Source organism: Polaribacter sejongensis (assembly GCF_038024065.1).
Taxonomy (GTDB): domain Bacteria; phylum Bacteroidota; class Bacteroidia; order Flavobacteriales; family Flavobacteriaceae; genus Polaribacter; species Polaribacter sejongensis.
Genome location: NZ_CP150667.1, coordinates 4,152,716 through 4,210,386, shown reverse-complemented (window position 1 = coordinate 4,210,386; position 57,671 = coordinate 4,152,716). Strand labels below are relative to the sequence as shown.

Sequence of the window (57,671 nt, the reverse complement as noted above, 5' to 3'; positions counted from 1 at the left end):
GAGTTATTGGTCCAAAAAAAGATGTACTTGAAGTTTTAAATGCAATAGAAATCTACGAAAATTTAGATATTTATAAACCATCTAATGAAAAGTCTTTTTTAAAAGCGCATAAAAATTTAATGAAAGACCTTATTGAAGATGCAGGGAAATATAGGAAACAAAGTGTTGGTATTGTAAAAGGTTCTAAAGTAGAACACGTAGCTCCTCCATTTGGAAACCTTCCTTATTTAATGAAAGACCTTTTTGAATATTTGAAAAAGTCAGACGAAATTGAATTAATTAAAAGTTGTGTTTTCCATTATGAAATGGAATTCATACATCCATTTTTAGATGGTAATGGAAGAATGGGAAGATTATGGCAAACTTTAATATTAATGGAAAAATATCCAATATTTGAGTTTTTGCCTTTTGAAACTTTAATTAGTAATGATCAAGAAAAATACTACAAAGCTTTAGCTGAAAGTGATAAATCTGGAAAATCAACAAAGTTTATTGAATATATGTTAGGAGTAATTGATATTTCAATAAGTGAATTATTAAATTTTAATAATAGAACATTAAACGAAAAAGACAGATTAGAATATTTTGTTTCTTTAAATAAAATTCAGTTTACTAGAAAAGATTATATGGATATATTTAAAGACATTTCTTCTGCAACCGCGAGTAGAGATTTAAAAAAAGGTACAGAGTTAAATTTATTTGAAAAAATAGGAGAAAAAAATAAAACAATCTATAGAATAAAATAACAGGGCACAACACCGTGTATTAAAAATTGCTAAATTAGTGCTTAACTAAAAGCAGTTGCATTTTTGCAAACAACAATTTTCCTGCGGAAAATAGCCGTTCACAAAAATCGCAACTTTCATTACACAACAACGTTGTACACAATTAAAAAAAAATCGAACAGAGATTAAGAAATGAACAAAATTGACAAAATTGGAATATCATTATTAGTTCTTGGATTTTTAATCCCATTCTTTATTTATTTCGGTTTTATAATCGGACTTCCAATTTATATTATTGGAATTATTATACTTCTATTTGGAAATCTAAAAATTAAACAAAAATTGCTTTGGATTTTAATACCAGCAATTTTGTTTGTTCCAGTTTCGAAAATCTATTCTTCCGTTTCGTTTTATTTTGCTGACATTCAGAAATTCGACATAATTCTACCCGAAAATTTTAAAGGAACAGCGATAATAATCGACAATTCTGATTTTGGTCAAACTTTCGAAAAAAAACATAGACGTGAGCAAATAATATTCGATGAAAACGGAATTGCATTTTATCCAACGGAATTAGAAATGGACAGGTCAAAGTTTAGAGTTTTTACCAAACAAAAAAATGGAGAATTAAAACAAATACTATTAAGTTCGGAGACTTCTGAAAAAAACACACTTTTAGCCTATGGAGAAAGTCGTTTTGAAAAAACTGTAGAATCTGAAATCAAATATATTCCGTATGATTTTGTAAGAATTGGAAAAGATTTTAAAGAACAAAGTAATACCGAAAAAAGATGCGAATTGATTGAACAAATAAAGGAAGGGAAATTAAAAACTGTGTACAACACCGTGTATAATTAATTGCTGGTTTTAGCCAATTTACGAAAGTCCAAACGGACTTTCTTGGTTCGTGTTTTATTTAGTAAATTAGTCGCTTAAAACACGCAACTAACCATACACAACAACGTTGGCAAAAACTGCTGAATCGAGCCGAATACAAGTCATTTAGTAAAATATAATTTTGGCTTTTTTTTAGTTTGTAAATCAGAATTCTGAAAAAATCGGAACACTCTCTCGCGAATCAAAATTTTGAAAAGTTGGAGAATTTTCAAAGTTTCACAAAAAAGGAATTTACTCAAACGCTGAAATCTAAATTGCGGAGAAATCACTCAAATGTGAATTTCTAAACTTTGCTGAATTGAGCAAAATGCAGAACAAAAATTGTGCGAAATTTTCTCTAAAACACAATTTAGAAAGGCTGAGAATTTTCTGAAAATTAAATAAAATGAAAATTATTGTCGGAATTAAACACGTGAGAAAACACTCAAACGCTGAAAAACCAAAATTGCGGAATTTTTACTCGGAATTTAATTTATCAAGTTTGCGGAATTGTAAATGCCTGAAAAATGGAAATTACTGAAATGCGTTGTTGTAAATTAAAAATAACCCGAAAAATGAACGAAATATGGAAATGGAAATAAAGTAACGCATTTGCCAACACCTTGTATAAAAAATTGCTAAATTAGTGCTAAAGTAAAGTTTGTTGCATTTTTGTCAACTCCTATTTTCCTGCGGAAAATAGCCGTCGACTTAAAACGCAACTTTCCATACAAAACAACGTTGTAAAAAACTAGCTGAAAGTATAATTTAAGAACAACAGATATTTAAAAATACATTTAGCTTTAAAGTCTGAAAACTCAAAAAAGCGAAATAAAACGTTTGAAAAATTAGGTTTTTGAAACACTCTTTCGTGAATCAAAATTTTGAAAAAAATAGAAGGTTTTTAGAATTTTAAGAAAGGAAAAATAGTTCTTTTCGTTCGGAGTTTTAAAACGCAAAAAAAAGGAAAAAGTTTGCGGAATTTAGCTTGTTTGAAAATATCTAAAAACTTGAAACTTCATTACTGTTTGAAACTAAAATCGCTGAATTGACAAAGTGTTGAGCAAAAGTCGGAGAAATTCGTTCTTAAAGACAAATTTAGAAAGGCTGAGAGATTTCTAAGAGTAAAATAAAGGTTTACTCATATTCTGAATTAAAAAATTGTGAAAACGCTGAAAAATCAAAATTAAGGAATTTACTCAGAAACTCTAAAAAGGAGAAAAAAGAAATAGGAATTTTATAACTTATAAAGTCGAAATTAAACACGCATTTTACAACACCTTGTATAAAAAATTGCTAAATTTGGCTTAATCAAAGGTTGTTGCATTTTTGTCAACTCCTATTTTCCTACGGAAAATAGCCGTCGACTTAAAACGCAACTTTCCATACAAAACAACGTTGTACACAATTAAAAAAAAATCGAACAGAGATTAAGAAATGAACAAAATTGACAAAATTGGAATATCATTATTAGTTCTTGGATTTTTAATCCCATTCTTTATTTATTTCGGTTTTATAATCGGACTTCCAATTTATATTATTGGAATTATTATACTTCTATTTGGAAATCTAAAAATTAAACAAAAATTGCTTTGGATTTTAATACCAGCAATTTTGTTTGTTCCAGTTTCGAAAATCTATTCTTCCGTTTCGTTTTATTTTGCTGACATTCAGAAATTCGACATAATTCTACCCGAAAATTTTAAAGGAACAGCGATAATAATCGACAATTCTGATTTTGGTCAAACTTTCGAAAAAAAACATAGACGTGAGCAAATAATATTCGATGAAAACGGAATTGCATTTTATCCAACGGAATTAGAAATGGACAGGTCAAAGTTTAGAGTTTTTACCAAACAAAAAAATGGAGAATTAAAACAAATACTATTAAGTTCGGAGACTTCTGAAAAAAACACACTTTTAGCCTATGGAGAAAGTCGTTTTGAAAAAACTGTAGAATCTGAAATCAAATATATTCCGTATGATTTTGTAAGAATTGGAAAAGATTTTAAAGAACAAAGTAATACCGAAAAAAGATGCGAATTGATTGAACAAATAAAGGAAGGGAAATTAAAAACTGTGTACAACACCGTGTATAATTAATTGCTGGTTTTAGCCAATTTACGAAAGTCCAAACGGACTTTCTTGGTTCGTGTTTTATTTAGTAAATTAGTCGCTTAAAACACGCAACTAACCATACACAACAACGTTGGCTTTAATGCTCGAGAAATCGTAGTTTAAAACTAAAATTAAGAATTGAAAATATAAAAAACAATAAAATATGAATTTTTTAGAAATTACATTATCAAATAGAACAATGTTAATACTTGGAGCATTATCAGGAATAGCAATTATTTTTATTACTTTTCTAATTGCAAAACGTTACAATAAAAAAACAACAATTCCAAATTCTGAGAATCATTCGAAATAACAATTCATCCAATTGTTTAAGTTGTTTTCGGAATTAAATTCTGAATTCAATGTATAAATTAAACTGAAAATTGAATTTACAATCCTCAAAATTTCTCACTCAAAATCTGAATTAAGAAATATCCAAATATGAAAAATATAACAAAGAAAAAATTCTTTCTATTTGTAATGTTGATCCTTGTCGTAACAGAAGTTGGTTCATCATTCATATCAGGAATATTATTTCCTTTTACAAATAATTAAAAAAGGAAAATAATTTAGAATATTAATCATAATTTCTGAATTAATAATTGAACAAAAAGAAAAATGAAACAAACAAAAAAGCACTAAAAGCCAACACCGTGTATTAAAAATTGCTAAATTAGTGCCTTACCAAAATCAGTTGCATTTTTATTCACTTCAATTTTCCTTCGGAAAATAGCCGCTCATTAAAAACGCAACTTTCAATACACAACAACGTTAGCTGTAATTTAAAAAAAAACTCATATAATGAAAAATAACATTTTATTTCTATTTCTATTAATTACGATAATCAGTTGTAAGGAAAAAAACGCAAAATCATCAACTAATGAATCAATTCCTAAAGAAACAACTAACGAAAAAATTTACAATGGAACAGGAAACGTAACCCAAGGATTAGCGGAAACACAAATTAAAAGTCTTATTTCTTGTAATCAAGGAGGTAGCAGAATTTCAGGAGTTGGAGAAATAAAAGATGATTTAGGAAATAGTTGGACAGTTCCCGGAATTAATCATTTCAACGAAACGACCAAAGCTTCTGATTTATATAATGAATGTAACTCTATAACACCAAATAATCTTTCAGAAATAGATATGAATTCCGTTCCTGTCTTTGAGATAGATTCGGACGGAGAAATCATTACAGGCTATCTTTTTGCGGATAATTATTTTGAACTTTACATTAAAGGAAAATTAATAGCAGTTGACCCAGTACCTTTTACACCATTTAATTCAAACATTGTAAAATTCAAAGTAAAAAAACCTTATACAATTGCAGTAAAACTAATAGATTGGGAAGAACATTTAGGTTTAGGTTCAGAAAATAATAGAGGAAAAGATTTTCATCCTGGAGATGGAGGTTTTATAGCCAGCTTTAGTGATGGGACTATTACAAATAGCAAATGGAAAGCACAAACTTTTTATACTGCACCTATTAGTGATTTAAGTTGTTTAAGTGAAATTGGAGAAAAAAGAATCTCTTCAAATTGCAGTACAGATGGAGTTGATAATGGAACAGCATTTTACGGTATTCATTGGAAAATTCCAGAAAATAGTTTTGACGTTACTTTCAATGACAGCCAATGGCCAAATGCGACCACATATACTGAAGATGAAATAGGAGTAAATAATAAAAAAGCATATATGAACTTCATAGAAAAATTTAGTGGAAAAGGTGCTGAATTTATTTGGTCTACTAATGTCGTTTTGGATAATGAAGTCATTGTTCGTTACAAAGTGGAATAAAAACTACAGCTAACACCGTATATAATTTATTGCTAGCTTCTCGCCTACTTACGAAAGTCCTCGCGGACTTTTACACTGCCCCCAAAAAGTTAGACACTATTTGAGGGTATTTTTATGGGAAGAAAAGTCAAGTATAGTTACGATTTTAAACTACGTTGTGTAGAACAAGTATTAAAAAAAAATCAAGCAGTTTCCACTGTTTCGTTATTGAACGGTATTCATCACACATCTCTTCATAGCTGGGTTAGTTTTTATGAAAAGCATGGTAAAAAAGGTTTATTACCTAGAGAAAATCAAGAATATAGCTTAAAATTTAAATTGAAAGTTTTAGAATCTATTGTAGATGATTCATTATCTTTAAGTCAAGCTTGTTTAAAGTTTAATATTCCAACCAAATCTGCAATAATGAATTGGCAAAGGAATTATAAAAAACTAGGAATTACAGGCTTAAATAATAAACCAAGAGGAAGACCTAGATCTATGGAATTTAAGAGAGCAAAAAAGAAGTCTAATAAACCTTTAACAAGGGAAGATGAACTTCTATTGGAAAATGAATCGTTAAGAGCTGAGCTGGATTTGCTAAAAAAGTTACAAGCCTTAGTTCTAGCAGCGCAAAGCAAAAAGCGCTAGCCATAACAGAATTAAGGCATAAGTATAGTTTAGAATTATTACTAAATCATACCAATATGGCAAGAAGCAGTTATTATTATCACAAAAAAAGAAGTCAATTAACAGATAAATATGAAGAGGTAAAAATCTTAATTAAAGAGATATATCATTATCATAAAGGAAGATATGGTTATAGAAGAATCACCTTAGAAATAAACAAAAGAGGACTTGTTATAAATCATAAAACAATTTTAAGATTAATGCGAAAATTAGGTTTAAAAAGTTTGATAAGAATTAAAAAATATAAATCTTACAAAGGACAGATAGGTGAAATAGCACCCAATATATTTCAACGTAATTTTAAAACAACCAAACCTAATACAAAATGGGCAACTGATATTACCGAATTTAAAGTCTTTGGAAATAAATTATATTTATCACCAATAATTGATTTATACAATGGCGAAATAGTTAGTTATGAATTATCTGAAAGACCTAACTTCGAACAAGTGGTTAAGATGCTAAAAAAGTCTTTTAAGAAGGTTCCTAACCAAGCAAACATTATATTACATTCAGATCAAGGTTGGCAATATCAAATGAAACAATATCAACGGTTATTAAAAGAAAAAGGAATTACACAAAGTATGTCTAGAAAAGGAAACTGTCTAGACAATGCAATAATTGAAAATTTCTTTGGTATCTTAAAATCTGAATTATTTTATTTAAACAAATACATATCGATTATTCAATTGAAAAAAGAAATTAAAGAGTATATAAAATATTATAATACAGAAAGAATTAAACTAAATTTAAATGGAATGAGCCCAGTAGAATATAGAGCTCTTTATTATCAATAATTAATTATAAATTTGTCTAAGCTTTTGGGTGCAGTCTACTTTCTTGGTCGGTAATTATTTACTAAATTAGTTGCTTAAAACACGCAACAAACCATATACAACAACGTTGTGCGTAATTAAAGACCGAACTAAAAATAATATAAATTCATTATAATTTAATGGGACAAGCAAAACAAAGAATGATTGAATTGGAATCCCGAAATATAAGTGGTGTTCTAGATAAAAAATTATGTATAAAGCATATCAATGACGATGCAATCAAACGTTTTATAAGAAAAAATTATAGTTCCGGATATTGCGATTATTGTGAAAAAGAAGTAAAGGTTGTAAGTCTTGAAATTTTATTAGGGTTTATGATGCGTGGAATTTCAAACTTTTATGAAGATGCAGCAAATTATATGAGTTACAACGGTCGAGAAGGTGGTTATTTAGGCGAAACCTTCGGTAATTACGAATTAATACAAGATCGAATTTGTTTAGAAGCTGATCCATATCAATTAACAGAAGATATTGTAGATTCAATAGATGATTTTTCTTGGTCTGAACCAGATATGTATTATGATACTGAAAGAGACGAATTGATGTATCAATGGAGTTTTTTCAAAAACTTAATCAAACATAAATCAAGATATTTATTTCAACAAAATCAAATTTACGACCAAAATAAAAATGCATACACTATTTTAAAAGAAGTTGGTAAAATAACAAAATCTTTGAATCTTATAAAAAAAATAGAGAAAGGAACAATCATTTATCGCTGTAGACAACATCATTCAAGTAAAGTTGTTAATGAAAAAGATAAATTGGTAGCACCACCAGAAGAATATGCAATTTTTCCGAATAGATTTAGTCCATCAGGTATTCCTATGTTATATTCTGCTTTCGACCCAAACACAGCTTTTTTGGAAACTATCAGTAGAGAAGATAAAAAGAAAGACTCTGTTACGATTTCAAAGTTTAAACTAAAAAAGGAAATTTATGTCGTAGATTTCAATAGACTTCCAAAATTACCCAGCATTTTCGATTTTGAAAAGGTAAAAACACATTACCTAATTCGTTTTCTCTATGACTTAGTTAAGGATTTTACACAAGAAATAAAAAAAGACGGAAAAGAACATATCGAATATGTCCCAACGCAGGTAGTTACAGAATATTTTAGATATCCATTTAATAAGAATAGACAAAATATCATTGAAGGAATTGTATACCCTTCTTCTAAAAATAAATCCGAATCGTCTTCTGTAATATTTTGGAATAATGAAGAATGTTTAGAACACCTTGACTTAATAGAATTGAATGTAGAAAAAATAAAAAACTACGCACAACACCGTATATAATTTATTGCTGGCTTCTCGCCTACTTACGAAAGTCCTCGCGGACTTTTACACTGCCCCCAAAAAGTTAGACACTATTTGAGGGTATTTTTATGGGAAGAAAAGTCAAGTATAGTTACGATTTTAAACTACGTTGTGTAGAACAAGTATTAAAAAAAAATCAAGCAGTTTCCACTGTTTCGTTATTGAACGGTATTCATCACACATCTCTTCATAGCTGGGTTAGTTTTTATGAAAAGCATGGTAAAAAAGGTTTATTACCTAGAGAAAATCAAGAATATAGCTTAAAATTTAAATTGAAAGTTTTAGAATCTATTGTAGATGATTCATTATCTTTAAGTCAAGCTTGTTTAAAGTTTAATATTCCAACCAAATCTGCAATAATGAATTGGCAAAGGAATTATAAAAAACTAGGAATTACAGGCTTAAATAATAAACCAAGAGGAAGACCTAGATCTATGGAATTTAAGAGAGCAAAAAAGAAGTCTAATAAACCTTTAACAAGGGAAGATGAACTTCTATTGGAAAATGAATCGTTAAGAGCTGAGCTGGATTTGCTAAAAAAGTTACAAGCCTTAGTTCTAGCAGCGCAAAGCAAAAAGCGCTAGCCATAACAGAATTAAGGCATAAGTATAGTTTAGAATTATTACTAAATCATACCAATATGGCAAGAAGCAGTTATTATTATCACAAAAAAAGAAGTCAATTAACAGATAAATATGAAGAGGTAAAAATCTTAATTAAAGAGATATATCATTATCATAAAGGAAGATATGGTTATAGAAGAATCACCTTAGAAATAAACAAAAGAGGACTTGTTATAAATCATAAAACAATTTTAAGATTAATGCGAAAATTAGGTTTAAAAAGTTTGATAAGAATTAAAAAATATAAATCTTACAAAGGACAGATAGGTGAAATAGCACCCAATATATTTCAACGTAATTTTAAAACAACCAAACCTAATACAAAATGGGCAACTGATATTACCGAATTTAAAGTCTTTGGAAATAAATTATATTTATCACCAATAATTGATTTATACAATGGCGAAATAGTTAGTTATGAATTATCTGAAAGACCTAACTTCGAACAAGTGGTTAAGATGCTAAAAAAGTCTTTTAAGAAGGTTCCTAACCAAGCAAACATTATATTACATTCAGATCAAGGTTGGCAATATCAAATGAAACAATATCAACGGTTATTAAAAGAAAAAGGAATTACACAAAGTATGTCTAGAAAAGGAAACTGTCTAGACAATGCAATAATTGAAAATTTCTTTGGTATCTTAAAATCTGAATTATTTTATTTAAACAAATACATATCGATTATTCAATTGAAAAAAGAAATTAAAGAGTATATAAAATATTATAATACAGAAAGAATTAAACTAAATTTAAATGGAATGAGCCCAGTAGAATATAGAGCTCTTTATTATCAATAATTAATTATAAATTTGTCTAAGCTTTTGGGTGCAGTCTACTTTCTTGGTCGGTAATTATTTACTAAATTAGTTACTTGAAACACGCAACAAACCATATACAACAACGTTACCAAAAATAGCTCAATCACTCAAATGCTGAATTGAAAATAGCGTTTAAAATCCAAAAAAAGGAATATAAAATTGCGAAACACTCTCTGAAGATTGGAAAATTCTGAAAGAATTTTGTTTGTCTTTTATAGAATTTAGAAAGTTAAAAAAAATAAAAACTGAGCATTTCGGAATTGAGTAAAATGCGGAATTACCTCTAAACCGAAAATTTAGAAAGGCTGAGAATTTATTGAAATAAAATTGTTGTCGGAATTAAACACATGAGAAAACACTCAAACACTGAAAAACCAAAATTGCGGAATTGAGTAAATGTGGAGTAAAAACAGTGCGAAATTATCACAAAATGAAAATTCAGAAAGGCTGAAAATTTATTGAAAATCAAAAAAAAATATAAATTGTTATCTGAATTTTCACTCGAACGCTGAATTCAGAAAATAATAAGGAAAATTGGAAAATAAAAAAACTACTTTTGGTAACACCGTGTATAAAAAATTGCTTAATTTTAGCTTAATCGAAGGCAGTTGCATTTTTACTCACTTCAATTTTCCTGCGGAAAATAGCCGTTCATAAAAATCGCAACTTTCCATAACACAACAACGTTGGCAAATATTGCTTGAAAATCTCAGAAATTGAATAATTTAAAGACTATTTTATTAAAAAATAGAGAATACTAAATAATGAACAACATATTGAAAAATATTAGAATATGGCTTTTCTATTAATTACCGGAATAGTAATTGGAATTTTAATCATACAATCTTTATTAGGAAAATATAAAGATATTGTTAACATTATTGCAGTAGTTGCTTTTATTATTTGGCAATTTAATTTAAGTTCGAATAAAGAATCAAATGTAAAAATTGAAAGTAAGAAAGAAAATAAAATCGAATTTCAAAATATAAAAAGAAATTCATATGATTCAAATTATCTAAATTCTTCAAAAGAAAATTCTACTTACTCAAAGCAATATTTAGAATATAAAAAAAAGTATAACTCTAATAAATTAAACAGTTATAATAATTTATTGAGTTATACGTTTAGCTTCTGTTTTATTTGATTTTGATAAACTGGTTTGGCAACTACCATTCTTTCAATTGTTTTATGAAATATACTTTTCTGAAATTGAGATCTATTAATTCTAAAACAAAATTCATCAAAATAAGCTTGAATATGCCATTTACTTACATGAGTTGGTATTGCTCTAAGCCAAGACTTAACTTGCATAATCATGACATGTAATTGTTTAAAGTTAGCACCATTATTACTATAGATTTGCTCAATGTTATAAACTTCTTTCAAAGGTTCATATCCTCTCCATTTATCTGTTATTATTTTAGCAGATTTACTTATGTGTTCTTCAAAAATTGGTGTTAATGATTTTGCAGAATAGTCGTTTATAGATTTAATGTAAACTCTTTTCACCTTATTGTTATCTGTTAATTCTACTGCAATTACGGCTTTTTTCTTTTTTGTATCGTAACTCCTACCTTGTTTTCCTTCTTCTTTTCCTCCAACAGTAAACTCATCAACATGAATTAAGGTTTCTAGAGGATATTTTTGACTACTTTTCATTGCTTTACGAACTTTTTGCATAAAATACCATGCAGTTCCTTGACGAATACTAAAGCGTTTACCCATTTGAATACTTGAAGTACTTTTACTATTTGTACTCATTTCAAAAGCAACACAAAACGCTTTTTGCAATCCAAATTTAACTTTATGAAAAAGTGTATTTGCAGTAGCACTTTCTACATGATGGCAAGCATAACAGTGATAATTATATCCAGCTTTTTCACAACCTTTTGTATGTCCACATTTACTACATTTAAAACCATCCTGCCATTTTATTTTTGATAAATAAGCTTTACAGGCTTCATCATTTGGTAGTTCTTTTATAAAGTTTAGTATATCTTGACCTTCAAAATTATCCATATATCAATGTTTTAAAGCTATAAGATACGGAAACTAAATGACTAACTCAAATAATTTAAAAACAGTAGAAGTTAGAGTTGGTGCAATTTGTAATGACGGTACAACATCAACAGCTACTGGAAGTGGAGCATGCTCTTATCATGGAGGTGTTGCATATTGGTTAGTAGAGTGAAAAATCGAAAGAAATGAAACTTTTAACTTGTTAAATAATTATTAGAAAATGGAAAAACTAAAAGTAAGTTCTTGGAATGACGGAAAACAAAATACAAATGGTAAAGGTTATGGAATTAGAGTTGGAGTAAAAGGTAGAGAGTTTTTTGAGAAAAATATTTCAAAAATAAATCTATCAATTGAAAATTCTGAGTTTTTTGAAGTCAAAATAACAGAAGGATTTTGGAGAAATTGTACTGAGTTTAGAGACAAACGAATTGGAGAATGGATGATTAAGAATAATCTTGCCCCTTGGAAAAAAGGTGAAAACCCTAAATTTAATTTAACCATTTTACCGAATAATAGCTTTCACTTGGAAAAGTTGAAATAAAATTTTGAATTATAAAAAACAACAATTTGCCAACACCGTGTATTAAAAATTGCTAAATTAGTGCTTTACCAAAAGTAGTTGCATTTTTGTAAACTTCAATTTTCCTTTGGAAAATAGCCGTTCACAAAAACGCAACTTTCAATACACAACAACGTTGGCAATAATTAAAACGAAATGCAAAACGAAAACTTGCTTTACCGAAAAATATTTTTAGTTTCAATCTTTTTATTGTTACTAAATGACTTCTATTTGAAAGAACAATTCCATAATATATTGACTGGAAAACTTTCTGATTTTGTTGGACTTTTCGCTTTCGCATATTTCTTTAGTGTTGTTTTTAAAGATAAAGTGAAACTGATTTTCATTATAACCGGAATATTATTCATTTTTTGGAAAAGTAACTCATCTCAATTTCTCATAGATTATTTAAATAATATCGGAATTGGAATTAATAGAGTTGTAGATTATTCAGATTTAATAGCTTTATCAATTTTACCACTTTCGTATTTATACAGAACTCAAAATAATATCGGAATTAAAAAAATAAACCTTCTTCCAAAAGAACTTATAATTGGAATTTGTTCGTTTGCTTTTATAGCAACAACACTTCCAAGAGAATCTGGAGAATTAAATTTAAAATCTGAATATCAAACTCAAGTTGAGATTCCGAAAGAAGAGTTAATAAGAACTTTACTTAAAGCGTCAGTAAATAATGTAGATTCTAAATATCGAATAGTTATTGAATTACCGAGAAAAAAATCGAGAGTATTTGTTTCAACTATAATTTCTGAATTAGAAAATAACAGAACGAATATAAAACTTGATAGTATTCTATATTTTGTAACTGAATCTTCTGGATTTTTTAGTGGAGTAAAGAAGAAAAATGTGAATTATATCAAAAATCTGAAAATAGAAGAATTTGAAAAATTATTTATAGAACAGAAAATTAAGATATTGAATGAAAAATAACTATTGCCAACACCGTATAAACTTTATTGCTGGTTTTAGCTCACTTGGGAAATTCCTCCGGAATTTCGCCGTTCGTGTTTTATTTACTAAATTCATTGCTTAAACAACGCAACAAAGCTTATACAACAACGTTGGGAAACATTAACAAGAAACCATATGAAAATTGGAATAACAATCTTAATTCTGACATTTAGCTCAATTTTATTTTCACAAGAATTTAAAATAATTCAAGCTATTCAGGAAAAAGATTCTACCTATTTTGACTTTGAAGATTATGACGAAAATCAAAAACCAATTGGAGATTTGATTTTCTTGAAAGGCTGTAGTTGGTATTGTGGAGGAAATGTAAAATCTATAGAAGCTTCGTCTGAATTAAAAGAGAATAAAGGAATTAATTACTCACCGAAAAACATACACGATTTCAACAAAAATACTGCTTGGATTGAAGGAAGTTCTGAATATGGAATTGGAGAATTTATTGAATATTCATTTAATTTTAGCGAGATGGAATCTTACAATGGAGAATTAGGAATTAATAAAATACTATTGGCAAATGGCTATAAAAAAAATATAGAAACTTGGGAAAATAATTCCCGAGTAAAACAATTGAAAGTATATTTAAATAATGAACCTTATGCAATTTTAAACCTAATTGACTCTTACGAAATACAAACAATTGAAATCGGAAAAATAAAGTTTCCTCCAAAATTGACGACGAAATTAAAGTTTGAAATAACAGAAGTTTATAAAGGGAAAAAATATAAAGACACAGGAATTAGTTTGTTAATGTTCGAAGGAATAGGAGTACATTAAAAAACGTTGCCCAACACCGTGTATTAAAAATTGCTATATTAGTGCTTAAATAAAAGTAGTTGCTTTTTTATAAACTTCTATTTTCCTTCGGAAAATAGCCGTTCATTTTAGTCGCAACTTTCAATACACAACAACGTTGGCATTAATTAAAAACGAAATCTATACAAAATGAAATATATTTTTACCCTTTCAGTTTTATTTATACTATTATTTTCAATAATTGGATGTCAAAAAAACAAAATTATTGAAAATCAGTTTTCCTCATTAAGTGACACTATTTTCATTAAAACAAAAAAAATGAAAGGAAATGGTTTATTTGATTTAGGGTTTATGTATATAAAATTTAAAGACACTTTAAATACCTTTTCAAATTCAATTATATATCCAAAAAACATTAAAAACTTAAAGCGATTTCAACTTAAAACAGATTATGGCGAAAAGCAAGATTACAATGTAGAAATATTGCTAGGTAACAAAAAGAACAAACAAATTTTTATTGTAGATGGAAATAACAATAAAGATTTAACAGATGACCTTGTTAGAGAATGTGAGAAAATTATTTGGAACTCACCTCCTAAAGCAGTGAAATGTGAATATTTAATTTCTAATGGTAAACAAATAATAAAGGATTCTTCTTGGTTATGTATTGCAAATAATAAAGGAAAAATACTATTAGGAAAAAGAGAACATTTAATTGGAAAGTTTACAATTGATAACGAAAATTTTGAAATTGGAGTTGCTGACCAAGACAATAGAAACCCTAAAGAATTTACGTATGATATATTTTCCAAAATTACAGTTTTATCTAATTTGGGAGTAAAAAAAGAAAAACTAGTAAAGAGTCACTTAATGAGTATTGGAGAACTTATAAATTTAAATAATAAATATTATCGTTTTGAAAGTATTTCTAATAATGGAGATTTAATAACCTTAATAAAAGATGAGAATTTTAAAACTAAAATTGGAACTCAAAAAGGAATTATTGCGCCAACTTTTGAAGTTGTAACAATATCTGGAGACACTATTAGAAGTTCTAATTTAAAAAATAAAATTACAGTAATTGCTAATTCTTGTGGTTGTGGTGGCGATAAAAAATCTACAGAAGCATTCTACGAAATGGAAAAATCACTCGGAAAGCTTATTAATATTTTACACGTGGATTCAAACCTAAAAAAATCAGATATTGGAATTCATATAGATTCAGAAGAAGAATTCAATAAAAGTTTTTATAATAATTATAGAAAACAATATTGTTCAAAAACTTGCTATGTGATAGGAATGGACAACAGAATTATAGATAAGTTCAATATAAACGAATGGAAAACTAAAATCACTAAAATAATCAAAGAAAAAAACTAATGCCAACACCGTATAAACTTTATTGCTGGTTTTAGATCACTTGGGAAATTCCTTCGGAATTTCGCCGTTCGTGTTTTATTTAGTAAATTCACTGCTTAAACGTCGCAACAAAGCTTATACAACAACGTTGTGGTGCATATAAAAATGAAAATTTGAACATTAAAGGAACATTTCTGATTTTACTGATTCTGACAATAGTTGGATGTAAAAATTATGACAAAAAAGAAAATTTACTTGTTCAAAAAGAATTTGGAAAATGGAGAAAGGACAATGATAGTTTGAGTGTTGAATTAAATCTTAAAAAGTTCAATAATTGGAATGAATTAATAGAACGAGCTGAAAGAATCGCCTGCAATGATAGTGTTCCTAAAATTACTTTAAAAAACGGAAAAGCATCAAAAATAATATATTTCCAAAATCCTTGTTGGGAAAAATTTGCTTGTATTCTAACAAAAGAAAAGAATGTAATAGTAATTAACAATAATAAAATTATTAAAAATTCTGGAAAATCTTATCCTTTAGACAGTTTGAAAACAATTTTAAAGAAAGATTATTACAATTTCGGAAAAAACCCGAGTTTAAGCGATAACCCTGAAAAATTATTAATACAAATTTCGTACGAAAAAAATGAATTCAAAAATTTTGAGAAAACATTAAAAAAATTAATTGAAACTTTCGAAGAAATTACAAAAAAAAGAAATATAAATATTTGGCTTAATGAAAGAATTGAAATTATATCAATAACAAAACCACCACCTCCAATTCCGTTATATTAAGAAAAATTGAATAAAAATACGCACCACAACACCGTATAAACTTTATTGCTGGTTTTGGCTCACTTGGGAAATTCCTCCGGAATTTCGCCGTTCGTGTTTTATTTAGTAAATTCACTGCTTAAACGTCGCAACAAAGCTTATACAACAACGTTGTAAACAAGCTAAAAAACAGTGCCATCGTCTAATTGGCAAGACATCCGATCCTAAAATGAATATAAACTTATCTCGGAAAATGTAGGTTCGAATCCTAACAGCACTACTATATAAATATGGAATCATTAGAATTAAAAAATTTTTTACGAGATGTTGGAGAGTCTGTTCATTCGATGAATACAATTGCAGTAGCACTTTCACTATTACCGAATGAGACAAAAACACCACCCAAAGGTCTTGAAATATCTTGGAAGCCAAAAAATCTTAATACTTCAAAGCTAAAAGCTAGACATTATGCAGAGTCTGCATCTTATGTTTATTCTGCTGAAAGTCTCTTTGAATATTTAGAACAAATTTCTAAAAATCCTCTTTGGACATACAAAGACATTAATTTTCTTGGAGAACAAAAGAAAGCTATTAAAACCTATAATTTTCTGTCTCAAATACCGGAAATAACTAAACCAATGGCTATTCTATGCGAACTATTATGTCATTGGAGAAATAGAATCGTACATCTTTCAATATCAAATGCAGATATTTCAAGTAACAAGAAACAAATTCTCAAATCTGAAAAAGATGATATTTATGAAAAATTTCATCATTTTGATATTGAACAAGCCTTAACTAATTTTAAAGAAAAGAAAATTACCCTCAAGGACACTTCTACACTGATAACAATAACAATTAAGTGCATTAGACTTGTTGATGAATATTTTCATAAAGGAATATCAAATATTGAATTCAGTAATTTAAAGACCGATTTTTTAAAAAATAAAGAATTTAAAACAATTTATAATCAAACAATTTCAGATAAGAGAACTCGACAAATAGAAAAGTGGATTAAAGTAAATTATCCTTATCTGACCAAAGAAAAGTATGAATTAATAATCAACAATCTATAAAAGCCAGTTTACAACACCGTATATAATTTATTGCTAGCTTCTCGCCTACTTACGAAAGTCCTCGCGGACTTTTACACTGCCCCCAAAAAGTTAGACACTATTTGAGGGTATTTTTATGGGAAGAAAAGTCAAGTATAGTTACGATTTTAAACTACGTTGTGTAGAACAAGTATTAAAAAAAAATCAAGCAGTTTCCACTGTTTCGTTATTGAACGGTATTCATCACACATCTCTTCATAGCTGGGTTAGTTTTTATGAAAAGCATGGTAAAAAAGGTTTATTACCTAGAGAAAATCAAGAATATAGCTTAAAATTTAAATTGAAAGTTTTAGAATCTATTGTAGATGATTCATTATCTTTAAGTCAAGCTTGTTTAAAGTTTAATATTCCAACCAAATCTGCAATAATGAATTGGCAAAGGAATTATAAAAAACTAGGAATTACAGGCTTAAATAATAAACCAAGAGGAAGACCTAGATCTATGGAATTTAAGAGAGCAAAAAAGAAGTCTAATAAACCTTTAACAAGGGAAGATGAACTTCTATTGGAAAATGAATCGTTAAGAGCTGAGCTGGATTTGCTAAAAAAGTTACAAGCCTTAGTTCTAGCAGCGCAAAGCAAAAAGCGCTAGCCATAACAGAATTAAGGCATAAGTATAGTTTAGAATTATTACTAAATCATACCAATATGGCAAGAAGCAGTTATTATTATCACAAAAAAAGAAGTCAATTAACAGATAAATATGAAGAGGTAAAAATCTTAATTAAAGAGATATATCATTATCATAAAGGAAGATATGGTTATAGAAGAATCACCTTAGAAATAAACAAAAGAGGACTTGTTATAAATCATAAAACAATTTTAAGATTAATGCGAAAATTAGGTTTAAAAAGTTTGATAAGAATTAAAAAATATAAATCTTACAAAGGACAGATAGGTGAAATAGCACCCAATATATTTCAACGTAATTTTAAAACAACCAAACCTAATACAAAATGGGCAACTGATATTACCGAATTTAAAGTCTTTGGAAATAAATTATATTTATCACCAATAATTGATTTATACAATGGCGAAATAGTTAGTTATGAATTATCTGAAAGACCTAACTTCGAACAAGTGGTTAAGATGCTAAAAAAGTCTTTTAAGAAGGTTCCTAACCAAGCAAACATTATATTACATTCAGATCAAGGTTGGCAATATCAAATGAAACAATATCAACGGTTATTAAAAGAAAAAGGAATTACACAAAGTATGTCTAGAAAAGGAAACTGTCTAGACAATGCAATAATTGAAAATTTCTTTGGTATCTTAAAATCTGAATTATTTTATTTAAACAAATACATATCGATTATTCAATTGAAAAAAGAAATTAAAGAGTATATAAAATATTATAATACAGAAAGAATTAAACTAAATTTAAATGGAATGAGCCCAGTAGAATATAGAGCTCTTTATTATCAATAATTAATTATAAATTTGTCTAAGCTTTTGGGTGCAGTCTACTTTCTTGGTCGGTAATTATTTACTAAATTAGTTGCTTGAAACACGCAACAAACCATATACAACAACGTTAGCAAACATTAGAAAAAAAAATGATAAGTAGAAAACAATTTGCAGATATTGACAAAGAAATAAAGGACAGTATTGAAGAATCTTTAGACAAACTTAAAACTGAAGATTTCTCAAATTACATTCTATTTTTAGCAGATGCTCAATATGTGGAAAATAACAATTCTAATCTAGATCCTTTCTGCATTGACTACAGAATTGATGGCTACCAAGACTCAACACGAATAGAATTTTTATCACAATTTCTAACTAATTACTATTCATTTCCTGAAAACACTTTATCAACTGATGACAATTCATATAGGATGAATATTGAATTAATGGTTTATACTCACGTTTGGGAATCAAAATCATTTTTGAAAAAATTATATCGTTTAGCTCACTTAAACAACAACGAAGAGTACGACTGGGATGTAAATGTTCCGCCAATGGGAAAACACGACTTTATAATAGATAAGATCCGAAAAGTTTTTAATAACAATAATCTTAAAATCTGGGAAGTAATAAAAAAGGGATTTCATACTTCTTTAAGAAATGCATTCGCACATTCGGAATATTCATTTGATAGAATGAATAATAATAATCGCATCAATTTATATAATTACGGAGGAAAAAAATGGGAATTACAAACTATTACTTTTGACGAATGGAGTTTAAGATTTGTTTATAGCGCATTACTTGGGTATCATTTTTTGAAGATTATAATGGAAAGAAGGTTGAATTTAATTGAACAAAATGACACAGACATTTTTACAATAAAATATCCAAAAAAATCTAAAAACTTTATCGATAGAAAAATTAAATATAGTCAAAACGGAAATGGATTTAGCTTTGTTCACGAATAATAACGTTTGCTAACACCGTATAAACTTTATTGCTGGTTTTAGCTCACTTGGGAAATTCCTTCGGAATTTCGCCGTTCGTGTTTTATTTACTAAATTCACTGCTGAAACAACGCAACAAAGCTTATACAACAACGTTAGGCAATATAAAAACTGAATGAAAAATATAACTATAATTAGTTTCTTATTATTTTCTTTAATTAGTTTCTCTCAAAAACAAAATTTGAAAGAACAAATTAATCTATTAAATAAACAGGTTGAAAATATTAATATATCAAATACTGAAGTTAAAAACCAAATAACCGAGTTAGTTGGAAGTAGTTTAGAAAAAAACAATTCATTAGAAAAGGAACTATTATTTTTTAAAGTTAAAGAAGATTATTATGCTACAGCTTTGTCTGAACAAGCAAATAGATTTACTCTCATAATTTCAGGAATTTTAGCATTATTTGCTATTATTTCATTTGGAGCTTTTAAATATGAGGTTTCAAGTATAAGAAAAGAAACTAGTATTAAATTGAATAATCACAAGAAAGAAATTAAGAAATATAAAACACAACTGAAACAAACTAATCTAGATTTAAAAGGAGCTAAAGCAAATTTATCTACATCGATAGCTAAACATTCTGAAAAAGAAAATGATTATTCTACTGCATTTCAATATTACATAATCGCCGCTAGAGAACATGGTCAATCATCAATAGGAAGAAACAAGGAAATAAAAAATAACGATAAATCAACAGAAGAAATATTTAATGTTTGCATAATAAATCTAAATTTCGCATTAAATTCTTTGCAAAAAATGAAACCGCATCAAGTTGAAATAAAAAATGAAAAAATAAGAAAAATAATTGATGACATTTATTTATTTGAAAATGAAGATGTGAAAAATTTAATTGCCAAAATAAGAATGCATAATTTGAATTAACAAAATAACATTGCCTAACACCGTATAAACTTTATTGCTGGTTTTGGCTCACTTGGGAAATTCCTCCGGAATTTCGCCGTTCGTGATTTATTTACTAAATTCACTGCTTAAACAACGCAACAAAGCTTATACAACAACGTTAGCAGCAAGTGAAAACCAAGAATATGGAAAATAAGAAAGTTTTTGAGGGAATTTCCAAAGACAAGTTTTCAAACAAACTAAGAATGGAATTATTTAACGCTTCAAAAAATGATATAGATAACAAACAACTATCTAACTTATTTAAACTTGTAGATTGTGAATTGACTGATGATTCAATTAAAGAACTTTTGAATTATGATAATTTTAGTTTTCCTAAAATTAAAATTGATAACATAGAAATCCTAGCCAAAATTAATGATGCAAAATTTATTCTTGGAGATACAGACAAATTAAATTGTATTCAAAAATCAGTAGAATATTATATCCAAATCTACGACCAAATAAATGACTTAAAATATTTGATTCGTGCATTAGAATTAGTGCGAAAAGTTAAATCTATCTTTAAAAAAAGACTACTTAAATTAGAAGAAAAAATTTTACAAATTTTCCCACTATTAGAATCTCCATATTATAAACTAAGACTTATTGAAAATTCATTGTTTTTAATTCAACAAAGTTCCTTTAAAGACTTGATAGATTATGCTCTTGTTCAATTGAATAATAGTTATGAAAACAACGATTACAGAAATGCTGAAAATTATATTACAATTCTAAATAAGCTCAGACATTTTAATAATAATGAATCTAAAATACAACAAGCATTGTGTTTGGAAAAAAAAGGAGACTTTTATATTTCACAAAAAGAACCAAATACATATTACCCAACTATATTAACAACTTACACAGAAGCATTAAAAGAAGTTAAAGGAATTTCTATAAATGGCGAGTTTAAAACAAGACTTGAACAAAAAATAAAAATTGAACAGAGAAACCATTCCGAAATGCTAAAAAAGGCAGGTATCCCTTTTCAGTCAGAACTAAATATTAATGAGATCGTTAGAAATGAAAATATTGAAGATTTTAAAACTGGTTTAAATTTTATTTTACAATTACCAATTATTGAAACAGAAAAACTAAAATCAAAGAATAAAGAAAAAGACAAAAACACATTTTTAGGGCATTTTTTTAAAGACTATCTGCATATTACAAACAAAGGAACTGTAAGCGGTAAATCAAATGAAGAAGATTTCTATTTCAATATTTCGAAAGATTATTACAGGAATTCCTTAATTAAAATACTAAGAGAGATTAAATTAATTATGGATTTTGACAAACAAATATCAAAAGATGTAATTTCAACAATGGTTATTAATTCTGAAAGTCTTTTTATTCCAAAAGGTAGAGAATATTTCTTTATAGAAGGTATTTATCAAGGGTTTCAAAACAATTTCATACTTGCTTCACATATACTTATTCCACAAATAGAAAATAGTTTAAAAAACTTAATTGAATTGAATGGCAGAAATGCAACAAAGAATACAGAAGAAATTCAAAATGATAATACATTAGGAAGTATATTAGGAATTGAAAAAAACAATAAAATGCTTGATAAAATTTGTAGCAGAAATTTATTGTTAGAATTAAATTCATATTTGGTAGACGGAAATAGCGTAAATTTCAGAAATCGTTTATGTCACGGTTTAATATCACCTCTAGAGACAGATTATTATGGAATTTATTTATGGTGGCTTACAATAAAAATGATTATGCAAACAGAAAAATATTTTGAAACTCCGAAATAAAACACCAGCTGCTAACACCGTATATAATTTATTGCTGGCTTCTCACTTACTTACGAAAGTCCTCGCGGACTTTCTTGGTCGGTAATTATTTACTAAATTAAGTGCTTGAAACACGCAACAAACCATATACAACAACGTTGCCACCAATTTGAATGAACATCAGAAATCCAATATATATTTTCAGTATTATAGTCTTTCTATTCGGAATTTTCATACTCTTTATTATGGGACTTTGGGGAGTTGGAGCAATACTTTGGTTATTCGGAATTTATTCAATTTTAATATTAACAAGTTTTATACTTAAAAAATTTAAAGTCAAATACAGACAAATTATTGAATGGACTTTAATATTTGTTTACGTTCTTTCTCATACTTTGTACCATTTAAATTGGGACGTTGGAAGTGAAATTTATTTTGCCAATGAAAATCAACAATTTGTTGGAAAAAATCAAAGTTTCATAATAGTTTTCGGAATAGAAAAACAACCAAAACTTGAAAGTAATTACTTTATAAACAATAAAATACTTATTCCAGAAAATGGAATTTTACTTACTTCTTCAAAAAAGGAAACATTTAAACATAGATATAGATTTCCTGTAGTTGGTAGTGGAGAAAAGTTTTCAGCGACTTACTTTGAGCAATATAATTGTTACGGAGTAAAAAATTACAAATTTAATTATGTTGTTGGAACAATTAGTGACTTGGGAGAAGTTGATTATAGATACAGAGATTCAATTGGAGATTTAATTTGTAAAAAACTCAAAAATGAAGATTTAAAAAACAATCTAAAAGTAGGTTATGAAAACGGAAATTATCTTAACCAAAAAGAGGTTTTAATAAATTATCAGAATTTGACTAAACTTCCAAACGGACTTTTAAAGTTGAGAAATCTTGAGTATTTAAATGTACATTCTAATAAACTGAAAGTGTTTCCAAAAAGTGTTTTAGAGTTTCCGAAACTAAAAAGACTGACAATTGGATATAATGAAATTAAAACAATACCTGAATGGATTGGCGGAATTAAAAGTTTAGAAAGTCTTGCAGTAAATGGAAATGATTTGACTTCAATTCCTGATACGTTATTGACTTTACCGAAACTAAATTATTTGCTAATAAGAGAAAATGATTTTAACGAATTGGTAATAAAAGAAACAATTGAAAAGTTTGAACAAAAAGGAGTGAAAGTCCAATATGAATAAAAAACTGGTGGCAACACCGTATAAACTTTATTGCTGGTTTTAGCTCACTTGGGAAATTCCTCCGGAATTTCGCCGTTCGTGTTTTATTTACTAAATTCACTGCTTAAATAACGCAACAAAGCTTATACAACAACGTTGCCAGTAATTAACAAATTGAACCCGAAATGAATAAAAATTTAGTTCTAATTTTCATCTTTTTTTCTAATTTTCAACTTTTAACAGGACAAAATATTTATTCAGCATTACATCACGATGACAGATTAGATTTACGAAAAATTAAGAGTGTAAAAAAAATTGTTAAACACAGAACATTTTTTAACAAGAATGATACTGAAATTGAAAAATCTACAATAATATTAAATGATAGTAGCCGAGTTACAACAGAAGATAGATTTAATGAAAAATATAATCGAAAAACTCGTTTCACTATTTCTTACGACTCAACTCAAACTCACTCATTAGGAAGAAGAGTTGAAATGACTCAACCTTATGTTAGAAATTCAACCACAACTTATTATGAATATGATGAAAATAGATTTTTAACTAAAATAATAAACAAAAGAAATAATAAAATTTATAGAATTACGAATATCATAAATAATGAAAAAGGACATCCAATAGAACTAAAACTTATTGAAAATTCAATTTCTTATGGTAAAGAAACAGCTGAATATGATTATGAAAATAATTTAACGAAAAGAACTGTCTATAACGAATTAGGAGAGGTTAAATCAATCAGTTCAGGAAAAATTGACTTTTCAATATCGGACAATAATGATATAAGGAATGAATATGGAGATTTATTACAATCTAAACTTTTTAAATTTGAATACAAATATGACAAATTTGGAAATTGGAAAAGACAAAAACGTTATATGTTGAAAAATGGGAAATGGGTGAAAAATGCCATATTTAAAAGAACAATATTTTATAGGAAATAAAAAAACTACTGGCAACACCGTATAAACTTTATTGCTGGTTTTAGCTCACTTAGGAAATTCCTCCGGAATTTCGCCGTTCGTGTTTTATTTACTAAATTCACTACTTAAACAACGCAACAAAGCTTATACAACAACGTTGTACCCAATAACCGAAAACAAGAATGGCAACAAGAAAAACATTTGAAAAAGCTATTATAGAAAAATGTAAAAACCCAAAGGTAAACGCTAATGGTTATTTTTTAAATAATTCCGAAAATTTACTTGATGGAATTAATATTGATTTATTTCAAGAGGATTTAATGAGTGGAAGTGGAAATGAATTAAAAAGCAAATTCAATGCAATCTTTTCATCTTCTGCACTTGCAGTCAATAATTTTTCAATTGTTAAAAAACATCCTTCAAAATTTAATTGTTTTGATTATTCAAATTTTGATAATGCTCAATTTGAACGACAATTTAGAACAGGATTAGGCGGAACACCACCAAATCTTGACTTTACGATTGAAAACGAAGAAGTCGTAATAGCAATTGAATCTAAATATCTTGAAATAACAACAAGAAAGAAAGCAAAGTTTGTGGATTCATACAATAAAGAAAAGCTGAATTATCTTAAAGATTTTTGGTTTAAATTAACCAGAGATTACACAGACTATAATTCATATCTTGATGTTGCTCAATTGATAAAACACTCAATAGGACTAATTAACTATAAAAGGGAAAATCCTGAAAAGGATATAATCCTTGTATATTTATATTGGCTTCCTGATAATTATAAGTCTTTTCCAAATTTCGTTGAGCATAAAAAAGACCTAATTGAGTTTGAAAATGAAATAAAGAAAAATGAGGACCTGAAATTTATTAGTACAACCTATAATGAATTTTGGAAATCATATAACAATTCGATTTTCAGTGAGCACTTTGACAAAATGAAAAAAAGATATAAAATTGAGATATAAATTACTGGGTACAACACCGTATATAATTTATTGCTGGCTTATCGCATACTTACGAAAGTCCTCGCGGACTTTTACACTGCCCCCAAAAAGTTAGACACTATTTGAGGGTATTTTTATGGGAAGAAAAGTCAAGTATAGTTACGATTTTAAACTACGTTGTGTAGAACAAGTATTAAAAAAAAATCAAGCAGTTTCCACTGTTTCGTTATTGAACGGTATTCATCACACATCTCTTCATAGCTGGGTTAGTTTTTATGAAAAGCATGGTAAAAAAGGTTTATTACCTAGAGAAAATCAAGAATATAGCTTAAAATTTAAATTGAAAGTTTTAGAATCTATTGTAGATGATTCATTATCTTTAAGTCAAGCTTGTTTAAAGTTTAATATTCCAACCAAATCTGCAATAATGAATTGGCAAAGGAATTATAAAAAACTAGGAATTACAGGCTTAAATAATAAACCAAGAGGAAGACCTAGATCTATGGAATTTAAGAGAGCAAAAAAGAAGTCTAATAAACCTTTAACAAGGGAAGATGAACTTCTATTGGAAAATGAATCGTTAAGAGCTGAGCTGGATTTGCTAAAAAAGTTACAAGCCTTAGTTCTAGCAGCGCAAAGCAAAAAGCGCTAGCCATAACAGAATTAAGGCATAAGTATAGTTTAGAATTATTACTAAATCATACCAATATGGCAAGAAGCAGTTATTATTATCACAAAAAAAGAAGTCAATTAACAGATAAATATGAAGAGGTAAAAATCTTAATTAAAGAGATATATCATTATCATAAAGGAAGATATGGTTATAGAAGAATCACCTTAGAAATAAACAAAAGAGGACTTGTTATAAATCATAAAACAATTTTAAGATTAATGCGAAAATTAGGTTTAAAAAGTTTGATAAGAATTAAAAAATATAAATCTTACAAAGGACAGATAGGTGAAATAGCACCCAATATATTTCAACGTAATTTTAAAACAACCAAACCTAATACAAAATGGGCAACTGATATTACCGAATTTAAAGTCTTTGGAAATAAATTATATTTATCACCAATAATTGATTTATACAATGGCGAAATAGTTAGTTATGAATTATCTGAAAGACCTAACTTCGAACAAGTGGTTAAGATGCTAAAAAAGTCTTTTAAGAAGGTTCCTAACCAAGCAAACATTATATTACATTCAGATCAAGGTTGGCAATATCAAATGAAACAATATCAACGGTTATTAAAAGAAAAAGGAATTACACAAAGTATGTCTAGAAAAGGAAACTGTCTAGACAATGCAATAATTGAAAATTTCTTTGGTATCTTAAAATCTGAATTATTTTATTTAAACAAATACATATCGATTATTCAATTGAAAAAAGAAATTAAAGAGTATATAAAATATTATAATACAGAAAGAATTAAACTAAATTTAAATGGAATGAGCCCAGTAGAATATAGAGCTCTTTATTATCAATAATTAATTATAAATTTGTCTAAGCTTTTGGGTGCAGTCTACTTTCTTGGTCGGTAATTATTTACTAAATTAGGTGCTTGAAACACGCAACAAACCATATACAACAACGTTGGGCGTAAGTTAAAAGTAAACTCAGATAAGCTATAAAAATTCGTTATTTTAAAGACAATTTAACCAAAAAAAAAGTGAAATATTGAATTTTAAGTCAATTTAGAAAAACTGAAAAATTTAGAGTTTCAAGAAAACGAAAAATTGAACGTAGCCAAACTTTGTAAGAACTAAAACTCTGAGGTTTAACATAATTTAGAAAAAATTGAAAAATTTAGAATTTCAAGAAAACGAAAAACTGAACGCAGCCAAACTTTGTGAGAACTAAAATTCTGAGGTTTAAGACAATTTAGAAAAAATTGAAAAATTTAGAGTTTTAAGAAAACGAAAAATTGAACGCAGCCAAACTTTGTGAGAACTAAAATTTCAAGATTTAAGACAATTTAGAAAAAGCTGAAAAATTTAGAGTTTTAAGAAACGAAAAACTGAACGCAGCCAAACTTTGTGAGAACTAAAATTTCAAGGTTTAAGACAATTTGGAAAAAGTTGAAAAATTTAGAATTTTAGAGTTTTAGAGTTTTAAGAAAACGAAAAATGTTCTGAATGTAAAATAATTAGGAATTTAATTTAGAAAAATCGATAAATAAAATAACCTACGCCCAACACCGTGTATAAAAAATTGCTTATTTTTATCCTAACCAAAAGTAGTTGCTTTTTTGTGAACATCAATTTTCCTGCGGAAAATAGCCGTTCACTTTAAACGCAACTTTCAATACACAACAACGTTGTAAAAAACTAGCTGAAAGTATAATTTAAGAACAACAGATATTTAAAAATACATTTAGCTTTAAAGTCTGAAAACTCAAAAAAGCGAAATAAAACGTTTGAAAAATTAGGTTTTTGAAACACTCTTTCGTGAATCAAAATTTTGAAAAAAATAGAAGGTTTTTAGAATTTTAAGAAAGGAAAAATAGTTCTTTTCGTTCGGAGTTTTAAAACGCAAAAAAAAGGAAAAAGTTTGCGGAATTTAGCTTGTTTGAAAATATCTAAAAACTTGAAACTTCATTACTGTTTGAAACTAAAATCGCTGAATTGACAAAGTGTTGAGCAAAAGTCGGAGAAATTCGTTCTTAAAGACAAATTTAGAAAGGCTGAGAGATTTCTAAGAGTAAAATAAAGGTTTACTCATATTCTGAATTAAAAAATTGTGAAAACGCTGAAAAATCAAAATTAAGGAATTTACTCAGAAACTCTAAAAAGGAGAAAAAAGAAATAGGAATTTTATAACTTATAAAGTCGAAATTAAACACGCATTTTACAACACCTTGTATAAAAAATTGCTAAATTTGGCTTAATCAAAGGTTGTTGCATTTTTGTCAACTCCTATTTTCCTACGGAAAATAGCCGTCGACTTAAAACGCAACTTTCCATACAAAACAACGTTGGCAAAAACTGCTGAATCGAGCCGAATACAAGTCATTTAGTAAAATATAATTTTGGCTTTTTTTTAGTTTGTAAATCAGAATTCTGAAAAAATCGGAACACTCTCTCGCGAATCAAAATTTTGAAAAGTTGGAGAATTTTCAAAGTTTCACAAAAAAGGAATTTACTCAAACGCTGAAATCTAAATTGCGGAGAAATCACTCAAATGTGAATTTCTAAACTTTGCTGAATTGAGCAAAATGCAGAACAAAAATTGTGCGGAATTTTCTCTAAAACACAATTTAGAAAGGCTGAGAATTTTCTGAAAATTAAATAAAATGAAAATTATTGTCGGAATTAAACACGTGAGAAAACACTCAAACGCTGAAAAACCAAAATTGCGGAATTTTTACTCGGAATTTAATTTATCAAGTTTGCGGAATTGTAAATGCCTGAAAAATGGAAATTACTGAAATGCGTTGTTGTAAATTAAAAATAACCCGAAAAATGAACGAAATATGGAAATGGAAATAAAGTAACGCATTTGCCAACACCTTGTATAAAAAATTGCTAAATTAGTGCTAAAGTAAAGTTTGTTGCATTTTTGTCAACTCCTATTTTCCTGCGGAAAATAGCCGTCGACTTAAAACGCAACTTTCCATACAAAACAACGTTGGGCGTAAGTTAAAAGGAAACTCAGATAAGCTATAAAAATCTGTTATTTTAAAGACAAATTAAACAAAAAAAAAGGAAAATATTTAATTTTTACACAATTTAGAAAAACTGAAAAATTTAGAGTTTCAAGAAAACGAAAAATTGAACGCAGCCAAACTTTGTGAGAACAAAAATTTCAAGATTTAAGACAATTTAGAAAAAACTGAAAAATTTAGAGTTTTAAGAAAACGAAAAATTGAACGCAACCAAACTTTGTGAGAACAAAAATTTCAAGATTTAAGACAATTTAGAAAAAGTTGAAAAATTTAGAGTTTTTAAGAAAACGAAAAATTGAACGCAACCAAACTTTGTGAGAACAAAAATTTCAAGATTTAAGACAATTTAGAAAAAGTTGAAAAATTTAGAGTTTTTAAGAAAACGAAAAACTGAACGCAGCCAAACTTTGTGAGAACTAAAATTTCAAGATTTAAGACAATTTAGAAAAAGTTGAAAAATTTAGAGTTTTAAGAAAACGAAAAATTGAACGCAACCAAACTTTGTGAGAACTAAAATTTCAAGGTTTAAGACAAATTAGAAAAAGTTGAAAAATTTAGAGTTTTAAGGAAACGAAAAATGTTCTAAATGTAAATTAGGGATTTAATTTAGAAAAATCGATAAATAAAATAACCTACGCCCAACACCGTGTATAAAAAATTGCTTATTTTTATCCTAACCAAAAGTAGTTGCTTTTTTGTGAACATCAATTTTCCTGCGGAAAATAGCCGTTCACTTTAAACGCAACTTTCCATAACACAACAACGTTGGGCGTAAGTTAAAAGTAAACTCAGATAAGCTATAAAAATTTGTTATTTTAAAGACAAATTAACCAAAAAAAAAGTGAAATATTGAATTTTAAGTCAATTTAGAAAAACTGAAAAATTTCGAGTTTCAAGAAAACGAAAAACTGAACGCAGCCAAACTTTGTGAAAACTAAAATTTCAAGATTTAAGACAATTTAGAAAAAAGTTGAAAAATCTAGAGTTTTAAGAAAACAAAAAATTGAACGTTGCCAAACTTTGAGAGAACAAAAATTTAGAAGTTTAAGACAATTTAGAAAAAACTGAAAAATTTAGAGCTTTAAAAAACGAAAAATTGAAAGCAGCCAAACTTTGAGAGAACAAAAATTTAGAAGTTTAAGACAATTTAGAAAAAACTGAAAAATTTAGAGTTTTAAAAAACGAAAAATTGAACGCAGCCAAACTTTGGGAGAACAAAAATTTAGAAGTTTAAGACAATTTAGAAAAAACTGAAAAATTTCGAGTTTTAAGAAAACAAAAAATTGAATGCAGCCAAACTTTGAGAGAACTAAAATTTCAAGGTTTAAGACAATTTAGAAAAAACTGAAAAATTTCGAGTTTTAAGAAAACGAAAAATGTTCTGAATGTAAATTGAAAATTAAAATAATTAGGAATTTAATTTAAAAAATCGATTAATAAAATAACCTACGCCCAACACCGTGTATAAAAAATTGCTTATTTTTATCCTAATCAAAAGTAGTTGCTTTTTTGTGAACATCAATTTTCCTGCGGAAAATAGCCGTTCACTTTAAACGCAACTTTCCATAACACAACAACGTTGGCAACCATTTACCAATCACACTCTGAAAAATGAATAACAAAGATAACTCTGAGTCATCAATCATCAATCCTGAAAATTCAGAAACTGTAAGAGGATTATCTAAAAAACAGATTGAAAAACAAGACGAAATACTTGAATTACTAAAAGATGTTACTCTTAAACAATCTAAGACTGCGAAAAAACAAAGTAAATTTTCAAAAATACAATTTTTTGCGAATTTATTTTTAGCAATAACCACACTCATAATTGGAATATTTGCTCTAAAACCTGAATTTTCTGACCAAAATAATACTGAATATAAAACTCTCTCCGGACAAATATTAAAATCAGAAAAAACGATATTAAAACAAGCCATATTAATATCTGAATTGTCAAATAATTTACTTTACCTTCAGAATCGAGTGCAAACTTTGGAGAAACAAAACGAATTGCTTTCAACAAAAAAACCTTTGAAAAAATAATCACAATAATTTGAATTTAAAATCATTCACTTTAATATTGGCGGAATGAAAAACCATAATCTGAATAATGAATAAAAAAGATTTAATTTTAAAAGCAATGATTTCTGAAAAAACAGTTAATCCAAGCTTTTCATATGCAAGTTTGAGAGATTCTTTATTTTCTGAATTAAATATTGACCAAGTTAAATTCTTGATTGAATCCATCGATAAAGAAAAACCAGAATTACTAATAATCATGCCGTATTCAGAAAAAAGTCCTTTAATACAGCCCACTGGTTTAGTTAATGAATTTTTAAATCAAGGAGGTTTTACAAAAATTGAAAAAGACAAAGAATTATTATTAAATAAACAAAATGAAAGAGAAGAACGAGAAATTAGAAAATCAAAAGTTGATCTCGAATTAGCTGAAAAAATGTTAAAAGAATTTCCTACAACGAAAGTATTTTCGAGAATTGGAGCTTTCATTGGAATTGCCTTATTGTTGAAAGAATTATATATATTAATATGGAAACCACAGTAATAATTAAATTAAAGCGAATTTCTTGTTCATCTGACTTAAAAAATCTCATAATATTTTGAATTTTAAATTAATAATCTGAAATAAAAAAAAACGGTTGCCAACACCTTGTATAAAAAATTGCTAAATTTGGCTTAATCAAAGGCTTTTGATTTTTTATAAACTGTATTTTTACTTCGGAAAATTGCTGTTCATTTAAAACGCAACTTTCCATACAAAACAACGTTGGGCGTAATTAAAAAATGAAAATATTTAACGACTTTAAAGATTTTTACAATAATCAAAATTCAGACAATTGGAATTTTGCGAAAAATTATATTCCTGAAATTTTTGAATCAAAATTTATTATTCATTGGGTTTATGGAATAATTGAAAAATTTCCATTTGAAAAATATCCTCTAAAAAACGAAACATTAGAAGAACAAAACAAACGAGTAAGAATTGAGCAAGAATTTAATGTTTTACTAAAAAAAGAAGAACTGTATAAACCTATTTCAATTAAATATTTATCAGAAAAATTTAATGTCGAATATTCACAAAAAACAGTTGAATTAATTCCTGAAAATCCTGGAATTCACTATTTGGATAGTTTAAGTATTAGGAAACTTAAAGAATCCCTGAAAGAACTCTCTCAAAACTCAAAACTGAATTTATTAATTTGCGAGAATGAAGAATATGATTATTATACTTCTGACTTACAAAAAGAATATACAAATATAACGTTGGAAAAATATTTTGAAATACAGGAATTATATAGTTTTCAGTTAGATACTTGTCTTTTTGAGGAAAGTTTAAATTGGTGTTTAACAACGGCTGAAAATGCTCCAATTTTATTAGGTTGCAAAAAAGAATTGGAATCTGAAATTGAGCAAAAAATGAATTTAGAATTATTTAAAGTAGAAAATGAACAAGAGATGTATTAAAAAACTACGCCCAACACCGTGTATTAAAAATTGCTATATTAGTGCTTAAGTAAAAGTAGTTGCTTTTTTATAAACTTCTATTTTCCTTCGGAAAATAGCCGTTCATTTAAAACGCAACTTTCAATACACAACAACGTTACCAAAAATAGTTCAGATCACTCAAACTTCTGAAAAAATAAACAAATAAAACTCTTGAATTTTAAAAATGAAACACTCTCTGAAGATTGGAAAATTCTGAAAAAATTTTGTTTGTTTTTTATAGAATTTAGAAAGTTTAAAAAAATAAAAACTGAGCAGTGCGGAATTGAGCAAAATGCGGAATAAAATCTGTGCGGAATTATCTCTAAACCGAAAATTTAGAAAGGCTGAGAATTTATTGAAATAAAATTGTTGTCGGAATTTAGCACGTGAGAAAACACTCAAACGCTGAAAAACCAAAATTGCGGAATTAAGCAAAATGTGGAGTAAAAACTCTTCGAAATTATCTCAAAATGAAAATTTAGAAAAGCTGACAATTTATTGAAAATCAAAAAAAAATAAAAAATGTTGGCGGAATTTTCACTCGAACGCTGAATTCAGAAAATAATAAGGAAAATTGGAAAATTAAAAAAACTACTTTTGGTAACACCGTGTATAAAAAATTGCTTATTTTTAGCTTAACAGAAGGCAGTTGCATTTTTACTCACTTCAATTTTCCTGCGGAAAATAGCCGTTCATAAAAATCGCAACTTTCCATAACACAACAACGTTAGCCATAATATGAAAAAAATTATCGTTTTATTAATATTATTAAGTTTTGAAAATTTATTTTCTCAAGATTTAAAATGTTTGAATTATGAATTTTATAATTCTGACTCTGATGTTATTGAAATTAGAAAGTTAACGGATTCAATTAGTGGAATAACCAAATTGGAATTAAAAACTGATTCCTTAAAACTATACGTTGAAAAAAAATCTATCTTAAAATTCCCAAAATGGTCAAGTTACAATAGGAAAGGAATAGATTCTGGATTTAAAGTTATTTTAAGGAATAATTCCTCTAATGACTTAAGTTTGTTGAATATGGATGGTAGAATAATTATAAGGAGACAAGTTTACTATAAAAATAAATGGAGGAACCTAAAATCATATAAAAAAACAACACGAATGATTTGTGGAAATAGCTATTTTACAAAACGAATTATTAAATCTCGTGATTATTTAACATTTGTAGCGCCGTGTGTAAAAGGAAATATAAAAGCAAAATTTAGATTTATCATTGGCTCGAATTCTAAAAATGAAAATATTGGAATTTATTCAAATGAATTTGAGGGATTTATTAATGAAAATCTAATTGAAATATAAATACTATGGCTAACACCGTGTATAAAAAATTGCTTATTTTAGTGCATAACCAAAGTTAATTGCATTTTTGTAAACAACAATTTTCCTTCGGAAAATAGCCGTTCACTAAAACGCAACTTTCAACACACAACAACGTTGGCACAAATATGAAAAAACAATTCCTGATATTAATTACTTTATTAATTTCAACTATTACATTTGCTTGTAGTTGTGATATTCCAAAGCCAATTCTTGAATTTGAATCTGTTGACTATGTTTTTAAGGGAAAAGTAGTATCTAAAGTTTATGCTATCGATTCTTTAAATTATACAGTAACATTTGAGGTTTTTAAACATTATAAAAAGGGTGAAAAACCCAAAATATTGGAATTTACTTTTACATCTGAAGGAGAATATACTGGAGAATTTACATCTTGTGACTGGCACGTAAATAAAGATGAAAAATGGCTTGTTTATGCCTACTATTCGAATAAAAAACTAATTTTTAGTTATTATTGTTCAAACTCAAGACGAATAGAAAATTGGAATATTTCAAAAAATGAACAACGAATTTTAGATTACGGAAATTCATTTAAGTTAGAAAATTACATTTATCAATTTGAAAACGGATTTAACATTACAAAACCAATTGCAAATATTGATTCTATTTTTAAAAATGGGAAAATTAAGAATTATATAAATCCATACACTAGGTTAGAATTATTTATAGACAAAAAAGGAAATCTTAATTTTGTTACGGCAGGTTTGAATTATGAGTTTAAAACTGATTCAATTTATAACTTGAAAACAGAATTTAAAATAAAATTAAAAAAGCAAGTGACTGAATTCGAACAAGACGCAATGGAATTAATAAGAAAAATGCCAAAATGGGAAATAAAACGACATATAGAAACTAATCTTCCTGTATCACACATTCGTCATTTAATAATTCAATTTAACAAAGAAAAAAAAGAATGGAGGTATGAATTATAAAATACTTGTGCCAACACCGTATAAACTTTATTGCTGGTTTTGGCTCACTTAGGAAATTCCTCCGGAATTTCGCCGTTCGTGTTTTATTTACTAAATTCACTGCTTAAACAACGCAACAAAGCTTATACAACAACGTTGGGCACAATATAGAAAATGAACGTTAAGACAAGTAACATTTTATTTTACAGTGGAATTTCTCTACTTGCAATCGGAGCATTTGGATTGACATTTGCTGCGTTTTTCGCAATGATTGGAATGCCAATTTTTGTGATTGGAATTGTACTAATTTTAATTTCAAAAAAAACTTGGAAACAAAAATTAATTCCTATTGGACTTTTTATTGTCGGAATAATTGCGTTTTGGCCAATTTGGAGAAACATTAATACTGTTGGACCAGAAACATTCTTAATACCGAATGACTATAGAGGAAGAGTTAATATAATTCACAAAAAAGATTGCGGAATCTTACTCGAAAAAAAGGAAATATGAGGTTAGCATCTATTGCTTTATTAAAAGTTGGTTATTTATTAGGGTTTGAAAAATATGGTCATATATTTTTGTTTAATCAAAATCTTGACAAAATTCGAGAACAAATATTGAATCCTGAAAAAGAAATAATTACTGAACCATTTTGGGTAAATTATGAATTTCCTGAAATGAATCTTGGAGTTAACATACTCAATAAACCAACTGAATTGCAGTGCTTTTTAAATACTTTTATATTAAAAACAAAATCAATGAATGGTCAAATTAGTATTGCTTTTCCTGGTTATAACAAAGAAGATTCAGAAATTTATGAACATATAAATAAGATTTTATGTTCAAGTAAAGAAGGAACAGTTAATATGGAAATAACTACTATGGAACCATTTTTAGATTTGAGAGATGAAAAAAAAGTATTTAGTTCTGCTTTAATATGGGAAAATAGGAAAAAAGCCAACGCACAACACCGTATATAATTTATTGCTGGTTTTAGCTCACTTAGGAAATTCCTCCGGAATTTCGCCGTTCGTTTTTTATTTACTAAATTCACTGCTTAATCAACGCAACAAAGCTTATACAACAACGTTGGCAAAAATACCTCAGTGAGCTCGAAAAATATAATGTAAAGAAAACTAAAATAACTTATCATTTAAAATTATTATGTAAAGAAAAGTCCATTTTCTTATCATTATAAATTACCTTTGTAAAGAAAAATAGAATTTCTTATCATTATGAATAATTTTAAACTTGAAAAACTTCCTTTAAAAAAAGACATTGAAACAAAAAATGTTCTTAAAAAATTAAATGAAGCTCATAGAGCATTAGCTGAATTAAAAGGTTTAGTATCTAGTATTCCAAATGAAAATATACTAATTAATACTTTAGGATTACAAGAAGCAAAAGATAGTTCTGAAATTGAAAATATCATCACAACACACGATGATCTTTATAAAGCTGAACTAAATTTAGATGGAGTAAAATCTTTAGATGCTAAAGAAGTTCAAAATTATATTTCTGCATTAAAAATTGGGTATTCATTAATTTCAAAAAGAAATATTTTAACAAATAATGACATTATCCAAATACAATCTGAATTAGAAAAAAATAATGCAGGTTTTAGAAAAGTTCCTGGAACTGCATTAAAAAATGCTAAAACTGGAGAAACAGTTTATACTCCGCCACAAGACCTTGAAAATATAAAAAATTTAATGTCTAATTTAGAACAATTTATTAATGATGATACGTTATCTGACTTTGACCCAATAGTAAAAATGGCTATTATACATTATCAATTTGAAAGTATCCACCCTTTTTATGACGGTAATGGTAGAACAGGAAGAATTATTAACGTGCTTTATTTAGTAATGAAAGATTTACTTGATTTACCAATTCTATATTTGAGTAGTTTTATTATCGAAAATAAAGCTAAATATTATGAATTATTACAAGAAGTTAGAATTACTGACAATTGGGAAAATTGGTTAATCTATATTATCAAAGCAGTAGAACAAACTTCTAAACAAACCATAATTCTTATAAAAGATATTCAGAAATTAATGCTTGAGTATAAACACATAATTAGAGATAATTACAAATTTTATAGTCAAGATTTATTGAATAATTTATTTCAACATCCATACACAAAAATTGAATTTATTGAAAGAGATTTAGGAGTATCAAGAATTACAGCTGCGAATTATTTAAATAGACTTGCGAAAGATGGAATTCTAACTAAACAAAAACTAGGAACAGGAAATTACTACGTCAACGAAAAATTATATACGATTTTAACAAAAAAAGTACTTTAGCCAACAACGTGTAGTAAAAATTGCTAAATTAGTGCTTAACTAAAAGTAGTTGCTTTTTTATAAATTTCTGTTTTCCTTCGGAAAATAGCCGTTCATAAAACCGCAACTTTCAATACACAACCACGTTGTACAACATTAACGAATTGTACTTTCCTGAAATAGGTTGACTAAAAATTAAACACTTAATTATAGTCACTTATGAAAACTCAAAAACAACCCTGGCGAAAAAAAACGTACGAAAAAGCAACTTTAGAACTCAAATTATTCGTCGTTGACCAAATTCAGAATGGACAGATTTCCACAAACTTTGCTTCCAAAAAATATGATGTTCCTAGAACTACAATTGGGTATTGGATCAAAAAATATAGTACTTTAGTCCAACAAAATACTGGTATGAGTAAATTAGACGAGATTAAAAAACTAAAGGAACGTATTGAAGAATTGGAGTTTGTAAAGGAATTTCAACAAGATATTATTGCTGACATGGAAATCATTACTGGAGTCGATTTGTCAAAAAAGTCGTTGCCCAAAACATTAGCGAAAGAGATAGAACTAAAAAAGAAAAACCGTTTAAAAGAAAATGGTTCTATGAGTGTTTTGGGATTAGTAAACAAGCTTTCTACAAAAGACTCAAAACCCAAGAAAACAAACGACTAAACGATGAAAAAGTCATCGAAATGATACAGGAATATCGAAAATTAGTTGGTATGAGAACTGGCGGAATTAAGCTATATGATGAACTTAAACAAGACTTTATAAAACAAGGTATTAAAATAGGTAGAGACAAGTTGTACGATGTGTTAAGGCTTCATAATTTACTTGTTCCTAAGCTTAAAAACTATGTAACAACAACAAATTCTAATCATCAATTTAGAAAATATAAAAACCTAATTAAAAACCAAGTTCCTACTCGACCAGAACAACTATGGGTAAGCGATATAACATACATTAAAACAGATAATGGACACAATTATCTAGCAATCGTTACAGATGCCTATTCGAAGCAAATTATGGGCTATAAACTAGATAATAACATGAAGACATCACTTTGCACAGAAGCGCTAGAAATGGCTATTAAAAATAGAAAATACCCTAATAAAAAATTAATTCATCATTCATTCTGACAGAGGTTTTCAATACTGTAACCCGAAATACACAGCCTTTGCAGAAGAAAATGGCATAATGATGAGTATGACAGAACAATATGATCCTTATGAAAACGCAATTGCAGAGCGAATTAATAGAACTTTAAAATATGAATACGGACTTAGAAACTGTATTAAAAACACTGCCATTGCTCAAGAAGTAACAAAACAAGCAGAAGTACATTTAAACCCAAACATCAAATACAAATCATATCGAAGAAATAATGTAAATTTGACTGAACTAACAATTTAAAAACAAAAATAGTTTGAACGGTATAAATTAACCTAAAAAAAGGTCAACCTATATCAGTATAATACACTTCAAGAAAGGTTCTATTTTAGATGCTTTTTAAAACTAATAAAATCAACATTCTTTTTAATGAAAAAAGCTCAACCTAAAGAAAGAAATAGGTTGAGCTTAAATATTATGAATTAATGTGTTTTTTACAAGTTAAACAACCTTGGTAAAAACATTGATATTTCTGGAATGTAAGTAATTAACAGTAGAACAATCACCATAATTAATAAAAATGGCAGCAATGGTTTTATAACTTGAGAAACCGAAACTTTAGCGATTCCACTCCCCACGAAGAGGATGGTTCCCACAGGTGGTGTACACAAGCCAATACAAAGATTTAACACTAGAACGATACCAAAATGGACAGGATGCATACCTAACTCTGTAACTACAGGTAAAAAAATAGGTGTAAAAATTAGAACGGCTGGAGTCATATCCATAAAAGTTCCAATAATTAATAATACTAAATTGATTAATAAAAAGATGACGATCTTGTTACTGAATTGCTCTAATAAAAAATTGCTAATTAATTCTGGAATTCCTTCAAAAGAAAATAACCATGACATTGCCATAGATGTACAAATTAAAAACATAACTACCGCAGTAGTTTTTGCACTTGCTAATAAAATAGCTGAAAAGTCTTTTACTTTTACATCTCCATAAATTAAAGCAAGAACCCCTGCATATAGAACAGCAATTGCTGAAGCCTCTGTAGCTGTAAATATCCCTGCAACAATACCACCAACTACAATAACTAGTAATAACAAACTAAAAAAAGCTTTTCTAAAATATGTAAAAATTAAAGAAAGTGGCACACGTTCTCCTTTAGAGAAGTTTCTGGTTATTGCCACATAAGCAACATACCCCATTATAGCAAAGCCTAACAAAATACCTGGTAAATAACCTGCAATAAATAAAGCTGCTACAGATGCTGTACCTCCACTTGCTAAAGCGTAAACGATTAAAATATTACTTGGCGGAATTAACAACCCAGTTGTAGATGATGTTATATTTACAGAGGCACTAAATTCTCTAGGATATCCTTCTTCTTCCATTCTGTCTGTCATAATACTTCCAATAGCAGATGTTGCTGCAATTGCAGATCCTGAGATAGCTCCAAAAAGCATCGACGCTAATACATTTACATAAGCTAATCCTCCAGGTAAACTCGCTACTAAAGACTTCGCAAAATTAATAAGTCTATTGGCAATTCCGCCACGTTTCATAATTTCTCCGGCCAACACAAAAAAGGGAATTGCTAAAAGTGCAAAACTATCAATACCTGTTGTCATACGTTGTGCAATTGTTGTGATTCCAGGTAATTTATCAATATTAAGCAGTAAACTTATAGTGGTAGAAATACCAATACTATAGGCTACTGGAACTTTTAACATTAGTAACGTAAAAAAACTTAGGAATAAAACTATAATACTTATTATTTCTATACTCATAATTAATCGGTTATTTTGTTAGTACTTATTTTGCGTATGTGATATATTGAAAAACACATAATAAGCAAACCACTAAAAGGCAAAATAGAATATATGTATCCTAAAGGTATCCTTAATGTTCCTGATAATTGGCCTAAATGTAATGTAGTATAAACAAGGTTAAATCCACCAATTACCATAACTATCAATGCAAATAAAAACACACAGATTTCGATAAAAAACAGCACTTTCTTTTGTAATTTAGGTGAGAATTTCTGAAACAAGAAATCCATTGATAAATGTTCTCTTCTTCCGCTAAGGTAGGCTGCCCCTAAAATGGATAACCAAATTAATGAAAAACGTGCTAGTTCTTCTGTAAACGTAAATGAAGTATTTAAAATATAACGTGAAAAAACTTGTAGTAATACATCAATTACCAATAACCCAAATATAGAAACCAATATTGTTTCCATGATTTTACAAACTCTGTTAAAAAGGATGTCTGCTGATTTCATATCTACTGATTTTTTATTTTATTAATAATCCCACTCATTTCTGGGTGTTCTTTTTCAAAAGCTTCTAAAACAGGTTTTGATTTCTCTTGGAACAATGCTTTTTCAGGAATAATAATTTCTACACCTGCTTTTTTTGCAATTTCCATTGATTCATTTACAGAATCATTCCAGAAAACCTTCTGTGATTTAGATGACTCATCTGCAGACTCTTGCACCCAAACTTTTTCTTCATCAGATAATGTATCCCAGTATTTTGTGCCAATTAATAAAACATCTGGTAAAGAAGAATGTTGATCTAAGGTATAGTATTTACTTACTTCATAATGATTAGAAGATACAAATGAAGGCGGATTATTTTCGGCACCATCCACAACACCTTGTTGTAGAGCAGTGTACAACTCTCCAAAAGACATTGGTGTTGCAGAACCTCCCAAACTATTTACCATATTTATGGCCATTTGGTTGTTCATTACACGAATTTTAAGCCCCTTTAAATCTTCTGGAGTTCTAATTGCTTTCTTTGAAGTATAAAAACTTCTACTTCCTGCATCGTAATAACACAAACCACGTAGCCAAAATTTACTTCCTTTTTCTAAAATTGATTTTCCAACTTCACCTTCTAAAACATCAAATTGATGTTGTTTATTTCTAAATAAATATGGAATTCCCAATACATGATATTCTGGAACAAAATTAGACAACGTTGCAGCACTTACTTTTGTGACAGCTACACTACCTATTTGTAATAATTCTAAAACTTCTCTTTCTGATCCTAATTGGCCATCAGGAAATATCTTAATATCCATTTTCCCTCCAGATTTTAGTTTTAAGGCTTTCTTAAATTCTAAAATACCTTTGTGAACAGGGTGTGTTTGAGGTAAAGTATGTGCTAAATACATCATCTTTACATCGTCTTTCTTTTCACACCCTTGTAAAATGATTAAAAGAAAGAAGGCACAAAACAGTCTATGCAACATAATAAATTATTTTAGTTTTTAAAATTGAAATAGTTCACAGCATTGTAATAACAAATGTTTTGAATCATTTTCCCAAGAAATTCTATATCATTTGGAACCAATCCTTTTTTAACATCTTCTGCAATTAGGTTGCACAATATTCGCCTAAAATACTCATGTCTTGGAAAAGATAAAAAGCTGCGACTGTCTGTTAACATACCTACAAAACGACTTAATAAGCCCATATTTGAAAGTGTGTTTAATTGTTTTTCCATGCCGTCTTTTTGGTCTAAAAACCACCAACCAGAACCCCATTGCATTTTACCTGGAATATCCGCATTTTGAAAATTACCCATCATTGTTGCAAATACTTCATTTTGAGAAGGATTTAAATTATAAGTAATGGTTTTTGCTAATTGACCGGTAGATTCAAGTTCATTAAATAATTTAGACATAAATTCTGCCATTGGAAAATCACTTATAGAATCGCAACCAGCATCTAATCCTACTTGTTCAACTAATCTAGAATTATTATTTCTAATAGGTCCTAAATGGTATTGTTGTACCCAATTATATTCATGATATTTTCTTCCTAAATAAAGGAATAAAAAAGATCTATATTTTTCAATTTCTAAAACGGAAAGAGTTTCTTCTTTTAGTTTCTTATCAAAAATTTGTGCAATTTCTTCCTCAGTAAAATCAACAATTGAAAGCGTCGCTCCAATACCAAAGTCAGATACTCTACATCCATTTTCATGAAAATGAGCAATTCTATTATCTATAGATTTTATAAAATCGGATAAAGAATTAATCTGTACTCCTGAACTTGCCGCTAATTTTTTTAAATACCCCAAAAATTTTGTTTCTCCTATAAAGAACAATTCATCAGACCTAAATGTAGGCAACACTTTTGTGTATATATTCATTTCAGAAATTACCTGATGATATTCTAAACTGTCTGTAGGATCATCTGTAGTACAAATAACCTCCACCTTCATTTGTTCTAATAAATCGGCAGGTGTTTTATGTACTAAAATAGCATTGGCTTTTTTATAAATAGTTTCTGCTGTAGAGGGTTGTAAAATTTCATCAATATCAAAATAACGCTTCAATTCTAAATGCGTCCAATGAAATAAAGGATTTCTTAAAGTATGCGGAACCGTTTCTGCCCACTTTAAAAATTTTTCTTTCTGGGTCGTTTTATCGCCAGTAATAAAAGCTTCTTCTATACCATTTGCACGCATTCCCCGCCACTTATAATGATCTCCATTTAACCAAGCAGCTGTAATATTTTCAATAGGCTTATCTTCTGCAATTAGTTGTGGTGATAAATGATTGTGATAATCTATAATTGGCAAATCTTTAGCATATTGATGATACAATTTTACTGCGACTTCAGATTGTAATAAAAAGTTATCGTTTATAAATGTGGTGCTATTCATTTTTATTTTTTTTATAACGATCGTCTAATTCCTAATTCTAATCCACGTAATTCTGCCAAACCTCGTAAACGTCCGATACCTGAATATCCAGGATTTGTTTTCTTTTTTAAATCGTCTAACATTTTATGTCCGTGATCTGGTCTAAAAGGCATTCTAACATCTTTTCTTCCTGCTTCAGCACGTTTTTGTTGCTCTAAAACCAACGCTTTCATCACTGCAAACATATCTACATCACCATCTAAATGATCTGCTTCATGAAAATTCCCTTCAGCATCTCTTTTTGTAGCTCGTAAATGAATAAAATGAATTCTATCTCCTAAACGTTCTACCATTCCTGCTAAATCATTATCGGCTCTTACACCAAAAGACCCCGTACAAAATGTCAATCCGTTATTTGGCGATTTTACAGCATTATAAATATCTTCGATATCTTTTTCTGTGGATACTACTCTTGGTAATCCTAAGATTGGAAAAGGTGGATCATCTGGATGAATACACATTAAAACACCTGCTTGTTCTGCTGACGGAATAATCTCTGATAAAAACGAAAATAAGTTTGCCTTCAATTCTTTTGGGCCTACATTTTTATAAGTCGCCAAAATTGCATTGAATTCCTCTAGAGAATACCCTTCTTCAGCCCCTGGTAAACCTGCAATAATATTTCTAATTAATCTTTTTTGATCTTCTGCTGAGGCATTTTTTAAAAACTCTGAAGCTTTCTCTTTCTGAGCATCAGAATATTCTTTTTCTGCTCCTGGTCTTTTTAACAAGTACAATTCAAAAGCTGCAAAAGCTGCTGCCTCAAAACGTAAAGCGGTAGAATTATCCGAAACTTCATAATCTAAGTTTGTTCTCGTCCAATCTAAAACGGGCATAAAATTGTAACAAACAATATCAATTCCGCATTCGCCTAAATTCAACAAAGTTTGTTTGTAATTATCAATATATAATTGGTAATCTCCAGACTTTGTTTTAATATTCTCATGAATTGGCACAGATTCTACTACAGACCATGTTAACCCAACATTTTCTATAATTTCTTTTCTTTTGATGATTTCATCAACCGTCCAAACTTCACCATTTTTAATATGATGTAATGCAGAAACAACACCTGTTGCCCCCGATTGTTTTATATCTGATAAAGAAACTGGGTCATTTGGTCCATACCAACGCCAAGTTTGTTCTAAATTTTGTATCATTTTATTCTATTTTATTAAACGCCACTATATGCTGCAAATCCACCATCAATAGGAATTACAATTCCTGTAACAAAAGAAGATGCATCATCACATAAATATAAAGTTGTACTAATTAAATCCTCCGGTTTACCATAACGTTCCATTGGAGTTTGATCTATAATTTGCTGACCTCTTTTAGTTAAACTTCCATCTGTATTTGTTAATAAAGTTCTGTTTTGATCTGTTAAAAAGAAACCTGGTGCTAATGCATTCACACGAATTCCTACTTTAGAAAAATGAACAGCTAACCATTGTGTAAAGTTAGAAACTGCAGCTTTTGCACCACTGTAAGCTGGTATTTTAGTTAACGGAGTAAAAGCATTCATAGAAGAAATATTCAATACAGAACACCCTTTTCTACCCACCATATCTGTTGCAAAAACTTGTGTAGGAATTAAAGTTCCTAAGAAATTTAAGTTGAATGTAAATTCAATTCCTTTTGGATCTAAATCGAAAAAAGTCTTAAAGCCTTCTGTTTTGTTTGCCAAGTCTTCTAATTCCAAAAAAGGATTCGAAGTGGTTCCTAAAGGATGGTTTCCTCCCGCTCCATTCACCAAAATATCTACTTGCCCAAAAGCTTTATTTACTATTTCTTTAGCCACTATTAAAGAATCTTTTTCTAAAACATTGGCTGCAACACCAATTGCTTTTCCTCCAGCTTTTATAATTGAATCCGCCACCTTATCTGCAGCTTCTTTTCTTAAATCTAAAACGGCAACGCTGTTTCCTTGTTCTGCAAGCGCCATTGCTAAAGCACTACACAACACTCCTCCTGCACCTGTTAATACAATTGTTTTATTCATCTTTAAGGTTGTATTTTTAATTAAGATTAGTAATTTCCGCACATTTACGTGTACGCACACACAAATATAACATAATTCCTCGTGTGCGCACACAAAATTGCATTTATTTTCACTAAATTGCATAAGATTAAAAATATACATAAAAGCGTTTATCAATCTTAATATGATAAAAATAAAAGATATTGCCAGAGAAGCAAAAGTCTCTGAAGGCACTGTAGATAGAGTAATACACAACAGAGGTGGTGTTTCTAAGAAAACGGAAGCAAGAATTAGAAAAATTCTTGACCATCATAATTTTAGCGTGAATCCGGTTGCCAGCGCTCTTGCTATGAAAAATAAACAGCAAATATCTATTTTAATCCCAGAATATAATGATGATGACTTATTTTGGAAATCGCCTTATATGGGGCTTTTAAAAGCAACCAACGATGTTGTAAGTTTTGGAGTACATGTCAATAGTTTTACATACAATCAGTACGATCCAGTTTATTATTTAAATACGTTTAAAGAGTTGCTAAAAACAAAGCCAACTGGAGTAATCATGGTACCCAATTTTTCTAAAGAGACCCAGCTAATTGTAGATGAGTTAGAGGCTTTAGACATTCCCTATATTTTTTTAAATATTGATATTAAAGGATTTAACAACATAGCATATGTTGGTCAAGATTCTTATACCGCAGGTTATATTGCAGGTAAATTAATGAAATTTAACATTCCAGATGCCTCAGAAATTTTAATAATTCAATCTCGATACAACATCACCAAAAACAATGCGGTTTCGAATAGGATTGAAGGTTTTAATAATTATTTTTTAAAAAATAACATTAATTATAAAGTGCAAACTTTAAAAATTGAAAATTTAAAGAACTCTCTAGAAACAAAAGGAATCATCAACGACTACCTAAACACACACCCGCAAATAAAAGGAATTTTTGTTCCCTCTAGTAGAATTTATATTGTGGTAGATTGCATAGAGGATTCACATTTAAAAAACATAGAATTAATAGGTTTTGATAATACTCCGCAAAACACCCAATGCCTTTTAAACGATAGTGTTTCTTTTTTAATCTCTCAAAAACCCTTTGATCAAGGTTATGAAGCAGTAAGAATATTATCTGATTTTTTAATTCACAATAAAATACCGAATACAAAAACACACCTCCCTATAGATATTCTTATAAAAGAAAATGTAAAATACAACATGTGAAATGATTTTATGATAACTTAATTTTGTTTTAATTCGAATTTACTAAAATTTAACTTAATATTAAAAAACTAATAGTCATTACATCTGAACCAAGTTTTGCACAATTTATCACACGCATTGCATTTCTTACAGGTACTGATAAAATTTGAGTTTTAAAACTGTAATTATCAAAATTTGTCAAATTTATTTTTCTGATTCCTTACAACAAAAAACACTAATTATACGTAAACAACTACTGCCCTTTAATGTTTTAATACAAACTTCTTTTTTATTCTTAAACTAGATCCTAGAAATACCAATAAAAAACTAATTCGTCTTTTTTTTGGTAAATTAATGTAAGCAGAAGGTAATTCTATGCAATAAAAACCTTTATATATCTTGTAATTTTATAAGAACTTAATAATCTTAAATCTTATAATTATGAAAAAAAATTACTTTACTTTATTAATTGCTATTTTTTTGGTTGGTTTTACCAATGCTCAGACAACGATATTTGACTCAACTTTTGATGAAGCTTCTTACGATGCCGAAGACGTAAATACGAACTTAAATAACCATGCAGATTGGACTGCTGGTCATTTTGGTAATGCTAATTCTTGGAGAGCTAATGGAGATAGCGATTTAATTCAAGTTGGAGCTAACTTTTCTTATTCTTCATTAACAAGTACTACTTCTGCAATAACCGGTGTAGATGGCGATGTTATTACTGTAAAAACAATTGTTCAATTAGGGAATAACCCACAAATTTTTGCAACAACAGGTTCTCTCAACAACCTTATCTTACTTGGTTTATTACCAGATAACACTCCAGAAAACTCAAATGAGAACAAAGAAGCTGGACAAAAAAGAGAAGGTGTTCTAATTCAAGCAGATCCTGCAGATGGAGGTAAATTAAGATTAACAAATGCGGGTAGTTCTGGTCCTTTTACTGGTGCAGAAATTAGTCAAGCAGATAAAGCAGCTTATGAAGTTATAGTTGAATATACGATAGGTGCATCTGCAGATGAATCTAGTAAAACTGTTCGTATCACAAATGTTAGTTCTGGTGAATCTTCTGTTTCTTCAAAGTCTAATAAATTAAGAGGTGAAATTTATACTGCCATTACTGGTGCTGGAGCTTATTATTTTAATTGGGCTTTAAATTTTTATCAAAAAGAGGATAGTACTATTAATGCCATCTACGTAAATAGTTTAACTATTACTAAAAACGATGCTGTATTATCTACTCCAACTTTCAATAATTTTGAATTTTCTATGTCTCCTAATCCTGCAAATAACCTTTTAAATATTAACTCTAAAGAAACGCTTAATAAAGTTGAAATCTTTAATCTGTTAGGAAAAAAAGTACTTTCTACTACCAAAACAAAATCGATAGATGTTTCTTCTTTAACTAAATCTGTTTATTTAGTTAAAATATCTTCAGACAAAGGAATCTCTACAAAGAAATTAGTTAAAAACTAAATGTAATTATTTTCCACAAATTACGTACTTTATAAAAGCTAGCAATTTAAAATTGCTAGCTTTTATTGTTTGTTACTTAATGGAGGAAACCATATAGTATTACTCATGTTGTGTTAACTTCTCTATGTAACGCCTCCAAAAAAGATAAAAGTGACCGCTCTATTACCAATAAAGTACCTCACAATTTTGTTATTTCGAACACTTCTGAAATCAAAATATATTTTGATTGAAAGTCTCTAAAAAAAATCACATCATAATACTCATATTGTACTTATACTCTTTATACAACTACACATAAAAAAAGTCAAAGAGACAGGTTTACATTGATTCATTAATTTTAAGGTAAATGAAAACCCTATAACTTCTCAGTTATAGGGTTTCATTATTTATAGTATTTTATGCTTAAGCTTTAAGTTGTGCAGTAATTTCTTTAAAAGAATTCATAACTAAACCAACATCTACCGCATAAGAAATATATTGTACACCAATGTCTTTCCACATTTTTGCTTTCTCTGGAGTCTCTGTAAAAGTACCTACAAACTTACCGTATTTTTTAGCAGTTTCTACAGCACCTTTCATAGCATCGACTACTTTAGGATCATTAACCAAACCAGGAACACCACAAGATTGAGATAAATCATAAGGACCTAAAAAGATCACATCAATACCATCTACTTGTACAATTTCTTCTAAGTTATTAATACCTTCCATTCCTTCTATGTGAATAATGGTTGTAATATCATTATTTGCTTTTCCAAAATGATCAGCTGCACTAATATTTGTATACTCTGCTGCTCTTACATATCTGCACATACCTCTTTCTCCTTTCGGATAAAACTTGGTAGATTTTACTAATCTTTCCGCATCTGCTTTGGTACATATTTGCGGAACCTGAATGCATTTAACTCCAATATCTAAAGTTCTTAGAATTAAAGTTTCAGAATTTTCTGTAACTCTTACAACAGGTGTAATTCCTCTAGCCTCTGCAGCTCTAATCATATTCTGAGTAGATTCTATGCTGTAAGGACCATGCTCCATGTCTATAATAACAAAATCGAAACCTCCTAAAGCAGCAATTTCTACCATTGCAGGGTCTTGTACTTTACAAAAAGGACCGTAAAGTGTTTTACCCTCCTTTAAACTAGCTTGTAATAAATTTTTCGTCATAATTATAGTGCTGATGTAATACGTTTCTTAACTAAATAATCATCTAAAGCTAGGTGTGAACAATCGTGTCCAATTCCACTATTTTTAAATCCACCGTGAGGTAAATAAATAGCATATTTTACACCATTAATTTGAATTTCTCCAAACTCTAAATCTTCTGTAAATCTTTCTATTCTCTTGTTATTGTTTGTAAAAATATAAGAAGCTAAACCAAATTCTGTATCGTTTGCTAATTCTAAAACTTCATCATCAGTATCAAAAGACATTACACCTGCAATAGGACCAAAAGTTTCTTCTCTAAACAATTTCATTTCTGTTGTAGTACCAGAAATAATGGTTGGTTGCATCCAGTTTCCTCCTTCAGGTAAATCTTCAGGAATACTTCCTCCATATTCTAATTTTGCTCCTTTACTTACAGCATCTTCAATTAACTCAAACATTCTGTCTCTAGATCCCCTAGAAGCCAAAGGGCCCATAAATACATCTGGATTTTCTTTAGTTCCAAAACCTATTTTTAATGCTGATGCTCTTTTTACATATTCCTTTAAGAATTTGTCATAGATATTTTTATGAACGAAAATTCTGTTTGCAGCCACACAAATCTGACCTGTATTTCCAAATTTTAATCCGATTGCTAAATCTAAAGCCAACTCTAAATCGGCATCTTCAAAAACAATAAAAGGAGCATTTCCTCCTAATTCCATTCCTAATTTTTTGATAGAAGTTGTACTATCAGCAATAATTCTTTGTCCTGTTTGCGTAGAACCAATCATGGTAATTACTGCAGGAATTTTACTAGTTGTCATTGGTGTTGCCACTTCGCTACTAGAACCTGCTAAGATGGTAACCACACCGGCTGGAAAATTGATACTTTCTAAAATTTCACCTACCATATATGCAGATAAAGGTGATAGTGTTGATGGTTTAATAATTAAAGAACATCCAGAAGCCAATGCTGGCCCTATTTTATACCCAACATTTAATAACGGAAAATTCCATGCTAAATAAGCAATAGCAACTCCCGCTGGTTTCGAAATCATTTTATGAGTATGCGTACCATCATAATCAGGAATTTGCTCTTCTCTTAAATTTTTCATGGCATTTGGGTACCATTCTAATGACTCTGTAAGTCTTAATATATCTTCTTCAGAACCTGCATAGGTTTTCCCCATTTCATGCACCATTGCATTTCTTAACTCATCTGATTTTTCTAAAATTGCATCACGCAATTTTAACATCCAAACGGTTCTTTCTATTAAAGAAAGTTTAGACCAATATTTAAAACCTTTTTGTGATGAGATCAATGCTTTTTCTGCATCTGCTTTTCCTGCTTTTGCAACCTGAGCAATTACTTCTCCTGTTGCTGGGCAAATAACATCTTCTCTTTCTCCACTAACAGCATCTACTAACTGACCATCAATGTATAATTTTTTATATCCGAAGTTTTGAGTCTTCATATGCTTGTTTATTTATTTAATAATTTTTCAACTTCTATTTCATTGGTAGTACTACTGATACAATACTTACGTAAAACATCTTCATCTACATCAATCCCTAAACCGGGCCTATTGGGCACTTCTAACATACCATCTTTCATTTCTAATTTAGGAAATGTTAAGTTGTCTCTTAATCCGTTTTCTGTTTGATCAAACTCTATTAGGTAATCTGCTTGATACATTCTTCCAGGAATCGCCTCTAAGTTCGCTATAAAATGCAAACCAACATGTAAACCAATAGAAGTCCCCCAAGTATGTGGAATTAAATCGATACCATTTGCACTTGCCAAAGCAGCAATTCTTTTTGCTTCTGTTAAACCTCCACTTGCACAAACATCTGGTTGCAAAATATCTACAGATTTATTTTTGATTAATTCATTAAATCCAAATCGTAAATATTCACATTCTCCACCTGCAATAGGAATCGTCGTCTTTTCTCTTAACTCGCTATACTGTTCATAAAACTCTGGTGAAATTGGTTCTTCAAACCAACCAATATCGTATTTTTCTATTTTCCTAGAAAGCTCAACTGCTTCTCTAAAAGTATAGGCATGATTAGAATCTACCATTAAAGCGATGTCTGGTCCAATAGTTTCTCTAATTAATTTTACATTAGCTACATCTTCTTTGATGCCTAAACCAACTTTCATTTTCATGGCTTTAAAACCTTGAGAAACGTATAATTTAGCTTCTTCTACAAAACCATCAGAAAAATTATCGTGATTTGTAAAGTATAAACCTGTTGCATATGGTTGTATTTTCTTTCTATGTGCACCTCCTAATAATGTTGAAACTGGTAATCCTAAAATTTTACCTTTTAAATCCCAGATAGCAATATCTATAGCACTAACTGATGCCATATAAACACCTCTTCTAGAAAAATCTAACGTCTTTCGGTACATTTTGTTCCAAATTACTTCATTTTCTAAAGGATTTTCTCCTACCACAGTTGATTCTAATAATTTTATACCTGCTTCTACCATTGTAGCAGGACCATAAGCCTCTCCCCAACCGTGTTGACCGTTAGAGGCTGTTACTTTAACAACACAGATACAACGTTCTGCATATTCCCATTGTGAAAAGAAAAAACTTTTAGATAAAGTATCTTTAAGAACAAACGCTTCTATTTTTTCTATTGTCATTGTTTAGTTATTTAGTTGACTCTTTAGCAATTATAAATTACAAATCTGTAATTATGCTAGATGTTAAAAGTAAATAATAAGCTGTTTTTGGTAGGCTTCATTTTTATCTAAAACAAATCATATATTACCTTTTAATTCCTACTTAAAAGGTAAATAAAGAAAGTTTAAAAAATTATTTTTAATACTTGTAAGATAACTTTTATATCATTTAGATAAATAAAAAACATAATTTAGTTAAAAACAAAAAAAGGCTACAGATATCTGTAGCCTTTCTTATTAATTAAAAAAATAATATTAATTATAAACTTCTTCTTCAGAAACTTTTACATTAAAAACAGTCGTTCCGTCTACAGTTAGCGTTCCTTCTCCTGTTGTTTTATCCGCAGATAAAATATAATTTACAGTTGCTTCATCGTCTAACTTATTTACTTCTACTTCAAAATTAGTCTCTGTAGAAGAGTCTGTAAAACCAGAAGATGTGTAAGATTCTAAATTTACTTCTGTAGAATATTCTACAATTACACTTACTTCTTTGTATATATTAATTTTAAAAGCGGCATTATTACCTGTAATGTCTGTAATGGTATATACTGGTGTTAAAGCTGTCCTAGACTCTTCAAAATTGCTTTCTTCGTCACAAGAAGTGAATGCCAAAACGATTGCAAAAACGGCAATATATTTTATTATATTTTTCATCATTATTTCTAATTTAAATTATGGTCTATCTTCTAATTTAATAAGTGTTAACTCATCTAAATACATCAACTGTTCTGCAGTAGTAATTCCAACATTATCTTCTGCTAAAACTCTTAATGTAGTTCTTCTTTTTGCATCACTGCTTGTTAAATCTGCCGGAATAACAGCAGGTGCATCTGCGAATACACGCACCCATTTACCTTTTTCGATACTTGAGATATCAAAATGTAAATAATCTAAAACAGGATTACCAAATTCCATTCTAAAAGTAGTTAAGGTTGTACCAGGCTCTACATACACCCAATAAGACACTTGGTAAGTTCCTGCTGGCATACCATTTGGACCATCTGCTAAACCAAAACCAAAAAGGTTTACAGTAGGTATAGCAACATTTGGCAGTTTATATCTCATACTAGCACCACCTGCGTAAGCTTGATCTGTGCTACGTGCCCAAATTTCTTCTCCAGCTCCAAACTGACCATTTCCATTTCCTCCAGGAATAAAAAACTTACCTGTTGCAAAAGCATTATTTACACCACCTCCTTCAGGCTCAAAACTACCCCAAGAATTTGATGGTAAAACATTATTATCAAAATGCATTTGTACTTTTTGATTTGCAAAAGGAGCTAACACTCTTTCGTCTGCAGAAAGAATAGTTGTACCATTATAAGAAACCGTAATTACATCAGAATTATAAATTGGTGCGGATAATATTAACTCAATAAAAGTGGCATTACCTTCTTTTACTCTAGCTGTTTGCACAGTGAAATCTTCATCTAATCCTTTAGCAGCGTTTTTTACATTCACAGTAAAATTAGCTTCTTCTCCAGAAAATGCTTTTAACTCTCCAGTTACTCTAAACTCTATTACTTCATTTTCATTTTCTGTTAATGCTTTGTCAAAAACAAAAGGTTGTGAAGACTGAATTACTTTCACTTTTAAAGGTATAATTTTTTCAGCTGAAGCCACTGGTGCATTATCTTCTACTCCATCTACAGTTTGTACTTGTCTTAAAGATCTTATAGTTCCTGCATTATAGGTACCCAATTTATAAAACTTTACATCTTGAGATAATTCTGCCAAAGTACCTGCCTGACTAGGTACTCCATCTGGAATTAACCACGTTACTCTGTTAGGTCTTCCGGTAGTAGATTTATCTACAAAAGTTAATCCGGTTGCTGCCTCTACTTCTATAACTGGCCAAGTACTTTCATCTTTAATATCAGGAATATCTGTTTCTGTAACATTTAATACTTCTGCACCGTCTTTTAAAACTGAAAAAGCAGGTAAAATATTTGCATAAACATCAAACAAAAACTCTACGTCCATTATATGTTCATCTCCTTCTGTTGATGAATTTGCTATAACATACGCTGCTCTATCCTCCGAAACATTAGGACTTACTTCTTCAGTAAATTTATTTCGTAATCTAATTTTAGTTAAACCACTTTTACCAAATAAAACATGTGCCTTACTTTCTGAACTAGACAAACCAACGTCTTCATTAATAAATTTTGATAAAGTATCGCTAGAAGTGAAACCATCTTTTAGAAAATGATCTCCATCCTCTAAAATCCATTCGTGACTTGTTGCTCCTTGAGATAAATCGAAAAAAGAAATATAAGTATCTATATTTACTTTAAACTTTGCATCTATATTTGGTCTATTTGGATCTAAACCAATAAGCCATGAAACATCAGACAAATCATCTGGTGCTGTGTACCCTTTATAAGAATCTTCTTCACAACTTAGCAAGGCCAGTAAACTGAAGAAAAGTATATAATTTTTTATATTTTTCATGATATATCTTTTAATTTATGTTTGGGTTAGAATTTACCTCTGCAAAAGGAATAGGATACGTACCATTTTTAGCTTCATCATAATTTAAATATGGTGTATCATATTCATAATCTACAGCAGTAGAATTTACTGTTGGTAATTCGTTTACTAATGAAGGAAAATTACCTCTTGTAACCGTTTGGTTATTACTTCTTTTTGTATATGAAAAGTCTACTCCGTAATATACTTCTTCAGACAATTCTTTTAATCGGTCTTTAAAACCATAGTTATCAGATTTTTTCCATCTTTGGAAATCTAAAAATCTTATGTTATGACCTTCTACTCCCATTTCTAAAGGTTTTTCAACTCTCATTAAACGTTGCATCAATTCATCTGCCGTGTATTCTGCATCAGTATCTTCTTTGTCATACGTACGAGTAGTATCTCCATTTGGTCTTCCTAAAAGCACCAATCCCCATCTTTTTCTAATCTGGTTTATTAATTTGATTGCTCCTTCTACATCACCTGTTTTTATTTTACATTCTGCTTGCATTAATAAAACATCTGCCAATCTATTAAGAGTTACATTTTTAGTAGAATATGCTTGTCCACCAGGAAGTTGACTTTCTGTAGAAACAATATCATCATTGGTGTACTTTTTCCACCAACCGAAGCCCCAATTGGCTCCTCCAAATCTACCGTATTCACTAGTAGTTCCTGTTAAGTAATACGTTGTTTCATTGTCGTCTACAACCGCCATCATAGAAGAGTTTCTTAATGGTACGCTTCTTAAACTAACGCTAGATGTGTTAGGATCTGTATAGTAATTTCTAGAATCTAAAGGATCCATAGGTTCTGTTTTGTATGCATTTACAATCCATGCTGGTCCAGTTGCAGAACGTGTTTGTGCTGTACGAACGTTTATCCAGTTTGTTCCTGAATCTCCATCCCAAGGTGGTAAATCTAATCTTGTGTTTTCTTCAGAAAAATTAATTTCTAAAATAGATTCTCTATTAAATTCACCAGCAGTTGTAAACATCTTAGTTAAATCTGTTTCTAAAGAATAACCATGATTATTAATTACATCATCAAAATAAACCATTGCTTTACTATAGTCTAATTCGTATAAATAGCTAGTACCTAAAATTGTTGCAGCTGCACCAGAAGTAACTTTAGCCAAATCATTGTCTGGGTATTCTCCATTTTTATACAAGTTAGCATACGCATATTCTAAATCTTCTCTAACAAAACTAATTACATCCGACGCAGGAGATAATGCTTTTGAAAAATCTTCATTGGTAGCAGGTACCGCATCTCTTATAATAATACTTCCATTATTAAAAGTGGTGTGTAAATAAAAGTGAAATAACCCTCTAAAGAAACGTGCTTGCGCCATTTGCGAAGTCCATTCTGCTTCATCTGTTGCTGTCTCTTTTATATTATTTAAAGCTTCAATTACTTGGTTTGCTCTAAAAATACCTAAATAAGAATCTTGCCATTTATTTAAGATTGCCAAACTACTTCCATTATATAAGTGTAAATAGAAATCTTCTGTATTGTTTGGATTTGGGCGACCATAACCAGGATATCCCATATCTGAACGTAACATTTCTTCAAACTTATTTAAAATAGCTGGTTTATGTAGTGTTTGATAAACAGCATTTAAACCTGTTTGAGTTTCCGCTAAATTTCTCCAATAATTATCTGTAGATATTAAGTTTGGGTTCTTTTGTTCTAAAAATTCATCTGCATCACAAGAGCTTAACACTCCTAAAGTAAAAATGAATATAAAATATTTAAAAATTAATTGTTTCATCACAAATAAGTTTATATTAAATTAAAAATTAATGTTTACTCCTAACATATATTGTGAGGATATTGGTCCAGTATTTTTATCTAAACCTCTTGCTTGTATTCCCCCACCTACTTCTGGATTGTAACCAGAGTATTTAGTAATAGTTAATGGGTTTTGAGCTCTTACATAAAAACGCAATCTGCTAAGTCCCATTTTGTCTAAGGTATTTTTAGGAAAACTATATCCCATAGAAACTTGTCTTAATCTTAAATAAGAACCATCTTCTAACCAAAGATCACTATACCCTAAATAGTTGTTATGTCTTGTAACATCGTTTCTATAAGTTGGTACTGTAGAGTTTTGATTTTGTGGAGACCATTGATAAATTTGATCTTTATGTCTACCAAAACCATATGCCCAAGCATCAAAACCATTCATTATCTCTTGCCCTAATGCAGCATACCAGTTCATTGAAAAATCCCAATTTTTATAGTTTGCGTTAAAAGTATATCCTAATTCATATTCTGGTAATCCACTACCACTATAAACCCTGTCTGATTCATCTAAAACACCATCATTATTTTGATCTATAAACTTCGTATCTCCCATTCTTGCATTTCTATCAATATTGTTTTGGTATTCTGCAAGTTTTACTTCTGTATCTAAAATTCCGTCTGTTCTCCATAAGAAAAAAGCTGCTGCCTCACGACCAACTGCCAATGCAGTAACTCTAGATTGTTGTGGTGCTCTACCTACTAAACCACTGTCTGTAGTTAATTGAAATTTAGTATCTCCACTAATTTTTGTAACTTCATTCTGGTTTGTAGAGAATGTACCATTCATTCTATATCTAACATTACCAATATTCCCTCTAAAACCTAACGCTAATTCTAATCCAGAATTAACCATATCTCCAACATTTAAAACTACAGTTGCATTGTTACCACCACCTGCTGAATTAGGAATAAAAACTGGAAATAACATGTTCGATTTATCTGAGTGATAATATTCCGCTGAAAGCGTTAATCTGTTTCTTAAGAACCCAAAATCGAAACCAATGTTTTGTTGTGTTGTTTCTTCCCATTTTAAAACTCTGTTTACAAAGTTTTCTTGAGTAGCTCCTAAACTTACAGAACCGTTAGAAGTTGCGTAATTAATATCTTGAGAAATACCTGCAGAATATAAATAATCTCCAATTCTATCTACACCAACAGTACCCTGACTTAATCTAAGTCTAAAGTTATTAACTGCATTTTTGTATTTATCCCAGAAAGGTTCATCAGAAACATTCCAAGCTAATGCGATTGAAGGAAAAGTTCCCCATCTATTATCTACCGGAAATTTAGAAGAACCATCTCTACGTAAACTAGAACTTAAAATATATTTTCCTTTATAACTATACTGAAGTCTTCCTATTAAACCTATTCTTGTTTGCTCATAATCATTTCCAGAAGAAACAAACTGAGTACCAGTTGCTCCATTTAAAACCTGAACATCATCATTAGTGGCTCCATTTCTTGTTGCTGTAAAAGCTTCACTTTCATTTTTTTCTCCATTTATAAAAGCTGTAAGTGTTACATCATGCTTTTCATCAAATACTCTGCTATAAGTAGCTCCAAAATCTGCTATCGTATTCGTTGTAAATCGAGTTCTGTTAGAAACAAAACTATCTTCTGGTTGACTTTGTAAAACCGGTGGTGTTTGGTTATTATAAATCTCTTGATAAGGTCTGTAAATTTTACCAATACTATTTATAGATGTTAAACCTAAATTACTAGAAAGGCTTAAATGTTCTGTAGCTTGATATTTTAAATTAAGTGTTGCTGCAGCTCT

General features: G+C 28.9%; 55 protein-coding genes, 1 tRNA gene and 1 pseudogene (2 of these 57 running past the window's edge). 42 read left to right on the top strand and 15 right to left on the bottom strand.

The annotated features are described in order from the left end of the window. The 11 genes from WHD08_RS17285 to WHD08_RS17235 all read left to right on the top strand — a co-directional run. Positions 1-746, top strand: partial view of a Fic family protein gene (locus tag WHD08_RS17285; protein ID WP_208889908.1) — the 3' portion only. It extends 208 nt beyond the left edge of the window; 746 of the gene's 954 nt are visible here — the last part of the coding sequence; its start codon lies beyond the left edge, outside the window; it ends in the stop codon at positions 744-746. A gap of 171 nt (positions 747-917) precedes the next feature. Next, positions 918-1,583 (top strand): hypothetical protein, encoded by a 666-nt coding sequence (locus WHD08_RS17280; RefSeq protein ID WP_340833040.1) that lies wholly within the window; start codon positions 918-920, stop codon positions 1,581-1,583. 1,455 nt (positions 1,584-3,038) lie between these two features. Continuing rightward, positions 3,039-3,704, top strand: coding sequence for a hypothetical protein (locus WHD08_RS17275; protein WP_340833040.1), 666 nt, complete (start codon positions 3,039-3,041; stop codon positions 3,702-3,704). Positions 3,705-3,882: 178 nt separating this feature from the next. Further along, complete coding sequence (locus WHD08_RS17270) at positions 3,883-4,032, top strand: hypothetical protein (protein ID WP_165734437.1); 150 nt, start codon at positions 3,883-3,885, stop codon at positions 4,030-4,032. 488 nt (positions 4,033-4,520) lie between these two features. Next, positions 4,521-5,516 (top strand): hypothetical protein, encoded by a 996-nt coding sequence (locus WHD08_RS17265; RefSeq protein ID WP_208889909.1) that lies wholly within the window; start codon positions 4,521-4,523, stop codon positions 5,514-5,516. 114 nt (positions 5,517-5,630) lie between these two features. Beyond that, positions 5,631-6,146 carry a helix-turn-helix domain-containing protein gene (locus tag WHD08_RS17260; RefSeq protein WP_208889910.1) on the top strand — a complete coding sequence of 172 codons (516 nt, stop codon included), beginning with the start codon at positions 5,631-5,633 and terminating at the stop codon, positions 6,144-6,146. 2 nt (positions 6,147-6,148) lie between these two features. Continuing rightward, positions 6,149-6,982, top strand: a complete 834-nt coding sequence (locus WHD08_RS17255) for an IS3 family transposase (RefSeq protein WP_244183341.1) — start codon at positions 6,149-6,151, stop codon at positions 6,980-6,982. A 158-nt stretch (positions 6,983-7,140) separates the two neighbouring features. Continuing rightward, positions 7,141-8,319 (top strand): HEPN-associated N-terminal domain-containing protein, encoded by a 1,179-nt coding sequence (locus WHD08_RS17250; protein ID WP_340833038.1) that lies wholly within the window; start codon positions 7,141-7,143, stop codon positions 8,317-8,319. Positions 8,320-8,408: 89 nt separating this feature from the next. After that, positions 8,409-8,924 (top strand): helix-turn-helix domain-containing protein, encoded by a 516-nt coding sequence (locus WHD08_RS17245; protein ID WP_208889910.1) that lies wholly within the window; start codon positions 8,409-8,411, stop codon positions 8,922-8,924. Positions 8,925-8,926: 2 nt separating this feature from the next. Next, positions 8,927-9,760, top strand: a complete 834-nt coding sequence (locus WHD08_RS17240; RefSeq protein ID WP_244183341.1) for an IS3 family transposase — start codon at positions 8,927-8,929, stop codon at positions 9,758-9,760. Between the two features lie 814 nt (positions 9,761-10,574). After that, positions 10,575-10,925: a hypothetical protein gene (locus WHD08_RS17235; RefSeq protein ID WP_340833037.1), complete on the top strand. Its 351-nt coding sequence runs from the start codon at positions 10,575-10,577 to the stop codon at positions 10,923-10,925. Here WHD08_RS17235 and WHD08_RS17230 read toward each other — a convergent pair. After that, the gene (locus WHD08_RS17230) at positions 10,898-11,800 is read right to left on the bottom strand and encodes an IS1595 family transposase (protein ID WP_165734421.1); all 903 of its coding nucleotides are present in this window, start codon (positions 11,798-11,800) and stop codon (positions 10,898-10,900) included. The two genes, WHD08_RS17235 and WHD08_RS17230, sit on opposite strands and share 28 nt — an antisense overlap. A gap of 37 nt (positions 11,801-11,837) precedes the next feature. Here WHD08_RS17230 and WHD08_RS17225 point away from each other — a divergent pair, with 37 nt between their 5' ends. The 29 genes from WHD08_RS17225 to WHD08_RS17085 all read left to right on the top strand — a co-directional run bounded on the left by WHD08_RS17225 (position 11,838) and on the right by WHD08_RS17085 (position 38,666). Continuing rightward, on the top strand, positions 11,838-11,972 hold the full coding sequence (locus WHD08_RS17225) for a hypothetical protein (protein ID WP_340833033.1): 135 nt from the start codon (positions 11,838-11,840) through the stop codon (positions 11,970-11,972). Between the two features lie 48 nt (positions 11,973-12,020). Further along, positions 12,021-12,341 (top strand): hypothetical protein, encoded by a 321-nt coding sequence (locus WHD08_RS17220; protein ID WP_208889911.1) that lies wholly within the window; start codon positions 12,021-12,023, stop codon positions 12,339-12,341. 249 nt (positions 12,342-12,590) lie between these two features. Next, on the top strand, positions 12,591-13,310 hold the full coding sequence (locus WHD08_RS17215) for a hypothetical protein (protein ID WP_208889912.1): 720 nt from the start codon (positions 12,591-12,593) through the stop codon (positions 13,308-13,310). A gap of 156 nt (positions 13,311-13,466) precedes the next feature. After that, the gene (locus WHD08_RS17210; protein ID WP_208889913.1) at positions 13,467-14,123 is read left to right on the top strand and encodes an NADase-type glycan-binding domain-containing protein; all 657 of its coding nucleotides are present in this window, start codon (positions 13,467-13,469) and stop codon (positions 14,121-14,123) included. Positions 14,124-14,420: 297 nt separating this feature from the next. After that, positions 14,421-15,482 (top strand): hypothetical protein, encoded by a 1,062-nt coding sequence (locus WHD08_RS17205; RefSeq protein WP_165734384.1) that lies wholly within the window; start codon positions 14,421-14,423, stop codon positions 15,480-15,482. Positions 15,483-15,634: 152 nt separating this feature from the next. Further along, positions 15,635-16,258 carry a hypothetical protein gene (locus WHD08_RS17200; RefSeq protein ID WP_165734390.1) on the top strand — a complete coding sequence of 208 codons (624 nt, stop codon included), beginning with the start codon at positions 15,635-15,637 and terminating at the stop codon, positions 16,256-16,258. Positions 16,259-16,428: 170 nt separating this feature from the next. Next, a tRNA-OTHER gene (locus WHD08_RS17195) sits at positions 16,429-16,517 on the top strand. 10 nt (positions 16,518-16,527) lie between these two features. Then, complete coding sequence (locus WHD08_RS17190; protein WP_340833029.1) at positions 16,528-17,313, top strand: hypothetical protein; 786 nt, start codon at positions 16,528-16,530, stop codon at positions 17,311-17,313. 115 nt (positions 17,314-17,428) lie between these two features. Beyond that, positions 17,429-17,944: a helix-turn-helix domain-containing protein gene (locus WHD08_RS17185; RefSeq protein ID WP_208889910.1), complete on the top strand. Its 516-nt coding sequence runs from the start codon at positions 17,429-17,431 to the stop codon at positions 17,942-17,944. 2 nt (positions 17,945-17,946) lie between these two features. Beyond that, positions 17,947-18,780 (top strand): IS3 family transposase, encoded by an 834-nt coding sequence (locus WHD08_RS17180; RefSeq protein ID WP_244183341.1) that lies wholly within the window; start codon positions 17,947-17,949, stop codon positions 18,778-18,780. A 128-nt stretch (positions 18,781-18,908) separates the two neighbouring features. After that, positions 18,909-19,730: a hypothetical protein gene (locus WHD08_RS17175; RefSeq protein WP_340833026.1), complete on the top strand. Its 822-nt coding sequence runs from the start codon at positions 18,909-18,911 to the stop codon at positions 19,728-19,730. Between the two features lie 154 nt (positions 19,731-19,884). Next, positions 19,885-20,655, top strand: coding sequence for a hypothetical protein (locus WHD08_RS17170; protein ID WP_208889916.1), 771 nt, complete (start codon positions 19,885-19,887; stop codon positions 20,653-20,655). A 164-nt stretch (positions 20,656-20,819) separates the two neighbouring features. After that, a complete protein-coding gene (locus tag WHD08_RS17165; protein WP_208889917.1) occupies positions 20,820-22,439 on the top strand; it encodes a DUF4209 domain-containing protein in 1,620 nt (539 codons plus the stop codon). 224 nt (positions 22,440-22,663) lie between these two features. Then, on the top strand, positions 22,664-23,638 hold the full coding sequence (locus tag WHD08_RS17160; protein ID WP_208889918.1) for a leucine-rich repeat domain-containing protein: 975 nt from the start codon (positions 22,664-22,666) through the stop codon (positions 23,636-23,638). 164 nt (positions 23,639-23,802) lie between these two features. After that, positions 23,803-24,579, top strand: coding sequence for a hypothetical protein (locus WHD08_RS17155; RefSeq protein WP_208889919.1), 777 nt, complete (start codon positions 23,803-23,805; stop codon positions 24,577-24,579). 161 nt (positions 24,580-24,740) lie between these two features. Next, positions 24,741-25,535, top strand: coding sequence for a PGN_0703 family putative restriction endonuclease (locus WHD08_RS17150; protein WP_208889920.1), 795 nt, complete (start codon positions 24,741-24,743; stop codon positions 25,533-25,535). Between the two features lie 115 nt (positions 25,536-25,650). Beyond that, a complete protein-coding gene (locus WHD08_RS17145; RefSeq protein ID WP_208889910.1) occupies positions 25,651-26,166 on the top strand; it encodes a helix-turn-helix domain-containing protein in 516 nt (171 codons plus the stop codon). Between the two features lie 2 nt (positions 26,167-26,168). Further along, positions 26,169-27,002: an IS3 family transposase gene (locus tag WHD08_RS17140; RefSeq protein WP_244183341.1), complete on the top strand. Its 834-nt coding sequence runs from the start codon at positions 26,169-26,171 to the stop codon at positions 27,000-27,002. Positions 27,003-30,790: 3,788 nt separating this feature from the next. Beyond that, on the top strand, positions 30,791-31,222 hold the full coding sequence (locus tag WHD08_RS17135) for a hypothetical protein (protein WP_208889921.1): 432 nt from the start codon (positions 30,791-30,793) through the stop codon (positions 31,220-31,222). 67 nt (positions 31,223-31,289) lie between these two features. Next, entirely contained in the window at positions 31,290-31,742 is a 453-nt protein-coding gene (locus WHD08_RS17130) for a hypothetical protein (RefSeq protein ID WP_208889922.1), read from the top strand. Positions 31,743-31,981: 239 nt separating this feature from the next. Continuing rightward, entirely contained in the window at positions 31,982-32,662 is a 681-nt protein-coding gene (locus tag WHD08_RS17125; protein WP_208889923.1) for a hypothetical protein, read from the top strand. Positions 32,663-33,421: 759 nt separating this feature from the next. Beyond that, positions 33,422-34,006, top strand: coding sequence for a hypothetical protein (locus WHD08_RS17120; protein WP_208889924.1), 585 nt, complete (start codon positions 33,422-33,424; stop codon positions 34,004-34,006). Between the two features lie 146 nt (positions 34,007-34,152). Beyond that, positions 34,153-34,977: a hypothetical protein gene (locus WHD08_RS17115; RefSeq protein ID WP_208889925.1), complete on the top strand. Its 825-nt coding sequence runs from the start codon at positions 34,153-34,155 to the stop codon at positions 34,975-34,977. A gap of 153 nt (positions 34,978-35,130) precedes the next feature. Then, entirely contained in the window at positions 35,131-35,466 is a 336-nt protein-coding gene (locus WHD08_RS17110) for a hypothetical protein (RefSeq protein WP_208889926.1), read from the top strand. Beyond that, positions 35,463-35,936 (top strand): hypothetical protein, encoded by a 474-nt coding sequence (locus WHD08_RS17105; protein ID WP_208889927.1) that lies wholly within the window; start codon positions 35,463-35,465, stop codon positions 35,934-35,936. The genes WHD08_RS17110 and WHD08_RS17105 overlap by 4 nt, the downstream gene beginning before the upstream one ends. Positions 35,937-36,191: 255 nt before the next feature. Further along, entirely contained in the window at positions 36,192-37,268 is a 1,077-nt protein-coding gene (locus WHD08_RS17100; protein ID WP_208889928.1) for a Fic family protein, read from the top strand. A 198-nt stretch (positions 37,269-37,466) separates the two neighbouring features. Next, entirely contained in the window at positions 37,467-37,925 is a 459-nt protein-coding gene (locus tag WHD08_RS17095) for a helix-turn-helix domain-containing protein (protein WP_025566198.1), read from the top strand. A 20-nt stretch (positions 37,926-37,945) separates the two neighbouring features. Continuing rightward, complete coding sequence (locus WHD08_RS17090) at positions 37,946-38,392, top strand: DDE-type integrase/transposase/recombinase (protein ID WP_208889929.1); 447 nt, start codon at positions 37,946-37,948, stop codon at positions 38,390-38,392. A gap of 58 nt (positions 38,393-38,450) precedes the next feature. Further along, positions 38,451-38,666 (top strand): integrase core domain-containing protein, encoded by a 216-nt coding sequence (locus WHD08_RS17085; RefSeq protein ID WP_317618159.1) that lies wholly within the window; start codon positions 38,451-38,453, stop codon positions 38,664-38,666. Positions 38,667-38,857: 191 nt separating this feature from the next. On the opposite strand, the gene WHD08_RS17080 is transcribed toward WHD08_RS17085, so the two are convergent. Genes WHD08_RS17080 through WHD08_RS17055 form a run of 6 tightly spaced genes read right to left on the bottom strand, consistent with a single transcriptional unit; the run spans position 38,858 to position 45,095 of the window. Next, complete coding sequence (locus tag WHD08_RS17080; protein WP_205860251.1) at positions 38,858-40,162, bottom strand: TRAP transporter large permease; 1,305 nt, start codon at positions 40,160-40,162, stop codon at positions 38,858-38,860. Between the two features lie 2 nt (positions 40,163-40,164). Next, on the bottom strand, positions 40,165-40,656 hold the full coding sequence (locus WHD08_RS17075; protein WP_165732708.1) for a TRAP transporter small permease: 492 nt from the start codon (positions 40,654-40,656) through the stop codon (positions 40,165-40,167). A gap of 2 nt (positions 40,657-40,658) precedes the next feature. Further along, the gene (locus WHD08_RS17070; protein WP_208889931.1) at positions 40,659-41,633 is read right to left on the bottom strand and encodes a TRAP transporter substrate-binding protein; all 975 of its coding nucleotides are present in this window, start codon (positions 41,631-41,633) and stop codon (positions 40,659-40,661) included. Positions 41,634-41,644: 11 nt separating this feature from the next. Beyond that, on the bottom strand, positions 41,645-43,054 hold the full coding sequence (uxaC, locus tag WHD08_RS17065; protein ID WP_208889932.1) for a glucuronate isomerase: 1,410 nt from the start codon (positions 43,052-43,054) through the stop codon (positions 41,645-41,647). Positions 43,055-43,065: 11 nt separating this feature from the next. Beyond that, a complete protein-coding gene (gene uxuA / locus WHD08_RS17060; protein ID WP_165732705.1) occupies positions 43,066-44,253 on the bottom strand; it encodes a mannonate dehydratase in 1,188 nt (395 codons plus the stop codon). 14 nt (positions 44,254-44,267) lie between these two features. Further along, positions 44,268-45,095 carry an SDR family oxidoreductase gene (locus tag WHD08_RS17055; RefSeq protein ID WP_165732704.1) on the bottom strand — a complete coding sequence of 276 codons (828 nt, stop codon included), beginning with the start codon at positions 45,093-45,095 and terminating at the stop codon, positions 44,268-44,270. Between the two features lie 163 nt (positions 45,096-45,258). Between WHD08_RS17055 and WHD08_RS17050 the strand changes: the two genes are divergently transcribed. Beyond that, positions 45,259-46,302, top strand: a complete 1,044-nt coding sequence (locus WHD08_RS17050) for a substrate-binding domain-containing protein (protein ID WP_208889933.1) — start codon at positions 45,259-45,261, stop codon at positions 46,300-46,302. 73 nt (positions 46,303-46,375) lie between these two features. On the opposite strand, the pseudogene WHD08_RS17045 reads toward WHD08_RS17050, so the two are convergent. After that, positions 46,376-46,474 (bottom strand): annotated as a pseudogene (locus WHD08_RS17045) (fructose-6-phosphate aldolase); the annotation flags it as partial. Between the two features lie 248 nt (positions 46,475-46,722). On the opposite strand from WHD08_RS17045, the gene WHD08_RS17040 reads away from it, so the two are divergent. Next, positions 46,723-47,763, top strand: a complete 1,041-nt coding sequence (locus WHD08_RS17040) for a T9SS type A sorting domain-containing protein (protein ID WP_208889934.1) — start codon at positions 46,723-46,725, stop codon at positions 47,761-47,763. 402 nt (positions 47,764-48,165) lie between these two features. Here WHD08_RS17040 and WHD08_RS17035 read toward each other — a convergent pair whose 3' ends face one another. The 7 genes from WHD08_RS17035 to WHD08_RS17005 all read right to left on the bottom strand — a co-directional run. After that, positions 48,166-48,930 carry an HpcH/HpaI aldolase family protein gene (locus WHD08_RS17035; RefSeq protein WP_208889935.1) on the bottom strand — a complete coding sequence of 255 codons (765 nt, stop codon included), beginning with the start codon at positions 48,928-48,930 and terminating at the stop codon, positions 48,166-48,168. 2 nt (positions 48,931-48,932) lie between these two features. Then, positions 48,933-50,387, bottom strand: coding sequence for an NAD-dependent succinate-semialdehyde dehydrogenase (locus tag WHD08_RS17030; RefSeq protein ID WP_208889936.1), 1,455 nt, complete (start codon positions 50,385-50,387; stop codon positions 48,933-48,935). 8 nt (positions 50,388-50,395) lie between these two features. Beyond that, positions 50,396-51,568: a mandelate racemase/muconate lactonizing enzyme family protein gene (locus WHD08_RS17025; RefSeq protein ID WP_208889937.1), complete on the bottom strand. Its 1,173-nt coding sequence runs from the start codon at positions 51,566-51,568 to the stop codon at positions 50,396-50,398. Between the two features lie 294 nt (positions 51,569-51,862). Then, entirely contained in the window at positions 51,863-52,267 is a 405-nt protein-coding gene (locus WHD08_RS17020; RefSeq protein ID WP_208889938.1) for a hypothetical protein, read from the bottom strand. Between the two features lie 15 nt (positions 52,268-52,282). Beyond that, positions 52,283-54,064 carry a hypothetical protein gene (locus WHD08_RS17015; RefSeq protein ID WP_208889939.1) on the bottom strand — a complete coding sequence of 594 codons (1,782 nt, stop codon included), beginning with the start codon at positions 54,062-54,064 and terminating at the stop codon, positions 52,283-52,285. A 10-nt stretch (positions 54,065-54,074) separates the two neighbouring features. Then, positions 54,075-55,859 (bottom strand): RagB/SusD family nutrient uptake outer membrane protein, encoded by a 1,785-nt coding sequence (locus WHD08_RS17010; protein ID WP_165732685.1) that lies wholly within the window; start codon positions 55,857-55,859, stop codon positions 54,075-54,077. Positions 55,860-55,880: 21 nt separating this feature from the next. Continuing rightward, positions 55,881-57,671: the 3' portion of a SusC/RagA family TonB-linked outer membrane protein gene (locus tag WHD08_RS17005; protein WP_165732684.1), read on the bottom strand. 1,296 nt of this gene lie beyond the right edge of the window; the window shows 1,791 of its 3,087 coding nt (coding positions 1,297-3,087); its start codon lies off the right edge, out of view — the gene reads right to left on this strand; its stop codon occupies positions 55,881-55,883.

Bases quoted from the DNA above. Each gene is read 5' to 3' on its own strand.
- WHD08_RS17280 (WP_340833040.1), top strand. From the start codon at position 918: ATGAACAAAATTGACAAAATTGGAATATCATTATTAGTTCTTGGATTT.
- WHD08_RS17275 (WP_340833040.1), top strand. From the start codon at position 3,039: ATGAACAAAATTGACAAAATTGGAATATCATTATTAGTTCTTGGATTT.
- WHD08_RS17270 (WP_165734437.1), top strand. From the start codon at position 3,883: ATGAATTTTTTAGAAATTACATTATCAAATAGAACAATGTTAATACTT.
- WHD08_RS17265 (WP_208889909.1), top strand. From the start codon at position 4,521: ATGAAAAATAACATTTTATTTCTATTTCTATTAATTACGATAATCAGT.
- WHD08_RS17260 (WP_208889910.1), top strand. From the start codon at position 5,631: ATGGGAAGAAAAGTCAAGTATAGTTACGATTTTAAACTACGTTGTGTA.
- WHD08_RS17250 (WP_340833038.1), top strand. From the start codon at position 7,141: ATGGGACAAGCAAAACAAAGAATGATTGAATTGGAATCCCGAAATATA.
- WHD08_RS17245 (WP_208889910.1), top strand. From the start codon at position 8,409: ATGGGAAGAAAAGTCAAGTATAGTTACGATTTTAAACTACGTTGTGTA.
- WHD08_RS17235 (WP_340833037.1), top strand. From the start codon at position 10,575: ATGGCTTTTCTATTAATTACCGGAATAGTAATTGGAATTTTAATCATA.
- WHD08_RS17230 (WP_165734421.1), bottom strand. From the start codon at position 11,800: ATGGATAATTTTGAAGGTCAAGATATACTAAACTTTATAAAAGAACTA.
- WHD08_RS17225 (WP_340833033.1), top strand. From the start codon at position 11,838: ATGACTAACTCAAATAATTTAAAAACAGTAGAAGTTAGAGTTGGTGCA.
- WHD08_RS17220 (WP_208889911.1), top strand. From the start codon at position 12,021: ATGGAAAAACTAAAAGTAAGTTCTTGGAATGACGGAAAACAAAATACA.
- WHD08_RS17210 (WP_208889913.1), top strand. From the start codon at position 13,467: ATGAAAATTGGAATAACAATCTTAATTCTGACATTTAGCTCAATTTTA.
- WHD08_RS17205 (WP_165734384.1), top strand. From the start codon at position 14,421: ATGAAAGGAAATGGTTTATTTGATTTAGGGTTTATGTATATAAAATTT.
- WHD08_RS17190 (WP_340833029.1), top strand. From the start codon at position 16,528: ATGGAATCATTAGAATTAAAAAATTTTTTACGAGATGTTGGAGAGTCT.
- WHD08_RS17185 (WP_208889910.1), top strand. From the start codon at position 17,429: ATGGGAAGAAAAGTCAAGTATAGTTACGATTTTAAACTACGTTGTGTA.
- WHD08_RS17175 (WP_340833026.1), top strand. From the start codon at position 18,909: ATGATAAGTAGAAAACAATTTGCAGATATTGACAAAGAAATAAAGGAC.
- WHD08_RS17170 (WP_208889916.1), top strand. From the start codon at position 19,885: ATGAAAAATATAACTATAATTAGTTTCTTATTATTTTCTTTAATTAGT.
- WHD08_RS17165 (WP_208889917.1), top strand. From the start codon at position 20,820: ATGGAAAATAAGAAAGTTTTTGAGGGAATTTCCAAAGACAAGTTTTCA.
- WHD08_RS17160 (WP_208889918.1), top strand. From the start codon at position 22,664: ATGGGACTTTGGGGAGTTGGAGCAATACTTTGGTTATTCGGAATTTAT.
- WHD08_RS17155 (WP_208889919.1), top strand. From the start codon at position 23,803: ATGAATAAAAATTTAGTTCTAATTTTCATCTTTTTTTCTAATTTTCAA.
- WHD08_RS17150 (WP_208889920.1), top strand. From the start codon at position 24,741: ATGGCAACAAGAAAAACATTTGAAAAAGCTATTATAGAAAAATGTAAA.
- WHD08_RS17145 (WP_208889910.1), top strand. From the start codon at position 25,651: ATGGGAAGAAAAGTCAAGTATAGTTACGATTTTAAACTACGTTGTGTA.
- WHD08_RS17135 (WP_208889921.1), top strand. From the start codon at position 30,791: ATGAATAACAAAGATAACTCTGAGTCATCAATCATCAATCCTGAAAAT.
- WHD08_RS17130 (WP_208889922.1), top strand. From the start codon at position 31,290: ATGAATAAAAAAGATTTAATTTTAAAAGCAATGATTTCTGAAAAAACA.
- WHD08_RS17125 (WP_208889923.1), top strand. From the start codon at position 31,982: ATGAAAATATTTAACGACTTTAAAGATTTTTACAATAATCAAAATTCA.
- WHD08_RS17120 (WP_208889924.1), top strand. From the start codon at position 33,422: ATGAAAAAAATTATCGTTTTATTAATATTATTAAGTTTTGAAAATTTA.
- WHD08_RS17115 (WP_208889925.1), top strand. From the start codon at position 34,153: ATGAAAAAACAATTCCTGATATTAATTACTTTATTAATTTCAACTATT.
- WHD08_RS17110 (WP_208889926.1), top strand. From the start codon at position 35,131: ATGAACGTTAAGACAAGTAACATTTTATTTTACAGTGGAATTTCTCTA.
- WHD08_RS17105 (WP_208889927.1), top strand. From the start codon at position 35,463: ATGAGGTTAGCATCTATTGCTTTATTAAAAGTTGGTTATTTATTAGGG.
- WHD08_RS17100 (WP_208889928.1), top strand. From the start codon at position 36,192: ATGAATAATTTTAAACTTGAAAAACTTCCTTTAAAAAAAGACATTGAA.
- WHD08_RS17095 (WP_025566198.1), top strand. From the start codon at position 37,467: ATGAAAACTCAAAAACAACCCTGGCGAAAAAAAACGTACGAAAAAGCA.
- WHD08_RS17090 (WP_208889929.1), top strand. From the start codon at position 37,946: ATGATACAGGAATATCGAAAATTAGTTGGTATGAGAACTGGCGGAATT.
- WHD08_RS17085 (WP_317618159.1), top strand. From the start codon at position 38,451: ATGATGAGTATGACAGAACAATATGATCCTTATGAAAACGCAATTGCA.
- WHD08_RS17080 (WP_205860251.1), bottom strand. From the start codon at position 40,162: ATGAGTATAGAAATAATAAGTATTATAGTTTTATTCCTAAGTTTTTTT.
- WHD08_RS17075 (WP_165732708.1), bottom strand. From the start codon at position 40,656: ATGAAATCAGCAGACATCCTTTTTAACAGAGTTTGTAAAATCATGGAA.
- WHD08_RS17070 (WP_208889931.1), bottom strand. From the start codon at position 41,633: ATGTTGCATAGACTGTTTTGTGCCTTCTTTCTTTTAATCATTTTACAA.
- uxaC (WP_208889932.1), bottom strand. From the start codon at position 43,054: ATGAATAGCACCACATTTATAAACGATAACTTTTTATTACAATCTGAA.
- uxuA (WP_165732705.1), bottom strand. From the start codon at position 44,253: ATGATACAAAATTTAGAACAAACTTGGCGTTGGTATGGACCAAATGAC.
- WHD08_RS17055 (WP_165732704.1), bottom strand. From the start codon at position 45,095: ATGAATAAAACAATTGTATTAACAGGTGCAGGAGGAGTGTTGTGTAGT.
- WHD08_RS17050 (WP_208889933.1), top strand. From the start codon at position 45,259: ATGATAAAAATAAAAGATATTGCCAGAGAAGCAAAAGTCTCTGAAGGC.
- WHD08_RS17040 (WP_208889934.1), top strand. From the start codon at position 46,723: ATGAAAAAAAATTACTTTACTTTATTAATTGCTATTTTTTTGGTTGGT.
- WHD08_RS17035 (WP_208889935.1), bottom strand. From the start codon at position 48,930: ATGACGAAAAATTTATTACAAGCTAGTTTAAAGGAGGGTAAAACACTT.
- WHD08_RS17030 (WP_208889936.1), bottom strand. From the start codon at position 50,387: ATGAAGACTCAAAACTTCGGATATAAAAAATTATACATTGATGGTCAG.
- WHD08_RS17025 (WP_208889937.1), bottom strand. From the start codon at position 51,568: ATGACAATAGAAAAAATAGAAGCGTTTGTTCTTAAAGATACTTTATCT.
- WHD08_RS17020 (WP_208889938.1), bottom strand. From the start codon at position 52,267: ATGATGAAAAATATAATAAAATATATTGCCGTTTTTGCAATCGTTTTG.
- WHD08_RS17015 (WP_208889939.1), bottom strand. From the start codon at position 54,064: ATGAAAAATATAAAAAATTATATACTTTTCTTCAGTTTACTGGCCTTG.
- WHD08_RS17010 (WP_165732685.1), bottom strand. From the start codon at position 55,859: ATGAAACAATTAATTTTTAAATATTTTATATTCATTTTTACTTTAGGA.